Below are 56,830 nucleotides of genomic sequence, written 5' to 3' on the forward strand. Positions count from 1 at the left end.
TGAACTGCTTGCTGACCGAACAGATCGGCATGCGCGTTTCGGGCGTCATCGCCTTGCGAGTGGAAAGATCGGCAAAGCCCCATGCATGGCGCAGCACGACCTTGCCATCTTTCAGCACCGCGACCGCGCCACCTGGCCCTTTATAGTGCTGCGGAATGGTGCGAACGAAGGTTTCTAGCGCGGAAAGATCGAATTTTGACATGATGCTCAGGCGACTCAGATGAAAATCAACAGCCGCCACGAGGCATCATTTTGTCCGTTCGATCAAGGCCATGGCCGCATGCGGATTATGCGCCTTATAGCCGCTGATCACATAGAGATAGACATCGCGGGCGATATGGTCCGCAACAGGCGGCGTCACGGTCTTCAACCCTTCAGCGGGTTCTCCCGCCGCTATCGCCTTGGCGCGTGCAGCCCACTGATCGAGATGACTTTCACCATAGCCAAGCGGCTCGCTTTCCTTCGTTCCCATGATGCGAAGATAGGCGAAAGGTGCGGTCATATCGGCGAATTGCGGAAAGTCGCTGTCGCCTGCAATCACCACCGCTACGCCATATTCGCGCAGCAAGGCGATGAAGTCCGGTGAATTGAAACTGTCGTGACGCACCTCCACCGCATGGCGCACATCGCGCCCGTCGACACGCTTCGGCAGAAGCTTCAAAAACGCCTCGAAGTCCACGGGGTCGAACTTCTTCGTTCCCATGAATTGCCAGTTGACCACGCCGAGCTTGTCTTTCAGTTCCATCATGCCGCCGGTCATGAACCGTTCAATGCTCTCACCCGCCTCCGCCAGGACACGGCGATTGGTGGAAAAACGCGGTGCCTTCAGCGAAAACACAAAGCCTTCCGGCGTTTCATCGTGCCATTTGGCGAAGGTCGTGGGTTTCTGCGGGCCGTAATAAGTGCTGTTGATCTCGATGGATGTGAGCTTGCTCGATGCATATTCAAGCTGGCGCTTCTTCGACAGTTTTTCAGGATAGAAGCTCTTGTCCCACGGTTCATAGGCCCATCCGCCAATACCGACGCGGATCTTACCCGTGTTTTCCCTGGCCATCGCCATTCCTCCATACCGGTGCATCATGAGTTCATACAGTTTAGTCATGATGTTTAATCTGTATTCGCACCGCTGGCTATGTTCATATCAGCGTGCTTGACTGGGAGGAGAAGCAGGCGGCTGAACGTAAACTTTGCCGCGAGACTGAGGTTTATGCACCTGTCGGCCATTTGGGTGCGTCTGACCATGAGTTCCCGTTCCCCCAACACATGGATTGTCCCGGTTTTCGGGAGGATCTTTTTGAAAAGAGGCGGAGAAACCGTCCTTGCAAGGCGAGCCGGAATGGCGAGCGAGACATGGTGAGATTGAGGAAATGCATACAATGACGAGCAAACCCAATGCCCGTACCGGGGGCCAGATTTTGGTGGATGCGCTGCGCATCCACGGCACCGACCGGGTCTTCTGCGTCCCCGGCGAGAGCTATCTCGCTGCGCTTGACGCCTTTCATGATTCCAGCGACGCGATTGACCTGATCGTCTGCCGGCAGGAAGGCGGCGCGGCCTATATGGCGGAAGCCTATGGCAAGCTGACCGGCAAGCCGGGCATCTGCTTCGTCACACGCGGTCCCGGCGCAACAAACGCCTCTGTCGGTGTGCATACAGCTTTTCAGGATTCAACGCCGATGCTGCTCTTCATCGGTCAGGTCGCCAGCGATCAGGTCGAGCGCGAGGCATTTCAGGAAATCGACTATCGCCGCATGTTCGGCCAGATGGCCAAATGGGTCGTCCAGATCGACGATGCCGCCCGCATTCCAGAACTGGTCAGCCAAGCCTTCCACCGCGCCGTCAACGGTCGCCCCGGTCCTGTCGTGATCGCCCTGCCGGAAGACATGCTGACATCCTATGCCGCCATCAGCGACGCACCAGCCTTTAAACAGGTTCAGATGCATCCAGGTGCCGACCAGTTGCAGGACATGCAGGCGCTTCTTGCAAAGGCCGAACGGCCTCTGGTGATCGTCGGCGGTGGCGGCTGGAATGCGAGAGCCATCAGCGATCTGCAGAAATTTGCCGAGAACATGCACCTGCCCGTCGCGGCATCCTTCCGCTGCCAGGACATGTTCGACAACACTCACCCGCTCTATGCAGGCGAAATGGGAACCTCGATCAGCCCCAAGCTGGCGCAGCGCGTGCGTGATGCCGATCTGCTGATCGTGATTGGCGCCCGCCTCGGCGAAATGACGACACAGGGCTACGAACTCGTCTCCATTCCGGTGCCACAACAGAAGCTCGTCCATATCCATCCGGGTGCAGAGGAATTGGGCCGCGTCTATCATGCAGACGTTCCGGTCAATGCTTCCATGCCTGCCTTCTGTGCGGCGGCGGCAAAGCTTGCGCCGGTTGCTGATCCGCGCTGGAAATCATGGACCGACAGCGCCAATGCCGATTACCGCGACAACATCAAATCGCCGGTCATCCCCGGCGATGTGCAGATGGGCGAAGTGATGGAATGGCTGCGCGCACATCTGCCAGCCGACGCCATCATCACCAATGGCGCAGGCAACTATTCCGCCTGGCCGCATCGCTTCTACCAGTACCGCACCTATCGCAGCCAATTGGCACCCACCAACGGCTCGATGGGCTATGGCGTACCGGCTGCGGTCGCGGCCAAGCTCACCGCGCCGGAACGCACGGTTGTTGCCTTTGCAGGCGACGGCTGTTTCCTCATGAACGGTCAGGAACTGGCAACGGCGGCGCAATATGGTGCCAATGCCATCTTCATCGTCGTGAATAACGGCATGTATGGCACCATCCGTATGCATCAGGAGCGCACCTATCCGGGCCGCGTTTCAGGCACCGGCCTCGCCAATCCTGACTTCGCAGCGCTTGCCCGCGCCTATGGCCTGCATGGCGAAGTGGTGGAAAAGACGGCTGATTTTGCCCCTGCCTTCGAGGCTTGCGAAAAGTCCGGCAAGCCGGGCCTCATCGAAATCCGCATCGATCCGGAAGCGCTTTCACCGAAGATGAGCCTCAGCCAGATGCGCGAGCAGGGTCTGGCCAAGCAGCGATAGACGGACGCCAAATAAAAAAGCACGCTTTCTTCTCGGCCAAGAAGGAAGCGTGCACAAAGACATTTTCAATCACAACGCCCCCGGGTTATCTGTGATCCGGTGCAAGGGGGTGTACCGCACCGATAAAATGCCTTTCGGTCGCCGGAACGAATGTCCCGGCAATCCCACGATCAGGCCTGCGCTTCTCCACAGACCTGCTGCTTGTCGAGCGCTTCGATCATCAGCTCCACCGCTGACGAGATCGGCGCGACAATCGGAATATCGAAGCCGCCACGCAGTTGTTCCGCAGCTTCCCCGAGCGGCCCACCGCCGATGATGACCGCTTCGGCTCCATCCATGATGCAAAGCCGCACCGCCGCTTCCAGTTCTGTACGCAGACGCGCGCCATCGCGCGCCAGCTTCTCAGGGTCTCCGGGCGTGCAGCGAATACCCGTATAAAGATGCGACAGGCCTAGGCTTTCCGCCCGCGCCGCTATCGCATCGGCAAGATCCGGCGTTACCGTCGCAATGCCGAACCGTCGTCCATTCCGTGTTGCCTCGACCATCGAGGCCTCGCAAATGCCGAGAACCGGCACGGCCAGGCTCTCCTGCAGATGCACGACACCGGGATCGCCATAAGCGCTGACAATGACCCCGATGCAGTTTGAATTCTGCCCCCTGCCGATTTCTATGACCTGCGCCGCTGAAGCCATCAGCTGCTCGTCATTGACGATCATCGAAGGGCTGCGTGTCGCAGTGGCGGCTTCGATCCGAAGCCGCCCGTTCGCCTTCCGCCTGGCAATATCGAGCATCATCCCGCTCGTTGCCTCTGAGCTGTTTGGATTGATCAGCAGGACATAGGGGGATGATGCAGTCATGTTCAGGCCTGTTCTTTAGCAGTTTTTGTGAAATCGACCGTCGGCTCGTCGGCTTCCGCCGGCTGCGTCAAGTCTTCCATGGACCGACCATAGGTTTCCGGCCCAAGCTGGATGCAGAATGCGAAGATGGCATACATCGATGCGGCAAGGCCGAAGACACCAAGCATTCCGTATGTGTCGAACAAGACACCCGCAATCGTCGGCACGAAGGATCCGGCAGCCGAACCGCTCGCGAGGATGAGTGCCACACCGAAGCCGCGGATACGGGTCGGATAGAGTTCCGGCGCGTAAATCCAGATCGACGTGTTGAGCAACAGGACAAAGAACTGGAACAGCGCTCCGAAGAACAGCACCAGATAGATGTTCGTGCCCAGATAGATGATCGAAAGCGCTGCGGCACAGGCACAGACCGCACCCAGGCTGAGAACTTTCTTGCGCGGAAAGTAATAGCCGAATGCCGATGCTGCAATGGCACCGAGCACGCTGCCGCTCTGGATGATCATGCTGTAAAGAAGGCTGCCCGAAAGCGTGTAGCCCATCGAAACGAAAATCATTGGCATCAGCGTCAGGACGGAAAGCTGTGCGCCGTAGCTCATCAGGATCGCGATCGCCACAGGGACGGTGCGGCCAAGATAAGGCGCCTGGAACAGTTCCCTCCAATTGCCCTTGACAGGCTTGGTGTCACTGTCTTCCGACTTCGACAGATATTCAGTGACTTTCAGGTTCTTGGGTCGGAGTGATCCGGACGCCAGAATGGAAAGTACCTTGTTTGCTTCGTCGATCTTGCCTTGCGAGGCCAGAAAACGCGGTGTTTCCGGCACGTAACGGCGAAAGAAAACAACGAGGAAAGCGGGGATCGCCAGAACGGCGAAGAGCCAGCGCCAGTTGTCGTCGCCCGGAAAGAGCGTGAAAACCAGCAGGCCGAAAGCCGGGGCGAGGAAGTTGCCGAAACCGCCTGCGCCGACATTGACGAGACCGGCTGCAGTTCCACGGAACTTCGGCGAACAGAATTCGGCAAGCATCGTAACGGCAGTCGAAATTTCGCCGCCGACACCAAAGCCGACGATGGCGCGTGCGAGACAGAGCCAGCCGAAGCTCGGTGCGAGCGCACAAAGTGCGGAACCGACGGTGAAGAGAAGAAGATTGATCGTCAGCATGACACGGCGGCCGTACCGGTCGCCAAGAATGCCGGACAAGAGACGGCCAATGGCCGCGCTTGCGAAAGTGATGGTATTGAGGAAGCCGATATCGGCGCCCGACAGACCCCATTGTTCGCGAAGGATCGGCCCGACGAGGCCAATCGTGTTCTGCTCGAAACTGTCAAAGAGACAGCCGATCAGGATCAGCGCGAGAATCTGCTTGTGCGCAGTGGTCACGCCGATATTTCCCAATGCATTTTCCATCTGCTTGATGGCCGGTGACGTCGCACCGGATTGTATCATTTGTTCCCCTGCCATAACGGTCCAACTCCCATGATATTAGCCGTATGAAATTATTTTTTCATAATCAAACATCAGAAAATCAATTTTTACAAGCAATTTTTTATCGTTTATTTTCAGATAGATAATCTGCTCAAAGCTTAGGCGAAAAAGATGCAAAAATAGTCAAAAGCTGCTAATAGTTAGGCAATCTGAAAATATGATTTCATCAGGCGGCACATGAAACCCACCGAAAAGTCCTTTCTGACCCGCGTAAGAGACGTTATGGACGAACTGCCGCCAGCCGAAAAAAGGCTGGGTGAATTCGTATGTGATTTTCCAGGGGAACTGGCGAGCTATTCGGCGTCGGAACTGGCAGCTCTCGCCCATGTTTCCAACGCGACCGTGACGCGTTTCGTACAGCGCCTAGGTTATGACACCTATGAAGAATCCCGACGCCATGCCCGTGAGGAAAAACAGACGGGATCGCGTCTGTTTCTGTCGAGTGCCACCGATGCGGAGAGCGGCCAGTCCCTGTCTTCGCATGTCGGTCAGGGCATCGCCAATCTGGAAAAGACCTTTCTTTCCATACGCGAAACACAGATCGACGCCGTTGTGGAAGCAATGCTCGGCGCACGCAAGACATGGGTATTCGGCTTTCGCAGCAGCCAGCCTTTTGCGGCCTATCTGCAATGGCAGATGATACAGGTGGTGGACAATATCGTTGCGGTTCCCGGACCGGGCCAAACACTTGGCGAATATATTGCCAGCATCAGCCCTGACGATATGGTCATCGTCTTCGCGCTTCGCCGCCGTATTGCAAAAATGGACGACATCCTTGCCGCCATCGAAAAGCGTGGTGCGAAACTTCTCTACATCACCGATGAAGGCGCGCCGTTCCGGGCTTCCGCGCAATGGCATTTTCATTGCCAGACACTGGCACCCGGCCCGTTGTTCAATCACGTTGCGGTCATGGCGCTCTGCCATTTATTGACCACGCGGGCCATTGAAAAAGCAGGCGCTTCCGGACGAAAGCGCCTGCGTGATATCGAAGCCTCCGGCGACCTGCTCGAAGAGCTGTAAACCGGTTATTTTACAGGCGGCGCATACATGAGCCCGCCCTTGTTCCACAGCGCATTGATGCCGCGGTCGATCTTGAGCAGGCTGCCCTTGCCGATGGTGCGTTCAAACATTTCGCCATAATTGCCGATCTTGGAGACGACATTATAGGCCCATTTCGGCTCAAGGCCGAGCTGTTGGCCGCTATCGCCTTCCGATCCGAGGAAACGGCGCACGTCCGGCTTCTTGGAGTTCAGATCCGCATCAGCGGAGGCTTGCGTAATGCCCAGTTCCTCTGCCTCAAGCATTGCAAACAGCGTCCAGCGAACGATGTTGAACCATTTATCGTCGCCCTGGCGGACGGCAGGTCCAAGCGGCTCCTTGGAAATCACTTCCGGCAGAACGGTGAAAGCATCAGGTTCGGCAAGCTTCAGACGTTGCGCATAAAGTGCGGACGCGTCGGTCGTGTAAACATCACAGCGACCCGTTTCAAATGCCTTCAGGATGCCATCGGCAGAATCAATCACCACCGGTTCATACTTGATACTGTTGGCGCTGAAAAAATCAGCGGCGTTCTGTTCGGTGGTCGTGCCCTGCTCGGTGCAGACCGAAGCGCCGTCGAGCTTCAAGGCGCTATCGATACCCAGATCCTTACGGATCATGAAACCTTGACCGTCATAATAGGCGGTGCCGACGAAATGGATGCCCATGCCCGCATCACGCGAAAGCGTCCAGGTGGTCTGGCGCGAAAGCAGGTCGACCGTGCCGGATTGCAACGCCGTGAAGCGTTCCTTGGTCGAAAGCGGAATGAAGCTCACCTTGTCAGGATCGCCAAAGACTGCCGCCGATACCGCACGACAGAAATCAATATCGAAGCCGGTCCATTTGCCCTGATCGTCTGGCGACGAAAAGCCTGCAACGCCCTGACTGACGCCGCAATTGATCTTGCCGCGCTCCTTCACGGTCGAAAGCGTATCCGCCTGCGCCCCACTTTGAGCGGACATGGCAAAGCCCGCCGCCAATAACGAACCCAAAACTATTTTTTTCATTGTTCCTCCTCCCAGAGTTTCAGGCCAGAGTTTCGGCCCAGAATTTCGGCCCAGAATTTCGAAAAAGCCGATCCATTGCCCGGCAGCACGCCGCCGGGCTTGTTGTTTGTTCAGTTATCCGACTACGAACTACTTCAGTGCAGCCGCGAAGCTGTCCTCCAGAACGCTCAGCAGATGATCGGCATTGGCACGCGTGAAGATCATCGGCGGGCGCATTTTCAGGACATTGTCGAACGGACCTTCAGTCCCCATCAGAATGCCGCGTTCGCGCGCGCCATCATTGATCTTCTTGGCCAGAGCCGTTGCCGGTTCCTTGGTCTTGCGATCCGTGACCAGTTCGATACCGAGGAACAGCCCCTGCCCGCGCACATCACCGATGATATCGAAGCGCTTCTGCATCGAGCGGAACCCGTCGATGAGATAGTTGCCGATATCAAGCGCGTTGCGGCGCAGATCGTTGCGCTCAATGACATCCAGCACTGCCAGACCTGCCGCGCAGGAAACCGGATTGCCGCCAAACGTGTTGAAATATTCCATGCCATTGTTGAAACTGCTGGCTATTTCACGGGTCGTTACCACTGCCGACATCGGATGGCCGTTGCCGATAGGCTTGCCCATGGTGACGATATCCGGCACCACATCCTGCATTTCGAACGCCCACCAGTGGCTGCCGACACGACCGAAGCCAACCTGCACCTCATCCGCGATGCAGACACCACCAGCCGCCCGCACCATCGCGTAGACTTCCTGCAGATAGCCTTTCGGCAGGAAGACCTGACCGGCGACGCTCGGGATCGACTCGGCAATGAAATAAGCCGGGCCGCGTCCAAGGCTTTTGATGGCCTCGATCTGCTCGGCAATACTTTCAGCAAAGCGCTTGCCATGTTCTGCCAGCGGCCAATTTTCCGGCGCGCGGTAGCTGTCAGGGATGACGGCCTCAAACACGTGATCCGGACGTCCTTTGCCGCCCTTGCGCTTATATTTATAAGGGCTGAGATCGATCAGCTCCTGGGTCGTGCCGTGATAGGCCCAGTCGAGCACCAGCGCATCGCGCTGGCCCGAATGCGCGCGTGCCATACGCAGCGCCAGACTGTTCGCCTCACTGCCCGAGCAGGCAAACGAGGCCACCGTCAAACCTTCGGGCAAAGTCGCAGTCAGGCGCTCCGCATAGGAAACGATGTTGTCGTGCAGATAGCGCGTATTGGTGTTGAGGATTGCGGCCTGTCTGGCAATCGCCTCCACCACCTGCGGATGAGCGTGGCCGAGATGGCAGACATTGTTGAAGCAATCGAGATAGGCGCGGCCCCGATTGTCGATCAGCCATGCGCCTTCACCACGCACGAACTTGATCGGCTCGGAGTAGGAGATGGAGAGGTTCGGCAGCAGAATATCCTTGCGGGCGCTGACGATCTCGGCGCGCGTGCGACCGGTCTGGTGAAAGGCTTCCGCCGGAATATCGGCAAGAGCTGCGGCATCCGGGAAGATATCGGCCCAAACATCAAGATAGGCATGTTCGCCGACGCCCAGAATTTCCGCTGCCGTGAGGCCGGTATCCGTCGAAATCTGGAAATGGAGATGCGGTGTCCAACCTCCATTCTCGTGCATGTCGCCCATCTGGCCGACGAGATCACCGGCGGCCAGTTTCTGCCCCGGCTTCAGGCGGGACACAGCCTCATGCGCCATATGGCCCCAGAGCGTGATGAAAGGCGGGCAGCCTTCCGACTGATGTTCCAGCGCAATCAGGCCGCCGTAGCCAAGTGGCGCGGTCTCGATCTCGACGCTTTTCACAACAGCTGCAAGCGGCGTGTAGACGGGCGTGCCTGCAGGCATGAACAGGTCAAGGCCCAGATGGTGGACACGCCGCTCGCCTTCGACAAAGCGTGAACGAAACGCCTCATCGGTATAGACAGTACGCTTTTCGCCCCATGGACCGATGCCGAGCTGCACATGGTTGCGAGCGCAGAAATCGTCCCACCAGGCGGTGGCTTCTTTCGGGCGCTGCCCGGCAGAATCGACCGTCATCACATGGGCCGGGTCGCCATAGGGCACCAGCGCCTTGGTCATCGTCGCCGGATGCGGGCGAACGATGGGGGCGAGGTTCTTTCGGTTGGCACTGATCCAGTCACGCACTGCACCAGCACCGTCGACAGCATCGAAACCGCATGCCTTGCGCAGGATGGCGGTGGCGAAGCGCGCGTTCATGGCATCAAGCTTGTGCAGAAGCCGCCATGCAGGTGCTTCGCTGATCGCAAGATAAGGATTGTCGCCGGTCTTCTCGCGGCGCGAAGCCGACAGCGTGACGCTGGTGACGAGGCGCATCGCAATCAGATCGAATATGAGATCGATTTCCTGCGGCAAAAGCGGATATTTCGCATGGAACCCGGCAGCGAGGGCCGCAGCTGCACCAATCGGGTCGTCCATATCCAGAATGGAATAGGCAGCGGCAATTGCCACTTCGGCAACCAGAACGGTGTGAACCGCATCGCCGAAATCGATCAGCCCGGCAATACGTTCATTATCCTGCGGATCAACCAGCACATTCCAGTCATTGGCATCGCTGTGGATCACCTGTGCACGCTGGAGCGGCAGCTTCGGCGCGATATCGCGCTCGAAACGGACAAGGAAGCGCTCGACGACGGCGCGATCTTCCGGCTTGTCGATGAAATGCAGACGGTCACGCGCCCGTCCGGCGTGGCGCACATCCCAGTCAAAATCACGCAAGGCGCCCGGATGAATGAAGCCCTGCAAGGCGCGGTCCAGCTGCCCCAGCGCACCGCCCAGATTGTGCATCAGCGCCTTGGTGCGCCTGACCTCGGCCAGCGGCGTGCCCGGCAGCCAGCTTGCCACCCGCAGCGCATGGGGCTTGCCCTTTTCCTTTTCGATAGAGGCCAGCACCTCACCCGACAGGCTCGCCTTCAGGCGCGGTACGGCAAGCGCCGGATCAGCCTTGGCCAGATGCTGCAGCAGCGCGGTCTGGAATTCGCTTTCAACGCGCGGTTCGCTGGCATTCACGACCTTCAGAATCCAGTCCCCCGATCCATTGCCCGTCTTCAGCCGGAAATTGCGATCACGCTCGCTGTCGAGCGGCGAGGCACTCGCCGTCACGCCGAAATGAAGCTGGGCCAGCACTTCAGCCTCTTGCGGAGAAAAATCGGGGGCGGGATGCGAAATATCGGTCATGGGAGGCGCTTCACGGGTTGAATATGAATGGGAAGTAACAGGATGAGCTTGGCATGTCCGCGATTTTCAGGCATCAGACAAGGCGTCGGTCAGACCGGCACTTTGCCGGAATGGACCGGCACATTTACGATAATACGAAAGAACCGACCATGCGGGAACTGGATGCGAAGGATCGCGAGATACTGGCCATTCTCTCCAAGGAAGCGCGCATTCCGCTGAAAACCCTGGCGGGACGCATCGGTCTTTCGCGCAGTGCAACCGGAGAGCGTGTCGCCAATCTTGAGAAAAATGGCGTCATTCGCGGTTACAGGGCAGACATCGGCCAGATCGACAGGAACGTCATCCGCGCCATGATTCTGGTCAGCCTCAAGCGTACACCGGCACTCGGTCTCCTCGATGAGCTGGCGCGCCACGCCGAGGTGCGTCGGGTATCGTCGGTGAGTGGCCAGCTCGATTTGATCGTCGAGGTTGAAGTCCCCACCATAGACCGCCTCAACAGCCTGCGTGATCTCATCGCCACTCATGAAACTGTAGAGGATCTCACTACAGCAATCGTGCTTCGCCGGGATATCGAGCGCGAAACCGTCTGAAATTCAGTTATACAACTTTAGTTTGGACTACTACAATTTAAGGTAGACATTCTACCATAAGTCGAACATAACGCCTCCGGGTTGAAAAGGAGGGGACATGAAGACGCTTAATCTATTCATTATCGGGTTCGGCTTTACCGCACTCGTCATTACTTGCATTTTCGCCATTGGCGGCGGCACTATCTGATCAGTAACGAACGACAATCTCATTACAATATCATGCCCGTAGCAGGGGTTCCCCGAGGAAGATTGCTGAAGATTCGCGCACAGCGCGGATCATGAAATCGCTCAGCACCCGGATTCGCGGTGCAGCCACCACATCGATGTGACAGCTCATCCAATATTCACGCACCAGATGCATCTCGCGCGGCAGAACCGGAACCAATTCCGGATGCCGGCTGGCGATGAAGTAAGGCAGCACGCACAAGCCATAGCCAATCTGCGTGGCGATCAGTTGCGCATGAATACTGGAACTTTGATAGGTGCAGCGCTGCCCTGGCAGGATTTCGCGCATGTAATCAAGGCCCGGCGTGAAAACCATGTCGTCGATGTAACCAATGAACGGATGCCGGGCCATATCCTCGCGCGTCCTGATCGGCGGATGCCGCTCCAGATAATCGCGATGACCATAGATGAAGAGCCGATAAGGCGTCAGCTTCTCGCTGTGATAGGGCCCGGTACGCGGCATATGCAGCGTGATCGACAATTCCGCCTCGCGGCGCGACAGCGACATGATCTGCTGGATCGTCACCACTTCCACGAACAGGCTCGGATAGGATTGCGCCAGCACAGGCAGACGGTCGGCAAGAAAGAAATTGCCGAAACCTTCCAGCGTCGAGAGACGCACGACACCTGACAGCGCCGCCAGATTGCCGGTAGCCTCGGTCTGGAACTTCATCGCCTCGCGCTCCATGACCTCGGCAGAGTTCACCAGCCGTTCGCCGATGGGCGTCAGTAGGTAACCGCGCGGATTGCGCTCGAAAAGCTTGGTCGCAAGGGCCTGTTCCAGCCGGTCGATCCGGCGCAGAACAGTGACATGGCTGGTGCGCAATTGCCGCGCCGCCGTGGAGAGCTGGCCGGTGCGCGCAACCGCCAGAAAATATTGCAGATCGTCCCATGTGAACTGCCGCATGCACCCCTCCCAAACAGTTGCAGTGGCCCCCGCCTCTCTATCTGTACGTTTTCGAACAGACGGTGTTCAAAAATTGTTGTTCGTGTACGCATTTGTCAATGCTACCGTTTCAAAAAGTAGCTCCGTCGAAAATGCCAGACAGGTTTGCGTCAGGAGCTGCAATAAAGAAAGAAACGCCCGGGGCGGAGGAACAAATCGGGCGGAAGCAGAGGGCGAACGGCACAGAGGAAAAGCCGTTTCCTGATCTCGAAAGACTGCTTCACTACAGCATTGGCCGGAAAATCGGAATCGATTTTCAGAAAGCACAATGCGTAGATTCAATAGTTTAGAGCGTCGTTTGTACGTCCGTAAGGATGCATGGCGCTCTGAAGAATGCCGTGCGGGTTTTCCGTGGCGGTTTTGGTGTTATTGGGAGGAGCACTTCATGAAATGTCTCGCACTTGCAACGGCAGCGCTTTTCGCCGCCACGGCTATCTCGTCGGCAGCGGAAATTTCCGACGGCAAGGTCAAGATCGGCATTCTGAACGATCAATCCGGCGTTTATGCCGATTTCGGCGGCAAATGGTCGTTCGAGGCTGCCAAGATGGCGGCTGAAGATTTCGGCGGCAAAGTGCTCGATGTGCCGATTGAGATCATCACGGCGGACCACCAGAACAAGCCGGACGTCGCCTCGAACATCGCGCGCCAGTGGTACGACACCGAGCAGGTCGATTCCATCATGGAACTGACAACCTCGTCGGTCGGCCTCGCCGTACAGGCCCTTTCCAAGGACAAGAAGAAGATCACCATCAACACAGGTGCGGCCACATCGGAACTGACCGGCAAGCAGTGCACGCCTTATGGCTTCCATTGGGCCTATGACACCCATGCGCTTGCAGTCGGCACCGGCGGCTCGCTTGTGCAGCAGGGCGGCGATACCTGGTACTTCCTCACTGCCGACTATGCTTTCGGCTACTCGCTGGAAGAGCAGACAAGCAAATTCGTCGAATCCAAGGGCGGCAAAGTTCTGGGTTCCGTGCGCCACCCGCTGGCAACCACTGATTATTCCTCCTTCCTGCTGCAGGCACAGGCCTCCGGCGCCAAGGTGGTCGGCCTTGCCAATGCAGGTCTCGATACGTCCAACGCCATCAAGCAGGCGGCTGAATTCGGCATCGTCGCCGGTGGCCAGCGCCTCGCGGCCCTGCTCTTTACCCTGTCGGAAGTGCACGGTCTGGGCCTCGAAGCCGCTCAAGGCCTGACGCTGACCGAAGGTTTTTACTGGGATCGCGACGATGAATCGCGCGAATTCGGCAAGCGTTTCTTCGAGCGCACGGGCCGTATGCCGAACATGATCCAGGCAGGCACCTATTCCGCTGTCACTCAATATCTGAAGGCGATCAAGGAAGCCGGAACCGACGAAACCGAGGCCGTTGCCAAGAAGCTTCATGAAATGCCGGTCGAAGACGTCTTTGCCCGTCACGGCAAGGTCGGCGCCAACGGACGCATGATCTACGACATGTATCTGATGGAAGTGAAGAAGCCTGATGAAAGCAAGGCGCCTTGGGATTACTATAAGGTTCTTGCAACCATTCCCGGCGATCAGGCCTACATGAAGCCGGAAGAAAGCGGCTGCCCGCTGGTAACGCAGTAAAAAGAGGCTGGTTGAATGAACGCAGCAACTGGCAATATGACGGCCCTGCATGAAGCAGGGCCGAACGATGGTGGCTCATCCGGCAAGACCGTTCTTTCGGCACGCGGACTGGGCAAGTCTTTTGGCGGCTTTCATGCAGTCAAGAATGTCGATCTCGACGTGGAACATGCTCGTGTTCACGCGTTGATCGGCCCCAACGGTGCAGGCAAGACCACTGTTTTCAACCTCCTGACCAAGTTCTTGCAGCCATCGAGTGGCGAGATCACGCTTCTGGGCGAAACCATCACCAAGACCGATCCAGCCAAGGTGGCCCGCATGGGGTTGGTGCGCTCGTTCCAGATTTCGGCCACCTTTCCGCACCTGACCGTGCTGGAAAATGTAAAGGTCGCATTGCAGCGTCCCAATGGGCTTGCCACACAGTTCTGGCGCTCGCTGTCAGCACTCGACCGGCTCGACGCACAGGCCATCGAGCTTCTGGAGCGGGTCGGCCTTGCCGATGCCCGTCATGCGCTGGCCGCCGATCTGTCCTATGGCCGCAAGCGCGCGCTCGAAATCGCCACCACGCTGGCGCTCGATCCGAAGGTCCTGCTGCTCGATGAGCCGATGGCGGGCATGGGCCATGAAGATGTCCATACCATTGCCGCCCTCATTGCCGATGTGGCGAAGGATCGCGCGGTCTTGATGGTCGAACACAATCTCAAGGTGGTGGCCGACATTGCCCACCACGTCACGGTGCTGCAGCGCGGCGAAATTCTCGCCTCCGGCGATTATGCCACCGTCTCCAAGGACGAGCGCGTGCGCACCGCCTATATGGGAACCGAACATGAATAGAGGCCAACCGCTATTATCCGTGCGCGGGCTCAATGCCTGGTATGGCGAAAGCCATGCCCTGCACGGCGTCGACCTCGATATCTGGCCCGGCGAAACCATCACGCTTCTGGGCCGCAACGGCGTCGGCAAGACGACGACGCTGCGTGCCATCATGGGCATCATCCGCAAGCGCACCGGCACCATCACGCTCGACGGCAAGGACATCATGCGCGTGCCGCTGCATCGCATCGCCCATGCCGGTCTCGGTTTTGTGCCCGAAGAGCGCGGCATCTTTGCCACCTTGAGCGTGCATGAAAACCTGCTTTTGCCGCCTGTCGTCGCCAAAGGCAGTCAGGGCACGATGTCGCTTGACGAAATCTACGAACTCTTTCCCAATCTGCATGAGCGCCGTAACAGCCCCGGCACCAAGCTTTCAGGCGGCGAACAGCAGATGCTGGCGATCGCACGCATCCTGCGCACCGGGGTCAAGGTGCTGCTGCTCGACGAGCCTACCGAAGGTCTTGCGCCCGTTATCGTGCAGCGCATCGGTGATGTGCTGGTGGAGTTGAAAAAACGTGGCATGACGGTGTTGCTGGTTGAGCAGAATTTCCGCTTCGCCGCCAAGGTCGCTGACCGCTTTTATCTCATGGATCATGGCGTGGTGACGGAAAACTTCCCCACCGCCGAACTGCCCGCCCGCATGGCGGCGCTCAACGAAGCGCTGGGGGTATGACACGATGACAATGATTTTTGGAATACCTTTGCAGGCACTTCTCGGGCAGTTGCTGGTCGGCCTCATCAACGGCTCCTTCTATGCCATGCTGAGTCTCGGCCTTGCCATCATCTTCGGGCTTCTGCGCATCATCAATTTCGCTCATGGCGCGCAATATATGCTGGGTGCCTTTGTCGGCTATCTGCTGTTGAGCTGGCTCGGCATCGGCTACTGGCCAGCGCTGATCCTCGCTCCGCTTATCGTCGGCCTTGGTGGCGCGATCATCGAGCGCGTGGCCCTGTCGCGGCTCTACAATCTCGATCCGCTCTATGGCCTGCTCTTCACCTTCGGCCTTGCCCTCGTGATCGAAGGCACGTTCCGCTATTATTATGGCGCTGCCGGTCAGCCCTATGCCGTGCCGCCTTCGCTTGCGGGCGGGCACAATCTCGGCTTCATGTTCCTGCCGAACTATCGCGCCTGGGTCGTCGTCGCCTCGCTTTTCGTCTGCCTCGGCACCTGGCTCCTGATCGAAAAGACCAAGCTCGGCGCCTATCTGCGCGCCGCCACCGAAAACCCGACACTGGTCAAAGCCTTCGGCATCAATGTGCCGTTGCTCCTCACCTTCACCTATGCGTTGGGTGCGGCGCTTGCCGGTGTTGCGGGCATCATGGCCGCGCCGATCTATCAGGTCAGCCCGCTAATGGGGTCCAACATCATCATCGTGGTCTTTGCCGTGGTGGTCGTCGGCGGCATGGGCTCGATCCTTGGCGCCATCATCACCGGCTATGTGCTGGGGCTGGCGGAAGGCCTCACCAAGGTCTTCTATCCGGAAGCCTCCAGCATCGTCATCTTCGTCATCATGGCTATCGTCCTTCTGGTTCGACCCGCCGGACTGTTCGGGAAGGAGGCCTGATATGGCTGATACTGCTCTCAAGACCGCTCTCAGGGCCACCGCAGCCCCGCGCGACAGCAAGGCGCCTGCCGTCAACAGCCTCTCGGTCATCGTCCTCGGCATTGCCCTTGTGGGACTACTGGCAGCGCCCTTCATGGTCTACCCCATCTTCCTGATGAAGATGTTGTGTTTTGCGCTGTTCGCCTCTGCCTTCAACCTTCTGTTGGGCTATACTGGCATTCTGTCCTTCGGCCATGCAGCCTTCTTCGGCGGCGCGGCCTATATCACGGCCCATACGGTGAAAGTCTGGGGCGTCACGCCGGAACTCGGCCTCGTACTCGGCGTTCTCGCCGCAGCCGCCCTTGGCCTCGTCATCGGTTATCTCGCCATTCGCCGTCAGGGCATCTATTCGACGATGATTACGCTGGCATTGGCGCAGATGTTCTTCTTCTTCTGCCTGCAAGCCACCTTCACCCATGGCGAAGACGGATTGCAGGGCGTGCCGCGTGGATATCTCTTCGGCATCATCGACCTCAACCAGCCGATGAACATGTATTATTTCGTGCTGGCCGTGTTCGTCCTTGGTGTCTTCGTTATCTGGCGCATCATCAATTCGCCCTTCGGCATGATCCTGAAGTCGGTACGCGAAAACGAGAACCGCGCGGTTTCGCTCGGCTATTCCGTCAACCGCTACAAGCTTGCAGCCTTCGTCATGTCGGCAGCACTCGCGGGTCTTGCAGGCGGCCTGAAGGCGCTTGTCTTCCAGTTTGCAACGCTGACCGATGTCGGCTGGCAGATGTCGGGCGAAGTGATCCTCATGACGCTTCTGGGCGGTATCGGAACACTCATAGGCCCCATCGTCGGCGCTGCCTTCGTCGTCGCGCTGCAGAACTATCTCGCAACATCCGACTTCCCGGTAACGATCGTGACGGGCGTCATCTTCATGGCATGCGTCCTCCTCTTCCGTAAGGGAATCGTAGGCGAGTTCTATGCATCGCGAATTGGAAAGAAACTCTTCGGCTAACCAACATTTCGGGAGCCGCACGCTCGTTCGATAGCGGCTCCGCCTTTTACTGGATATGAGATCATGACCGACACCTACGATTACATCGTGGTTGGCGCGGGCACGGCAGGTTGCGCCCTCGCGAACCGGCTTTCCGCAGACCAGAACCGCTCCGTGCTGCTGCTGGAGGCAGGCGGAAAGGACAATTACGCCTGGATCCACATCCCGGTCGGCTATCTCTATTGCATCGGCAATCCACGCACCGACTGGTGCTTTACCACAGAGGCCGAGCCGGGGCTGAACGGTCGTTCGCTCGGCTATCCGCGCGGCAAGGTGTTGGGCGGCTGCTCGTCGATCAACGGCATGATCTATATGCGCGGTCAGGCCCGCGATTATGATCTGTGGCGTCAGGCCGGATGCGAAGGCTGGGGCTGGGATGATGTCCTGCCACTCTTCAAGAAATCGGAAGATTATTTTGCAGGTGCCAGCGATCTGCATGGCGCGGGCGGCGAATGGCGCGTCGAGAGCGCTCGCCTGCACTGGGATATTCTGGATGCCTTCCGCGATGCAGCCGTCTCGGCGGGCATCCCCGCCACCGACGATTTCAATCGCGGCGACAATGAAGGCGTGTCCTATTTCAAGGTCAACCAGAAGCGCGGCATTCGCTGGAACACGGCCAAAGCCTTTCTGCGCCCGGCATTGGATCGCAAGAACCTCACCGTCGAAACCGGTGCGCATGTGCGCCGCATCGAGATCGAGGAGTTGCGTGCCACCGGCGTCACCTTCGACCAGAACGGCACCACCCGCACGGTGAAGGCAAAGCGTGAGGTCATTCTTGCTGCCGGTGCGGTCGGCTCGCCGCAAATTCTCGAATTGTCGGGCATCGGGCGCGGCGACGTGCTGCAGCAAGCGGGCATTCCGATCAAGCTGGAGCGCAGGCAACTCGGCGAAAACCTGCAGGATCACCTGCAATTGCGCTGCGCATACAAGGTTACCGGTATTCCGACGCTCAACGAAAAGGCAAGCAAGCTTGTCGGCAAGGCAATGATCGGGCTGGAATATCTGCTGCGCCGTTCGGGGCCTATGTCCATGGCGCCAAGCCAGCTCGGCGTCTTCACCCGCTCCGACCCGTCCTACGAGACCGCCAATCTGCAATATCACGTGCAGCCGCTCAGTCTGGAAAAATTCGGCGAGGCTGTGCACCCCTTCCCTGCCTTCACGGCAAGCGTGTGCAATCTGCGCCCCGACAGTCGCGGCTCGATCCACATCAAGTCACCGGATCATCGTTCACAACCGGCAATCAGGCCGAATTATCTCACCACCGAAAGCGACCGCCGCGTTGCCGCCGACGCAATCCGCATCACGCGCCATATCGTGGCACAGGCTCCATTGCAGAAGTTCCGCCCGCAGGAATTCAAGCCCGGCCCGAGCTATGAAACACAGGAGCAGCTGGAAAGGGCGGCGGGCGATATCGGTACCACGATTTTCCATCCGGTCGGCACCTGCCGCATGGGGCAGGATGCGGAAGCAATCGTCGATCCGCGCCTGCGCTTCAATGGCATTGCGGGCCTGCGCGTTGCCGACGCCTCGGTCATGCCGACCATCACTTCCGGCAACACCAACTCGCCGACTCTCATGATCGCCGAGAAGGCCGCACAGATGATTATCGCCGATAACCGCTAGAACCAGATTTCCGAGTGCCCGGTCAGCGGAAATGGCAATCCGCTCACCGTCTCGTGAACGCAATTTCGGCATCATGGCTTCGGCAAATTCTGAAATAATTTTCCTTGTTTATTGCCTGACAAAAGGGAATTATCGGCAACAAGGTGGGCAGGGGGAGAAAGATCATCTCAAAAGATCGCTTTCCGGGACCGGCTCTCCAAAGTTTTTAAACAAGGAAAACAAAATGTCGTCAGTCCTTTCCCGCTACACGCTGACCCGTCGCGCCGGTCTGAAAGCCCTTCTCTTCACCGCAGCCGCACTGACTGTCGGCTTCGCGTCGGCACCGAGCCACGCAGAAGACAAGACCATCAAGGTCGGCATCATGGGCGGTGAAGACGAAGACGTCTGGAAAGTCGTTGCCGAAGAAGGCAAGAAGCACGGCCTCAACATCGAGCGCGTGACCTTCAACGATTACAACCAGCCGAATGAAGCTCTGGAACGCAAGGAAATCGACGCCAACGCCTTCCAACACAAGCCTTATCTCGATGAGCAGGTCAAGCAGCACGGCTACAAGATCAGCGTCGCCGGCTACACCGCCGTCTGGCCGATCGGCATTTATTCGCGCAAGCACAAGAGCCTTGACGAACTGAAGGAAGGCGCGGTCGTCGGCGTGCCGAACGATCCGTCAAACGAAGGCCGCGCCCTTCGCGTTCTGGAAGAAAAAGGCCTCATCAAGCTGAAGCCGGATGCAGGCATTCTGGCCACCCCGATCGACATCGTTGAAAACCCGAAGAAGCTTGAGATCAAGGAACTCGACGCCGGTGTTGTCGGCCGTTCCATCGATGACCTCGATGCAGCCATCGTGAACAACGATTGGGCAGCAAAGGCAGGCCTCAAGAAGGAAGAGGCAATCGGCTGGGAATCGAAGGAAAACAACCCGTACAACAACTTCATCGCGGTCCGCACCGAAGATGAAAACGCCGAATGGGTGAAAAACCTCGTGGCTTCGTTCCAGAACGACGCCGTGAAGGCCGAAATCGACCGTGCCTACAAGGGCACCGGCATCCCGGCCTGGAAATAATCGCTTTTGAAGCTTGAAAGACCGCGCCGGAACCGTTTCCGGCGCGGCTTTTATTGACGTACCGACAAAAATTGCCCTAAAGCATCGCCACAGCAAAAGCTGATGGCTTGAGCCAGGCATCATCCTTCCTTGAAGCCTTATCGAATGAATCAAGCCGCTGTTCGCAGCGGCGCATCAAACTATAGAAGAAACGACCGTGACCATTGAAAAGCCACCCGCCACATCAGCGCCCATCGTCGAGATGAAAGACGTGCGCCGAATGTTCGGCGATACGGCAGCTATCAACGGCGTTTCGCTTTCCGTCGCGCGCGGCGAAATTCTCGGCATCATCGGTCGCAGCGGCGCGGGCAAGTCCACGCTGATCCGTTGCGTCAACGGCCTTGAAAAGCCGGACGCCGGTTCGATCCTGATCGAAGGTCGCGAAATCACTGGTCTTGGCGAAGACGCACTGCGCCCCTTGCGCCGCCGCATCGGCATGGTGTTCCAGCATTTCAATCTGCTTTCGGCCAAGACGGTTGCGGAAAACATCGCTTTGCCGCTGAAGATCGCGGGCAAGCCGAAGGCCGAACGCGCCAGGCGTGTTGCGGAACTTCTGGAACTGGTCGGCCTTTCCGACAAGGCAAAGCATTATCCAGCCCAGCTTTCCGGTGGTCAGAAACAGCGCGTCGGCATTGCCCGCGCCCTTGCTGCCGAACCGGCTGTGCTGCTTTCGGACGAAGCAACGTCCGCGCTCGACCCGGAAACTACCCAGTCCATTCTGGCGCTGCTGAAAGACATCAACACCAAGCTCGGCCTTACCATCCTGCTCATCACGCATGAGATGGAAGTCATCCGCCGCATTGCCGACCGCGTCATCGTGCTCGACCACGGCGCTATCGCCGAGGAAGGTCCGGTCTGGAAAGTCTTCGCCAATCCGCAATCGCCCGTCACGCAAAGCATGTTGCAGGTGCTGACGCCGGAACTGCCTGCCGTCTGGCGTGATCGGCTGGAAAAATCCGGCGCCCTCGCCGTGCTGAAGGTAAAGCTGTCGGGCGCAGCCGCAAAAGGCGCATTCTTCAACGATGTGACAGTGACCACCGGCCTTGTGCCGCAACTGATCCATGGCGGCATGGATACGATCCAGGGAGAGCCAGTCGGCACGCTCTTCATCGGCCTGCCCGCTGAGGACAAGGCGAAACTCGACGCCGCAATCACCTATCTCAACACCCATGCAGACGCCACGGAGGTACTCGGCTATGTCTCAGGCGATGCTTGATCTTCTCTGGCGCTCCTTCTGGGAGACCATCATCATGACCGGCTTTTCGAGCCTGATCTCGCTTGTCGTCGGTCTGCCGCTCGCACTCATCATGATCCTGACTGAACGGGGTGGCCTCGCACAGAACCTGACGCTGAACACGATCCTCGGCGCCATCATCAATGGCTTCCGCTCGGTTCCGTTCATCATTCTGCTGGTGGCGCTCATTCCCGTCACGCGCTTCATCGTCGGCACGTCCATCGGCACATGGGCCTCCATCGTGCCGCTTTCCATTGCCGCTATTCCCTATTATGCGCGTATTGCGGAAGTGTCGTTGCGTGAAGTGGACCACGGCCTCATCGAAGCCGCGCGCTCCATGGGTGCAAACCGCTGGACCATCGTGCGCGAAGTGCTGGTTCCGGAAGCCCTGCCGGGCATCATTGCGGGCTTCACGGTCACGATCATCACTCTGGTCGGCGCATCGGCAATGGCGGGCGCCATCGGTGCTGGCGGTCTCGGCGATCTTGCCATTCGCTATGGCTATCAGCGCTTCGAGACGCAGATCATGATCGCAGTCGTGATCATCCTCATCATCATGGTTTGCGGCATCCAGTGGATCGGCGACCGGCTGGTAAGCCGTCTGGACAAGCGCAACCTGCGCGCCTGACCCTTTACTGGTCCGCTTATCTTTTCCTCTCGCGGAAACCCGCTTCCAGCGTGTTTCCGTCGGGATCGAAGACCAGTGCCGCGTAATAGCCCATCTCTTCCGGTCCCTGATAGCCGGGGCCGCCGCTATCCCTGCCGCCTGCCTTCAGCGCGGCCTCATGAAACGCCTCCACCGCCTCGCGGCTTCCGGCTGTAAACATCAGGTGCAGGCGGTCGCCGGGCTTGTCCTCGCCAGCGCCTGCACCATCGTGGCTGCCATGGATCCACAGAAACGGAACCGGCGCCCGCTCTCCCCCGCTGACGAAGAAACCGCTGCCTGATCGGGCAATGACCTCCAGGCCAAGTTCAGGCATGCAGCTTTCGTAAAAGGAAAGGCTGCGATTGACGTTGCGGGCTTTGAATCCGATGTGATCGAAGAGCGACATAAGATTCAATATATCGCGGCCAACTATAAAGAAAAGCGGCGCTCTCCAATTTGGAAAGCGCCGCCATCAATCTTCAATACTTGGCAATATGAGAGCGTGAATCAAAAAGGCGGTATGTGTGTGCGAAAATGGTGATTTTCGAGTACCGGAGCGCAGTGTACTTTTGGGTACATGAGCACCGGAACGCAGACAAATTGCCATTTGCAGCCACACAGGGCGACTTTTGGAACAGGCTCTAAAAGGTTATCCGCGTGTCCGTGCCAGACCGTCTTTTGCAGGCTGGTATTTCGGATCAAGCTGTACCGCGCGCGAATAGGAATTTGCAGCCTTGGCCTTGTCGCCATTGTGCTCGTAGACAAGCGCCTGATTGGCCCAGCTTTCCGCAATATTCTGGTCAAGCGTAATGGCTGTGTTGAAATCGTCGAAGGCATTGTCGTAGTCGCCGAGCGCCACATAGGAAATGCCGCGACCGTTATAAGGTTCCGGCGCCGTGGAATTGAGCGAAATTGCCTTGGAGAAATCCTCGATGGCCTGCTTGTGCTGGCCCTTGGCCTGATAAATCAGGCCGCGATTATGGTAAGCGCGACCGTCGGTGGTCTGCAGGGCAATAGCCTGATTGAAGTCGCTGAGCGCCTGATCGAGACGGCCCGCCTGACGGTAGACATTGCCGCGCCCGATATAGGCAGCGTCATATTGCGAATTAAGCTGGATGGCCTTGCTGTAATCCTGCACGGCCTTGGTGCTATCGCCCATATAGCGATAGACCAGCGCGCGGTTGGCATAGGCCTGATAGAAATTCGGATTGAGCGCTATTGCCTGATCAAAATCGCGCAGTGCTTCCTTGTAGCGGCCGGACTTGCCATAGGCGGAACCACGCACATTGTAGCCTTCCGGATCGCGCGGATTGCTCTGGATCACGCTTGTCAGCGAACTGATGTTCTCGCTCGACCCCTGCGCTTTATCGACAGTGCTGAGTGCGGTGGTTGTGGAGCTTTGGCAGCCAGCAACGGTCAAAACCAGAAGTGCGGTGGCAATGAGAAGGCCGTTTCGACCTGTTCCAGACGATTGCATCATCTTCAAGCGCGTGGGCAACGACTGCATTCCTTTCAGCTCGCATAGGGGCGCAAGGCCCTTCTGCCTCTTTTCCATCCCGTGCCAGCCCGGTTTCCGGAGCTAACTCATGCCGGGCTATTCTGTCTGTTACGGTACTATACTGGTCTCAACCAGCAGATAAAAACAGCAAAAAGGCGGCATGTTCTTAAGCTTGGTTTGCCTACGGTTAACCCGCCTGACAGTTGAATATCCTAATTATTTGTTTTTACACATAATGGTGTGCAAGAAGTCCAGAAACTTTTCGTAACGCTGCATTAAAAATAGAGGCTCGAAGTTATGAAAATACATCTAGTGGTCTGATTCCGACATTTGCATCCCTCGGATATAAGCGCTGAGCAAATGTCGGAATCAAAAAGACCACTAGTAACTTTATGTATCTAGTGGATTTTTCGAATTTGACGTTTGAAACGGGATTAATATCGGACGGGTATCAAACGTCAAATTCAATCCACTAGCCGACATAAAATTGCTTCACACTGCGCGGGAAACAATCTCAAATATCTGAAGTCAAAACGTGCAAAATCCGGCGCAAGCTGAAGCCAGCACCGGAAAGCAAAAAAGGCGCTGTCCAGCAGCGCCTGTTTTCAAGGTCGATCAGCGAGCGCCCGGACGGCCGCCGATGAGGCCTTCACGCTGAGCGCGCTTACGGGCCAGCTTGCGTGCACGACGAACGGCTTCTGCCTTTTCGCGAGCGCGCTTTTCGGACGGCTTTTCATAGTGGCCGCGCATCTTCATTTCGCGGAAGATACCTTCGCGCTGCATCTTTTTCTTGAGAGCGCGGAGAGCCTGATCAACATTATTATCGCGGACGAGTACCTGCACGTGTATTCCCGTATCAGTTAGAATTTCGGTTAAGCCTGAGGCCGTTAGGGGGTCTTTTAACGATTTCAGCCGGTCTGACCGGCCGAGCAACGCCCAAAGGCTCCCAAGCTTCGCAACGGATACGCTGCAAATTGGTCGTGGCTAATACCAGAAAGAGCCTAGCCTGTCCACCTCAAGATGCAACTTTGCCCACCGGCTTGCGTGAAATACCGGCTTGCACACGAATTACTATGGCCGCAACCGCGCGAATAGGCTAAGCGGCACGCGTTTCCCGCATAATTCGGCCTCAATAGCTATGCATAGCATTTTGCCAGCAAACCGATAATGCCTCCTCTCAATTTATCCGATTCTCCTGATGTCCCTCCGCAAACGACTCGTTATCCAGTTCACAGGCTATGAAGGCCTGCACCCGAAAGCCGTCCGCGTGCGCCACGCGCAGGCCCTGAAGGATTTCGACCGCCTGTGGAAGGCAAAGACCAAGCTTCCGCCCATGACCGAGGAGCCTGACGATTGCGGCACGACCACTGCCGTCACCGTGGGCAATGGCTGGCAGACGGAAACCGAATTCTGCCAGTTCGGCACTGCGGATATTTTTGACGATTACGCCGCGCGCTCCACACCGATGCGAATGCTGACCGGCTTTCACGCATTCCTGAACATCCTCTTCACCGGAACGCTGTGGCGCTATCTGACGACAAGCTGGCGATTTATCCTGTTTTTCCTGTGGCCGTTTCTGCTGTCGCTGGCGATTCTGGCTGTCGCCGCCCTGCTCGCTTTCGCACCGATGGCAGCAGGCCTTTCCGCGCTGCATCTTCTGTGGTCGGTTCCACTTGCCGCCGTCGTCGCAACCCTGCTCGTGCGCAAACCCGGCGACCGGTTTTTCATGTCCTATCTGCTCGACGACTGGTCTGCGGCCTATGATCGTATCCACAGGCGCAACAAGAAGCTCAACCAGCGGCGCAAGGCTTTTGCGGAAGCCCTGAAGCAGAAGATCGAAGCCAGCAATGCCGATGAGGTCATCATCGTTGCGCATAGTCTTGGCACGGTTCCGGCAGTGGAGGCGCTTGCCGATCTGCAGCGCGAGCGTCCCGATCTTCTGGCAAAACAGCCCGTGTCGCTGCTCGCCATCGGCTCATGCCTGATGATGATCGCCCTTCACCCAAAGGCAAAGTCGCTACGCGAGGACGCGCGCGTGGTGATCGAGGAAAGCCCGGTCCTGTGGTCGGAATTCCAGGTGCTGACCGACATTATCCACTTCTACGGCTCGAACCCGGCCAAGGTTCTGAAGCTAGAGACCACCAACCCGCCGCTTATCAACCGCATCCGCTTCAAGAACGTGCACAGCGAAAACCGCTACAAGCGGTCGAAGGGCAATTTCTTCCTGATGCATCTGCTTTACATGCGCGGGGCGGAGAAGAAGAACTTCTACGATTTCGGCATGTTCCTGCACGGCCCGTTCTTCTTCCGCGAGCTGATGACCGAACACAAAGGAAAAGCCGCCCCTCTCGATGAAGAAGGACGGCTTCCAGTTCGACATAGCGAAGCGGCTTGAACTGCTTAAGCCTCCGGCGGCTCCACGACGGCAATCGTCAGCCAGGTGGCCGTCAGCGCAGGCTTCAGCGAGTTTTCGATTTCCAGCGTCACATCATAATGATTGACCACGCGACCTGACGGGCGGATATCCGCATCCGCCAGCTTGAAGCGGGCGCGCACGCGGGCGCCGGTCTTGACTGGCGACATGAAGCGCAGCTTGTCGAAGCCGTAATTGATGCCCATCGTAGCACCTTCCAGCATCGGAAGCGCTTCGTAAGCCAGCGTAGAGAGTAGCGACAGCGTCAGGAAGCCATGCGCGATGGTGCCACCAAACGGCGTTTCCTTGGCGGCGCGTTCCGGGTCGACATGGATGAACTGATGATCGTCGGTCGCATCTGCGAACTGGTTGATCATTTCCTGCGTGACTTCGCGCCACTCGGAACATCCGACTTCCGTGCCGATTGCCTCGCGCAACTGGTCGAGCGTGATTGCGTCTTTCATTCGCTGGCTATTCCTGCTGATGTGATTTGCCTTGTGTTTAACCAATAAAGCCTGGTGTCTGAATCAAAAAGTGGCAGGCCATGGCGAAAATGGTGATTTCGAGAACCGGAGCGCAATGTACTTAAATGTACATGAGCACCGGAAGCGCAGAAATTGCCATTTGCAGTCCGGCATGGCGACTTTTGGATCAGACACTCACGCGGCAACCAGAATTTCCCGTGCTATATCATCCCAGTGCGAGAAAACCCTATGTGCACCCCTGCCCGTCAATTTTTCGGCGTGCCCGGTATAAGTATGTCCGCCGCCCGTATAGCCGAATGCCGTCATGCCTGCCGCGATAGCGCCTTCGACACCGAAGGGAGAATCCTCGATCACCACGCAACGCGCCGGATCGATGCCCATCTTGTCGGCTGCAAACAGGAACAGGTCTGGCGCCGGCTTGCCGCGCTTGACCATGCTGGACGAGTAAACGGCATCGCCGAAATAATGGCTGATGCCGGTCTTTTCCAGGCTGAACGCGATACGCTCCGGCTGCGACGACGATGCAACGCAACGCTTTTGCGGCAGATCGCGCAGGAAATTGGCAATGCCGATGGTTGGCTGCAGAGCCTCCGCGAACAGGATTTTCGTCTCGGGCCAGAATTGGCTGGTGGCCTCCTCCGGCAGACGGTGCCCGGTCATGTCCTCAATCATCTTCATGATATCGGCCTGCTTCATGCCGATGCCCTTGGCGACCGTTCCTTCCGGCAGCTTCATGCCGTGATTGGCATAGACCTGCTCGAAAGCCAGACAGGAAAGCGGCTCGCTATCGACAAGAACGCCGTCACAGTCGAAGATCACGAGATCGAAAGGGGATACGCTGCTCATTTTGGCTCCAGTGGCCCACTAAAGGGATGCATATTTTGTCGCGCAGTTTGGGGATGCGCGTCTGTCAGTGTTGATATAGAGACTGTTCATCCAATACGCATCTATAACAACATAAGCGTGACAAAATTACCGCGAAGAAGCGGCCTTGAAGTTTTGCGGAGAGTTTCATGACGACAAATGTGGCACTGGTAGGACTGGCGCGCGATCTCGCAGCGCGAGCGGAAACCGGCAAGCCGATCCGCATCGGTCTGATTGGCGCTGGCGAAATGGGCACCGACATCGTCACGCAGGTGGCGCGGATGCAGGGCATCGAAGTCGGCGCTCTTTCTGCCCGCAGACTGCCCAACACTTTCAAAGCTGTCCGCACCGCCTATGGCGACGAGGAAAACGCGCGAGAAGCCCGCACAGAATCCGCAATGACCAGCGCCATCGAAAGCGGCAAGATCGCCGTCACCGATGACAATGACCTGATCCTTTCCAACCCGCTGCTCGATGTCATCATCGATGCGACTGGTATTCCGGAAGTGGGGGCTCAGACCGGCATCAAGGCCATCCGTAACGGCAAGCACCTCGTCATGATGAATGTCGAGGCGGATGTCACCATCGGGCCCTACCTCAAGGCCGAGGCCGACAAGCACGGCGTGATCTATTCCCTTGGCGCGGGCGACGAGCCGTTATCCTGCATGGAACTGATCGAGTTCGTTTCCGCCATGGGGCACAAGGTCGTGGCCGCTGGCAAAGGCAAGAACAATCCGCTCAATTTCGACGCGATCCCAGACGATTATCAGGAAGAAGCCGACCGCCGGAATATGAATGTCCGCCTGCTGGTGGAGTTCGTCGATGGTTCCAAAACGATGGTTGAAATGGCGGCCATCGCCAATGCAACCGGCCTTGTGCCGGATATTGCGGGCATGCATGGCCCCAAGGCAGCCATTGACGAGCTGAACCGCACTTTGATTCCGAAGGAAGACGGCGGTGTTCTGAACAAGACCGGCGTGGTCGATTATTCCATCGGGCGCGGCGTGTCGCCCGGTGTCTTCGTCATCGCCAAGATGGAACATCCGCGCCTTGTCGAACGTCTGGAAGACCTGAAGATGGGCAAAGGCCCCTACTTCACCTTCCATCGGCCTTTCCACCTCACCTCGCTGGAAGTACCGCTCACCGTCGCTCGTGTCGTGCTGCACGGCAAGACCGATATGGTGCCGCTGCCAAAGCCTGTGGCGGAAGTCTGCGCCGTCGCCAAGAAGGACTTGCAGCCCGGCGATCATCTGGATGCCATCGGGCAATATTGCTACCGCTCGTGGATCATGACGACGCCTGAAGCGCATGCGGCCAAGGCCATCCCCTGCGGCCTGCTCCAGAACGGCACGGTCATCGCGCCGATCAGGAAGGGCGAACTCATCACCTATGCCAATGCGGCACCGCAGCCGGGCTCCAAGATCGCCGAACTGCGCGCGTTGCAGGACAAGATGATCTACGGCTGAAGCCCGATCGAAAACTCAAACAAAAAGGCGGCTCGAAGCCGCCTTTTTGTTTTCCAACCGGGCACCCCGGCCTTATGAGATTCGGGGAAATGGCGTGCCGAAAATGGTGAGGTTCGAGAACCAGAGCGGAGTGTACTTAACGTACATGAGCACCGGAAGCGCAGAACCGCGCCATTTGCAGGCCGCCAGAACCCGAATATCGAAGGCCTAGTGATCGAGGGCTTTCACAATACTCTCCACCATCTTCTTCGCATCGGCGAAGAGCATCATGGTGTTGTCGCGGAAGAACAGTTCGTTTTCCACGCCCGCATAGCCGGAGCCCATGCCGCGCTTGATGAACAGAACCGTGCCAGCCTTGTCGACATCGAGGATCGGCATGCCGAAGATCGGTGACTTCGGATCGGTCTTCGCCGCCGGATTGGTGACGTCGTTCGCGCCGATCACGAAAGCCACATCGGCCTGCGCGAATTCCGAATTGATGTCTTCCAGCTCGAACACTTCATCGTAAGGCACGTTGGCCTCGGCCAGAAGCACGTTCATATGGCCCGGCATACGACCGGCCACCGGATGGATGGCGTATTTGACTTCCACGCCTTCGGCCTTGAGCTTGTCGGCCATTTCACGCAGCGCGTGCTGGGCCTGCGCCACCGCCATGCCATAGCCCGGCACGATGATGACCTTGGAAGCGTTCTTCATGATGAAGGCCGCGTCGTCGGCAGAACCCTGCTTGACCGGGCGCTGTTCGACCTCGCCAGCCGGACCGCCGGACGTATCGCCGCCAAAGCCGCCGAGAATGACCGAGATGAACGAACGGTTCATGCCCTTACACATGATGTAGGACAGGATCGCGCCCGAAGAGCCGACCAGCGCGCCGGTGATGATCAGCGCCAGATTGCCGAGCGTGAAGCCGATGCCTGCCGCTGCCCAGCCCGAATAGGAATTGAGCATGGAGACCACGACCGGCATGTCTGCGCCGCCGATTGGCACGATGATCAGCACGCCGAACACCAGCGACAGAAGCACGATCAGCCAGAACACGAAATGGCTTTCGGTGTTTACCAGCACAACGACCAGCAACACGATGGCTGCGGCCAAAGCGGCGTTGATGACATGACGTCCCGGCAGCATGATCGGCTTGCCCGACATGCGACCATCAAGCTTGAGGAAGGCGATGATCGAGCCAGTGAAGGTGATTGCGCCGATGGCCACGCCCAGCGACATTTCGATCAGCGCCTGACCGTGGATCTGGCCCACTTCGCCGATACCGAAGGAATGCGGCGAGTAAATTGCGGCAGCGGCCACGAGAACGGCGGCAAGACCGATCAACGAGTGGAACGCGGCAACAAGCTGCGGCATGGCCGTCATGGCGATGCGGCGTGCGATGACGGCACCGATACCGCCGCCAATGGCGATGCCGACCACGATGAGAGCCAGACCGCCGAAGCTTGGACGCGCCAGCAGAAGCGTGGTGACGATGGAAATCGCCATACCGATCATGCCGTACATATTGCCCTGACGGCTGGTCGTCGGATGCGACAGGCCGCGCAGCGCCAGAATGAACAACACGCCGGAGACGAGATAAAGGAAGGCTGCGAGATTAACGCTCATAATGGTTCAGCCTCACTTTTCTTTTTTCTTGTACATGGCGAGCATGCGCTGGGTGACCAGGAAGCCGCCGAAAATGTTGACGCTCGCCAGAATGAGCGCAATGAAACCGAAGCCGGTTGCCCAGCCCGAAAGCGAAAGGCCGACGGCCAGAAGCGCGCCCACCACGATCACCGATGAAATGGCGTTTGTGACGGCCATCAGCGGCGTGTGCAGTGCAGGCGTGACCGACCACACAACATAGTAGCCGACGAAAATCGACAGGATGAAAATCGCAAAGCGGAACACGAACGGATCGATCGCACCGCCCGATGCGGCATGTGCGGCAGCCGCTGCTGCATCACCCAGACCGCCTGCATTTTCCGCTGCCTGCCTTACGGCATCTGCCGCCTGATTAAGGCCCTCAAGGGCTTTGTCGAGATTTGTATCGGCCATTATGCCTCTCCTCCATCAACTGGAGACTTGGGGGAAGACGTCGTCTTCGGCGCCTTTGCAGGTGCTTTTTTGGCAGGCTTGGCAGCCGCCTTCGGCGCCGCTGCCTTTGCTGCCGGTTTTTCCGCTTTCGGTTTCGGCGCGGCCTTTGGCTTTGCAGCCTTTTCAGCGACAGCCGGAGCCGCTGCTGTCTCAGCCGTGGCGAACGCCGGATGCAAGATCTTGCCCTGATGGGTCAGAAGCGTAGCCTTGACCAGCTCTTCTTCCGGGTCGATTTTCAGGACCTTGGCTTCCTTGTCGACCAGCGTTTCGACGAAGGCGATCAGGTTGCGTGCATAAAGCTGCGATGCGCTCGCGGCGATGCGGCCCGACACATTGAGGTGACCGACGATCCTGACGCCGTTCACGTCAGCGATCTCGCCTGCAACTGCGCCTTCGACATTGCCGCCGCGCTCGACCGCGAGATCGACCAGCACGGAACCCGGACGCATGGAAGCAACCATTTCCTTGGAAACCAGACGCGGCGCCGGACGCCCCGGAATGAGCGCCGTTGTGATGACGATATCCTGCTTGGCGATATGGTCGGCAACAAGTGCGGCCTGCTTCGCCTGATATTCCTTCGACATTTCCTTGGCGTAGCCGCCGGAAGTTTCCGCAGCCTTGAACTCTTCGTCCTCAACGGCGATGAACTTCGCGCCGAGCGAAGCAACCTGCTCCTTGGCGGCGGGGCGAACGTCGGTTGCCGTCACGACAGCACCGAGACGGCGCGCCGTTGCAATGGCCTGAAGACCGGCAACGCCTGCCCCCATAACGAACACTTTGGCGGCAGGCACGGTGCCCGCTGCCGTCATCATCATCGGCATGGCGCGGTCATAGACTTCCGCCGCATCGATCACCGCCTGATAACCGGCGAGGTTTGCTTGGCTCGACAAGACGTCCATCACTTGCGCACGGGTGATGCGCGGCATGAACTCCATCGTGAAAGCGGAAATGCCAGCCTTGGCAAGGGCCGCTACAGCGTCTTCATGGCCGTAGGGATCAAGCATGGCGAAAAGCGCTGCGCCCGATTTATACCCTTTGAGTTCCGCATCCGTCGGACGCCGCACCTTGAGTACCACATCCGCCGTTTTGGCATCCGCCACTGTGCCGATGCGGGCACCGGCTGCCGTAAACTCGGCATCGGGAATGCGCGATTTCTCGCCAGCGCCTTTTTCCACCACAACGTCGAAACCGAGCGCGATGAACTTCTTCACCGTCTCCGCCGACGCAGCAACGCGGGTCTCGCTGGGGTCACTCTCTTTCGGGATAAATAACGTCTGGGCCAAGCTGGTTTCCCTTTCGTGGCGTTCTTCCGGGGTTCCCCCGGTCAGGCGGCATTACGGGCTTCCGGGAAGAAGCCCTTTTAGAGCGCGTTTCGAACTGATTGAATCAGATCGAAACGCGCTCTAACTATTGTTTTGTAACGCGCATCTGGTCCGAAAACCGTTTCACACTTTTCGGGATGCGCTCTAAAAATGAACTACAGACATGCATAAACCCTCGGCACGGTACCCCATGCCAAGGCATTCGATCAAATCGTGCGGGTTAATCCCGGTTCAGCACCAAAGCTGCATCGTGCGCCACCGGTTGGTCTCCATCCGGCGGCGAAAGGATGCGCTAGAGGATGAACCAGGCAGCGACACAAACTAGAATGAAAAGAACGGTCGCGGAGAAGAAACCACCAGCAAAAAAGCCGAACGCCATGGCAATCATAAGGGCGACGAGCGCCACCGTGCCCCATTTAACCAGGCCCGTGAAACCGGCATAAGTTTTCTCATGCTCGGAATAATCCATCGGTGCGCCAAGTTCAGCCGGAGCCGTCGTATGATGTTCTGCCATTTTAGTTCCACCCATTCAGAATTTCCGCCCATACACCGTCATGTTAAGCGAAAATAACTGCAATCTTCAATGTGCGACCGAACAAACCGATGCTTTGACAGCAAGGCTTTTCGTCGCACTACCCTCTCTCCGCAGAAGCGGTTCCGCAATCTTCGTAAAGCGAAACCACCCCTCTGGCTACATTTAATTGTTTAATATCCGGCGATGTTTTTAGATTCTTATACGCCGAGGCCAGTATATTTCGCCGTCGGCAAAATCGTCAGCGGCACGGAACTGCTGCGCATGTCACCAAACATCGCATGGCGTTCATGCGGCTGCGACTTGAAAAACGGAAAGCGCACCGCCACCGCATCGCGAATATTGCGGATAGGTGCGGAACCAAGCCCGACCCTGATTCCATAGCCTTCATGTTCGCGCGCATCGGCCATGACAGAGGTGCCGAATATGCGTTTGTAGAACGCCATATGTTCCGGCTTCACCGAGGCAAGACATTGATCTGCCGCGAAAAATTCGGATGCCATCGCCGCGATGCGCAGCGTGATGTAGGGAATGGCCGGGTATTCGCTCAATAGCTCGGGATCGGCGGCAAAACGGGTCGGATCAACAAAATGCATACCGCTATTGAGCAGCGGATCAAGAATATCCGGGAACAGTGCATAGCTCGTGCCGCGACGATGATCGGGCGTAATATGATGGATGCGCAGCGTGCTGACCAATTGCCCGTCCACATACACACCATAGACGAAGGCATGGCTGTCGCGGTCGATATCATCAACGATAGACGGCACTTCCGCCTCATGCATGACATTGCGGGTTCGGTAGGAACGGTAACGCAGACGACCGATTTCCTCGAGGTCCTCCGCATGGACAATGCGGCGATATTCCACCCGGTCGAGAAACTGCAACAGCTGTCGCGCGAAATTGGACAATGGCGGTTTATCGCCTGTAACAGCTGTATTCGTCATGCAATCGATTTTCCGCACCCCACAAATCAGTGCGCAGAATATGCGCCTTTATCAGCGTGTAAAGATATAACTTTTTGCACTGCCTTTTTATTGCCCCACAAAAAACACTCCTTCGCCATAATTGGATTGTGCTTTTGCGCGCGCCAAACGAGATAAAAATGCAAAATGGCCCATCTGGGGCCATTTCACGAATTTGCCTTGATTTGAAAACGAGCCTTCAAAGCGCGTTGGCGATAGCCTGAAACGCATACATCGTTTCGTCCTTCATATCCTGCCCGTCGACATTGTAATTGGAATATGCCGAGGTCTTGGCAATGACGACACCTTTGGCAGGATTGACATAGATGAACTGCCCATAGATGCCAACGGCACTATAGTCGCCCTGCCAGTCAACCGGCGTCCACCACTGATAGCCATAGCCGAACGGGATTTTGCCGAGTGCATCCTTGCGACCGGGCATCAGATAAGGCGCATCCGGCGTTACCGAATCGTGCACCCATTGCGCCGGCACAAGCTGCTCACCCTTGAAGTTGCGACCCTCATTGAGATAGAGCAGGCCGAAACGTGCATAATCGCGAAGCACGGCATTCATGCCGGCCCCGGCAGCAGCTTCACCCGTGGGATCCACCGCCCAATAGACATCGGCTTCCGCTCCAAGCTTTGACCAGAGTTTGTCCTTCAAATAATCCTGAAAACGAACACCAGTCGCGCCTTCCAAAACCAGCCCGAGCACTTGCGTATCCGCCGACACATAGTGGCTGAGCGTTCCCTGCGGGCGTTCATTTTTCAGATGTGCGGTGAAATTTGTGATCGAGCCAGTCAGAAGCTCGACAGCATACCGAACGATATCGGAATTGAGATCACCATAGTTCTCGTTAAATCCGATGCCAGACGCCATCTGCAGCACGTTCTTGACCGTCACGCCCTTGTATCCGCCCTCGGCCAGCACCGGCGCATAGCGGTCGACTGGCTGGTTGATATCGATCAGACCGTCCCGAACGGCATTGCCGACAAGGAAGGAAACGACAGATTTCGACATGGAAAATGCGATGCTCTGGGTGGCCTCGGTATTGCCGTGATCATATTCCTCGTGGACGATCACGCCGTCTTTCAGAACAATGAAACCGGTCGTGCCGCCGCGCTTCAGCCAGTCGGAAATCTTGCGGGTCTCACCCTTGTAGACAAAAGTCTCCGGCAAGGGCCGCTCTTCTTTCACCTGCTGGCTGACTTCACCCTCATGCGGGATGCGCACCGATGGATAGCGCCTGTAAACGTTGCGGAAGTTTTCAAAAATTTCCGGCCCCTTGAACATCTGGGCATATTGATAGACCGCCCAGCTTTCGTGGATTTTCTTCCAGAAGACCGCAGTACCAACACCGGCAAGAACAACAAGCCCGATCAGTCCATATAAAGCATAGCGAAAAAATCGTTTCATCGCCTCCCCTTTAAATATTCAAATTGAATTTTATAGACATTTTATAAGAAAATAACGAAATACTTATATACATCCTCCTAAGACATTAAGAGCATGATACGTGCATCTCAAAAATCCCAATTATTATATTTATATTCAAATTCCTGTTATTTACACGAGAAGTGGCAACGACATTGAGCGTCGTAGATGAGACATGCCGAACACTTCGCAGTACTTTGAAAAACCGCGAGAAGCTCGTCCAATACAAACAGTTAAATCTGAAATAATCAGGCGACGGTTCGCCCGCCGTCGCGGCGCGCTGCGGCTTTCGTGGTCATAGCGCTGATCGCTTCCACAGGCACAGGCATACCGAGAAGATAGCCCTGTACGAGATCGGCACCCGCCGCCACACGGATCAGCGCAAGCTGTTCCTCTGTTTCGACACCTTCGACTGTCACGCCCAGCCCAAGCTCGTGCGAAAGCTGTGTAACGCCGCGAAGCAGCATGAGCGAGCGCCGGTCGGTGGTAATGTCGCGCACGAAGGAACGGTCGACCTTCACCTTGGTCAATGGCAAGGTATTGAGATAGCTGAGACTGGAATAGCCGGTGCCGAAATCATCCAGTGCGATATTGATCCCGGCGTTCTTGAGCCGCTGCAACACCATCGAAGTTTTGTTGCGGTCCGAGATGATGGCGCTTTCCGTCACTTCCACCTCAAGGCGGTGAGCCGGAAGGCCCGATTTCTGCAAGGCATTGGCGATGTCGCGGGCGATGTCATTGCTTTTCAGATCGATGGCCGAAAGATTGACCGAAACACCGATGCGGTCGCCCCATGACAGACAGTCGGCACAGGCCTGCGCCAGCATGAAGCGGGTAATGTCGGTGATGATGCCCATTTCTTCCGCAAGCGGAATGAATTCCGCAGGCGGCACAAAGCCAAGCTGCGGATGCTCCCAGCGCGCCAGCGCTTCACACGCAACAACGCGCAGGGACTGCGCGCTGACGATGGGCTGATAGACGACCTTGATCTCGCCATGCTCGATGGCAAGCCGCAAATCGGCTTTGAGTTTCTGGCGCCCGCGATATTTGGTGTCCATCGCATCGATGAAGATCGACCAGGGCTTGTCTTCCATGCTTTTGGCTTCGTAGAGCGCCAGATCGGCGCTGATATGCATGCTGCCGACATCGCATCTTCCGATATCCTCGATCGCGATGCCAGCGCTGATATCGATATGCACCTGATCGCCGTCGAGATCGTAGACGCCGGTCACGACGGTCATGATATGATCCATCACGCCTGCAACGTCGGCCTCGCTGCGCAGATTGAAGACGAACACCACGAATTCGTCGCCGCCGAAGCGTGACGCGACGAAACGCTGCGGATCGAGCGAGTTCAGCCGCTCTGCAAACAGGCGCAGCAATACGTCACCGGTATGATGCCCCAACGTATCGTTGACATGCTTGAAATGATTGATGTCGATGACGATGAGCGCAGCCTGCGTGCCCGCTTGCTGGTGGGAACGCATGGATCGCACCAGGGTTTCGAAATAATTGCGGTTCGGCAGGCCTGTCAGGCCGTCATAACGCGCCATATGCTGAATGCGCGCTTCCGCTTCCACGCGCTGCGTCACATCCTCGAACATCAGGACGGCCCCCTCATTGAGGGTCTGATTGCCGATACATTCGATATAACGCTGGTTCGAAAGCTGGAAAATATCGCGCGTGCGCTTGCCCAGCAGAAGATCCTGCATGCGCACATGCACACTTTTCAGGTCGTTTTGCGGAAACAGTCCCTTCTTCGCGCAATAGCGCAGCAGAACATCGAGCTTGCGGCCATGCAGCTTGGTGTGTTCAGCGATCTGCAACATCGCCTTGGCCTTATTGTTGATGACCGCAATGCGCTGCTGGCTGTCGAACATCAGCAAGCCCTGCGGCATGTTGTTGAGGGCAGCATCGAAACGCCCGGCCACAATGGACAGGCGTCGCTTGCCCATGACTGCAGCGAAGAGAAACTCGCGCAGACCGTTTGCCATCTGGATGTTGGACAGGAAATACGGGATCAGCAGCAGGCCAATGATGACGTGAAACGGCGTTCCCGCCAGAATAAGCCCGGCCAGAACCGGGATCAGCGTGCAGGCCGACATCAGAACAACGGCTTTCGCCGATGCATAATTGCGGCCCACAATGGAAACGACCGAAGCAAGCAGCACGGTCAGGCTGGCAAGTTCGGCAAAGGAATCCCTGAGCACATAGCTTGAGAAGAAACACAACATGCCGAGCGTCAGGCAGACGGCGGACGCACCGATCAGATAGCGTGTTTCCCAGCGGTCGAGATCGGCATGGGACAGCGACTGCTGTTTTGCCTGGTCGAACTTGTGCATATCGAAGATGCGACCAACAGCAATGATGGCAAATACACCGCCAAAAACCAGATAGCGCCAGTCATCGGTTTTCACATAGATGACGACACAGGCTACAACGTGCGCGAGCAAGCCAAACCAGAGCGTGGTACGATTACCATACAGCGCTCTGAGAAAAGATAGCCGCACATCTGCAGGTATCTCAGGTTTACGGCTTTGCCACATATCGATGCATTTATCCCTTATACGGGGAGGCAATATCGCACTAATGACTTAAAAATATCTTTCGGGATATTAAACCACAAGCTGTCACGACAACCACCATAAGATGTATTCAGATATTTTTTAAGGAAAACCACAGACGCACAACCCTCAACGGGCAATCACAACCATTGGCATACATGTTTTAGTCGTCCTAATATTACTGAAATGGCTAAAATGGGAGAACAGGGACAGGTTAGTTTCCGCATTCCCGAGAATTAATCCAGATTAGTCGATGTGGATATTCTACCGCCAGACCCCCGTCCGTTAGAGAAAAAACCTGCCATACAAGTCACGACGCGGGAAATAACCGCTAAAGAAACTTCCAACCTTGTCAGAGCTGATGACCGCCATCCACGGTGATGACGGAACCCGTCATATAGCGGCTGGCATCGGAAGCCAGCATCAGCACAACCCCGTCCAGATCCTCAGGCTCGCCGAGGCGCCGCATCGGGTTCCGCCCTTTGAAGTAGCCCCCGGCAGGGCCTTGCAGCTGATCTTCATTGATTCGCGTTGGAAACCATCCGGGGGAAATCGCGTTGACGCGAATATCGTGCGCGGCCCATTCCAGCGCCAGTGCCCGCGTCATCTGCGTCACGCAGGCCTTGGACATGGAATAGGCGGCGGCACCCTTCTGCGGACGCTCGCCCAGAATGCTGGTCGTATTGACGATGGAGCCGCCCTCGCCGCGCTCGATCATGCGGCGCGCGGCTTCCTGCGCCACGAAAAAGGCGCCAGCGACATTGACCTCGAATATATGCTCCAGCATATCGCGCGTCGTGTCGAGCGCGCGTGCCATATGCGCGACACCGGCATTGTTGAAGAGCGTCGTTATCGGTCCGAAGCGTTCTTCCGCTTCATCAAAAGCACGCACGATTTCATCCGGATGGGTTACATCCGCCATGATTTCGAGCACTTCGCCGCCCGATGGGCAAATGCTTTCGCCTGCATGGGTGCGCGAGATCGAAATCACGCGCGCACCGTGCCCCGCCAGCACATGAACCATGCGCAGGCCCAACCCCGAAGACCCTCCCGTCACGGCAATAACCTTGCCCCTGACGGAGAAAAGCTGATCGTCAGTCATTCATCCCCTCAACTGCCAATCCCTCTTTATACCTTCCTAGAATATAGAGATCGGCATTTGAACCATCTTCGACCGTAAAAATCGGTTCAAATCAACACAATACACAGAAGGCACGACGAAAGACCTATGGCGCAGCCGAAAGACGACACCTGTTCGTGATTGCGCGACCCATTGCGGAGAAGTAAGGAACAGAGCAGATAAGAGCATAATCCGACTGGTGGATACGAACATTATGCCCAAGACTTCTCGCCCTCTCGTTGCCGTACCGACAGATGTGAAGCCATTTGAAAACTACACCTGGCACGCAGCACCCCAGCAATATCTGGCAGCCGCCATCGACGTCGCAGGTGTAACGCCGCTTCTGGTTCCAAGTTTTGGCGACAGAATAGACCTCGATGCCATTCTGGATGCGGTGGACGGCGTTCTCGTCACAGGTTCCAAATCCAACGTCAATCCGGCGCTTTATGGCGTCGAACCGAGCGCCGCGTTCGAGCCCTATGACAATGCCCGCGATGCGACATCGCTGCCACTCATCCGCGCAGCCATCGAAAAAGGTGTTCCGGTGCTGGCCATCTGCCGCGGCATACAGGAGCTGAACGTCGCACTGGGCGGCACGCTCGCCACCGAAATTCAGGAAATGGAAGGCCGGATGGACCACCGCGCCCCGGAATCCGAAAGCCAGGCCGAGCGCTTCGCCATCCAGCACCCGATCAAGCTCAACCCGAACTCATGCCTTGCGGAAATCCTCAAAGAAGAAAGCGTGCGCGTGAACTCCGTTCACCGTCAGGCCATCGACAAGCTTGCACCGCAGCTTGAAGTCGAGGCTGTGGCCGAAGACGGTACGGTTGAAGCCGTCTCCGTGAAGAATGCGAAGGGATTTGTCGTCGGCGTGCAGTGGCACCCGGAATATTGGGCGCATTCCGATGCTCCGTCGCGCAAGATATTCGAGGCGTTCGGAGAGGCTGTGCGTCAACATCAGGCAGTAGGACAGTAGGGGTAAAAGTTCGTTGCGGTCATCCGCAATCAAAACATATTCCCCTACTCGCCTGACAGACTGCTTTAGCCTTGCACATGCACCGTTTCCGGCACCGGCGTGATCGCCTTGCCGGTGTCGAACCATGCAATGAGATTGTCGATCACCAGATCCGCCATGGCCTGACGGGTCTTTTGCGATGCGGATGCGATATGCGGCAGCAAAACCGTGTTGGGCGCATCAAGCAGGCCTTGTGGCACTGACGGTTCGTTCGCGAAAACATCCAGACCTGCAGCAGCGATGGTGCCATCGTTCAGCGCTGCGGCCAGCGCATCTTCATCAACCAGCGAACCGCGCCCGACATTGATCAGCACACCGTCCGGACCGAGCGCCTTCAGCACTTCGGCATTGACTGCCTTTGCGGTTTCCGCACCGCCCGGTGCGACCAGAATAAGTGTGTCCACCGCCTTGGCCAGCTCGAGCAGGGTCGGATAATAATCGTAGGCGACGCCTTCAGCCTTGCGACGATTGTGATAGGAAACCGGCAGTCCGAAAGCTTCGACACGATGGGCGACCGCCTTGCCGATGCGGCCAAGGCCGAAAATGCCGACCTTGCGCCCACGCAAGGATAGCTTCGACAGCGGATAGCGGCCTTCCTTCACCCAATTGCCTACACGCAGGAATTCCTGCGACTTCGACAATTCCCGCACCGTATCAATCAGAAGGCCAAGCGCCGTATCGGCTACTTCATCAGTCAGGACGTCAGGCGTATTGGTGACCATGACATTTTTCGTACCGGCATGTTTTGCATCGACCGCATCATAACCGACGCCAAAATTGCCGATTATTTTTAGATTGGGCAATGCATCGATCAGCGCCGCATCGACGGTGGACATGCTGGCAATACCATATATGTCGCCTGCCCAGTCGGCATCGACCAGCGCCGCGTCACCGCGTGGTATGCGGCGCACCGAAAACTCACCGGACAGACGCTCGACGGCATAATCATTGAAGTTTCCGAGCACCAGAACAGTTGCGTCGCGCTTGGTCATGACAATATTCCTCTGGATTCCTCTGGACAGCATGTCGCAGTTCGTGAGGGACCGGCGACCGGTCAACCCAAAGGCTGCAACCGGAGCCGGAGCGGGGGAAATCAGCCGTGTTTCGGCTTGGATGTCGATTGCCGGATATGCAGTTCCGGCTTGATGAGTTCCTGCATCGAAGAAACTTCGACGCCGTTGAGCTGGTCAAGCAGTGCGCGAGCAGCACGGCGTCCCACTTCACGCTGTCCGTTCCAGACGGTCGTCAGCGCTGGTGTTGCAATGGCCGCTTCCTCGAGATCGTCATAGCCGGTCACGGATATGTCCTCGCCCGGCACCAGCCCGGCGCGGGCAATGCCGTTCATCAGGCCGATGGCGGTCAGATCGTTCCAGCAGACCGCAGCCGTCGGCTTGTCTTTCAGCGCCAGAAATTGCGGCGCGACTTCAAAGCCGCCCTGTTTCGTGCGCGGCCCGGCAATGCGCCAGTCGGGGCGAACCTCGAGCCCGGCCTTTTCCATGGCCTGCACATAGCCGCGATAACGGTCACGACCCGTCGAGGTCTGATCCGTACCGCCGATCATCGCGATACGCGTATGACCGAGTGAAATCAGGTGATTGGTGGCGAGACCGATACCATAGGCGTCGTCACCCCGGAAAACCGGTGCATGAACACCCTCGACGCTACGCGCGATCAGCACGACCGGCAGGCCATTATCTTCCGCAAGCTGGATATCTTCCGGCGGCGTGCCGATAGCGGGCGACATGATGACCCCATCCGCGCCGAGCTGCAAAAGCGTATCCATGAAGGTGCGCTGCTTTTCCAGCTGATCATAATGGTTGGACAGGATGAAGGTCTGCCGCGACCGGTCCAGTTCCGTTTCGATGGATTTGAGAATTTCCGCGAAGAACGGATTCATGATGTCGTGCACCACGACGCCGACAATCCCGGAACGCGAGGTACGCAGGCTCGCAGCGCGACGGTTATAGATATAACCGATGGCGCGGGCATGTTCCTTGATCTTCTCGCGGGTCTGGTCGGCAACGAGGGGACTGTCGCGCAAAGCGAGCGAAACTGTGGCTGTCGAAACACCAAGCGCATCCGCGATGGTCGATAGCTTTATTTTCTGGGCCAAGTCGCCTCCCCAAAATGGTCCGTGCCGCAGTCGGAGACGCGGCCGCAACCTGACAAGGTGAGACGCGACCGTTCGTCTTGCGAACGGTTATGCCATTGCAAACCTTGAATTGGAAGCATTTTCGATAGCACGCATCTTGAAAAGTGTTTCACGGTTTCCCGCCAAGATGCGCGTCAAAACAAATAGTTAGAGCTTGATAAGCGACAGGCCTATTCCACGTCGTCCTCTTCAAGCACTTCCGTTTCAGGCTCATCGGGAATGCGCGTGACACCGCGAAGCGCAAGATTGCTCTCCATCCGGCTCAGCATCTTGAGGAAGGTCTTGCGATCTTTCTTGTCGAGCCCCTTCAGCATGTCCTTCTCGGTCTTGCGAATGGATTTCTCGATCGCCTTGATGGTCTCGAGACCGGTCTGCGTCAGATAGACATGCGACTGGCGCTGATCGGTTTCCGAGGCGCGCTTCGCCACGAACCCCTGCCCCTGCAGACGCGCAATGGTTTTGGTGATGGTCGGCGGACGCACACCCAGCCGCTGTGCAAGAACGCCGGGTGTCAGCCCGTCTTCCGCAGCCAGTTGCAACATGACTGCATCTTGCCCTGCATAGAGCCCCTGTTCCAGAAGCCGCGTGGCCAGCACCGTCCGCGACAGTCTTGCCACGGATTGCAGCCGGTAAAGTACAACCGCCTTATTGTCCTTGCTCATCGCCACCTCGCCCTTGTTGGCACTTTGATGCGCATCCCGAAAAGCATCCAACGGTTTTCGGACAAGATACGCTGTTCAAAATAAACCAGTTACTGTCGCCTGATCGATAGTCCCATCCATCCATATATCGTAAAATATTGTCCGACTTATGAAACAACAAGGCCCGGTTGCTGTCATGGCTAACGGACGTTAGGGTCAGGACCCAATAAAACAAATAAAGCGAGGAAAACATGACCGACCTGCGCGATCAAAACAGCGACATGATTGTCGTTCTGCCCCTTGGCGCTCACGAACAGCATGGGCCTCATTTGCCGTTTGAAACGGATACGATCATCGCCGAAGGCATTGTCGCGCGTGTCAGCGATGCGCTGCCTGCCGAACTGAACGTCAATTTTCTGCCCGCACAGCCGGTCGGCTATTCCATCGAACACATGGATACCGAAGGAACCCAGAGCCTCGCCTTTGCCGAGGCCGTGAACCAGTGGATCGGCATTGGTGAAAACCTTCACGCTGGCGGCATTCGCAAACTGGTCATGCTGAACGCGCATGGCGGAAATTCGCCATTGATGACAATTGTCGCAACGGAACTGCGCACGCGGCTCGACATGCTGGCGGTTGCCACGAGCTGGACCCGTTTCGGTCTGCCGGAAGGCCTGATTACGCCGGAGGAAAAAGCGCTCGATATTCATGGCGGCTTCATCGAGACATCGGTGATGCTGGCGCTGCGCCCCGATCTGGTGGACATGTCGAAGGCACGCAATTTCTCCAACGCCCAGTCACGTTACGCCGAGGAATTCAAGTTCCTGCGCGCCTATGGCCCTCATGCCTTCGGCTGGAAGATGCACGATCTCAACCCGGAAGGGGTTGCTGGCAACGCTGCTGCCGCAACGGCAGAAGCCGGGGAAAGGCTGATCACCAACGCGGTGACGGGCTTTATCGAACTGCTGCGCGATGTCGACAGGTTCGATCTCGCCCGGTTCGAATTGCAACGTCTCGCCAATCAGGCAGGTTAGACACTGCAAGGCCCGTGTTCCAACTGGCGTGAATGTGATTAGGCGAATGTAATATTATAGCATTGCATATGGCATTCACGCTGCCCTTCCCTTATATGAATTGTCCTATCCGAGGTTTCGGTGCTGTGCCGCTCGCGCTGGCTGCGCACTGGCCATCCCGGACCACGATTTCAAAAGGCCACAACTTCAAGAGGCATAATCATGAGCCAGGCTGAAGCCCAAACCGAAGCTCCGTCTGAAACCAAGACGACCACTGAAGCTGGCCGCATTCCCGTGACCGTTCTGACCGGTTATCTGGGTTCGGGAAAGACCACTCTTCTCAACCGTATCCTGACCGAAAATCACGGCAAGCGTTACGCCGTGATCGTCAATGAATTCGGCGAGATCGGCATCGACAACGACCTGATCGTCGAGTCGGACGAAGAAATCTACGAAATGAACAATGGCTGCATCTGCTGCACCGTGCGTGGCGACCTGATCCGCGTGGTGGAAGGCCTGATGCGCCGTCCGGGTCGTTTCGACGCCATCGTTGTGGAAACGACCGGCCTTGCCGATCCGGTTCCGGTGGCGCAAACCTTCTTCATGGATGATGACGTGCGCGCCAAGACCGGTCTCGACGCCGTTGTCGCCCTTGTCGATGCCAAGCACCTGCCGCTGCGCCTGAAGGACAGCCGCGAGGCGGAAGACCAGATCGCCTTTGCCGATGTCGTGCTCATCAACAAGACCGATCTCGTGACGCCGCAGGAGCTGGCGGCCATCGAGGCGACCGTTCGCGCCATCAACCCGCATGCCATCATCCACCGCACCGAGCGCGCCTCCATTCCGCTCGACCGCGTGCTGGATCGCGGCGCCTTCGACCTGAAGCGCGTTCTGGACAACGATCCGCACTTTCTCGACCATGATCATCCCGATCACGTATGCGGACCGGATTGCGACCATGATCATGACCATCATGGTCACGACCATGGACATCATCATCATGCGCATGATCACAATCATCATGACCACCATCACGACCATGACCATGTGTGCGGTCCCGACTGCGATCATGACCATCACCACGATCACGCCTCACCGATCCATGATGTGACGGTGAAGTCGGTGTCGCTCAGGGCTGGTGAAATCGACCCGGCGAAATTCTTCCCGTGGATTCAGAACATCACCCAGACGCAAGGACCGAACATTCTGCGCCTCAAGGGCATCATCGCTTTCAAGGACGATCCGGATCGCTATGTGGTCCAGGGCGTGCACATGATCATCGAAGGTGACCACCAGCGTGCCTGGAAGGAAGACGAAAAGCGTGAAAGCCGCCTCGTCTTCATCGGACGTGAACTCGACCCCGCCGCCCTGAAGGCCGGCTTCGAAAACAGTCAGGCCCGATAAAGCGCTTCCGGTTCTGTTCGAACCGGGAAACCGCTTAACCGCCTATTTCTATGCATTTCCGGCAAAACCGCTTCTGCTGGAAATGCTCTCATCAATAAACAATACCGGAAGCCGATGCCTACAGTAGCTCCGCTCGACCTTGAAGGTCATTGTCTTTATGCGCGCTTTATCAGCGGCATTCCCTTCTTCGCAATGGCCGATGGCTCGATCCATCAGCTCAATAACGGCAGCAAGACCTCTGCAGTCCATGACGGCCTGTTGAGCGCAACCGTTTCCGTTGACGGAAAGTCGCTCATCACTGGCGGCGAAGACGGTCGCGTGTGCCGTACCGACGCCGATGGGACGGTAGCTGAACTTGCGAAGATCCCGCGCAAATGGATGACCGCCGTGGCAGCAGGCCCCGGCGGAACTGTCGGTTTTGCATCGGGTCGCACCGCCTGGGTGCGCACGTCCGACGGCAAGGTGCAGGAATTTGCGCAGGAGCGCAGCGTCGAAGGCATAGCCTTTGCGCCAAAGGGCCAGCGGCTGGCAATTGCCCGCTATAATGGTGCGACCCTGATCTGGACCGGAACAGCGGCGAAGCCTGTCGAACTGGAATGGAAGGGCGCGCATATCGGCGTGATCTTCTCGCCCGACGGCCGCTTCCTCGTCACCTCGATGCAGGAAAATGCCCTGCATGGCTGGCGTCTCGAAGATACGAAGCACATGCGCATGACCGGCTATCCGGCCAAGGTGAAAGACTGGTCGTGGAGCGCCAAGGCCAAGTGGCTGGCCACCTCCGGCGCCCCGGCAGCAATCGTCTGGCCTTTTGCGGGCAAGGACGGCCCGATGGGCAAGGCTCCTCTGGAACTCGGTCTTCGTGGCGATAGCATGGTGACATCCGTTGCCTGCCATCCGGTCGAGGACATTGCAGCCATCGGCTATAATGACGGCATGATCCTGGTTGCTCGTTTCGCCGACAGCAAGGAAGTTCTGCTGCGCCGCCCCGGCAAGGGCGCAATCACCAGCATGGGCTGGGATGAACAGGGCCAACGCCTCGTCTTCGGCTCCGAGGCCGGGGATTGCGGTGTGGTTTCGATAGCGGATTAGAGCGCATCCCGAAAAGTGTGAAACGGTTTTCGGAAAAGATGCGCGTAAAAACAAATGATTAGAGCGCCGATCTGATCCAATCAGATCGGCGCTCTAAACCCTGAACAGAAGCCGCAGGTCGCGGGGGAAACAGTCCAATGGACTGATTCCCCGTTTCATCTACACAAGCAGACTGCTTGCAGATCCTCAGACCTCACCGTTTCGTTTGGCGCGAGCCATACCGAAAAGACCCGAAATCACCAGCGCAACACCGACGCCCATCACCCCATAACCCAATGCATTCGACGTTATGTCGGTCTGATTGGCAGAGGCAATGGCTGCGGCAGCTTCCGACGCGCCAGAGCCGCCAGCCCTGGCATCCATCATCGCGACCATGCCGGGCTCGTTGCATTTCGGCAGCAACGACGATTTGGCATCGGCATTATCACCATAAATATTCTGGATGATTTGTTCGCAGCGCTGTTGATCCGCGCTGGAAACAGACGAACCACTGGCTTGGTAATAAAATCCGCCTGCCACAAGAGCCGCACCAATTACGGCCATCAGGACAGAAGAACCTTTAGCACTTCTTAGAATCATACGATTTCCTTATTTAAATCTAGAGTTGCTAATAGATCATACCAACACCGGACCAACAATCGTAATCGATCTTCAGCGGTTTTATCCTGTTCATGCAGGAGGAAGAGAATTTCAGTATGCTTTCACGTCGTTCTATTGTCCTCGGCGGAGTATCGGCAGTCTTTTCGACGTCCCTGCTCGTCGAAAAGACTTCTGCGGCGCTCCCTTCGGTGGAGGCTGAGCCGTGGGCGCAAAAGCTGATTGCGGCAGCGGAAAGCCAGGTGGGAACGACGGTTCACTATGACCCCGCTTATACGCAGCTGAAATATCCCGGCGGAGACGTTCCTCTCGATCGAGGCGTCTGCACCGATGTCATCATCCGCGCCTATCGGCAGGGGTTGAATGCGGACCTGCAGGCCTTGGTCCACAACGATATGCGGAAAGCTTTCACGCAATATCCGAGAAACTGGGGCCTGAAGCGCCCCGACCCGAATATCGACCACCGTCGCGTGCCGAACCTTGCCGTATTTTTCAACAGGAGCAAAGCGGCCTTACCGGTTACAAAAGTTGCTGAGGATTATCGTCCCGGCGATCTCGTCGCGCAGATGCTTCCGGGAAACCTGCCGCATATAGCCATCGTTACACAGCGCTATAATGCCGAGGGCACACGTCTGTTGGTTGTTCACAATATTGGTGCGGGAACCCGGATTGAAGACCGGCTGTTTGAGTTTCCCATTACCGGTCACTTTCGCTACCGCCCGAATGCATGATCGCGAAGCCCGATCAGGGAAACTGACCGGGCTTCAATCAAGTCGATATTATTGTCCGCGTCTTGCAACCGCAGGCGCACCATCTGGTCCGAGCGATGCCACCCATTGAGTGATGGCGGCGATATCCTTTTCACCCAGCATATGATCCGCATCGATGGTGCGGGCATCGACGCGAGCGCCACCGGAGCGCAGAAGTGCAGAAAGCGCTGGCGCAAACGGTGAATAGAGCTTGTCCTCTTCGCCTGTGATGGTCAGAACGCGCGCCTTGCTCAGATTGGCCACAGGGGCGTTATCCAGAACCGGCATCGAGCGCATCAGAATGGCGCGCTTCACCAGATCGGGGTGCAGCATCATGGTTGCAGCCAGAAGATTGGCGCCGTTAGAATAGCCCACGAAGGTTGCGTGGGTGAGGTCGAGATCCTTGTCATCGGCCAGACGCGTCAAAAAGGTCACGAACGCATTGGCTTCGAGCTTCACGTCCTTCTGGTCGAACTTGACCGGCGAGATGCGCTTGTACCAGCGTGTACCGCCATCTTGCATCACGCGACCGCGAATGCCGAGCAGTGTGGCGCGCGGCCAGATCTTGGAAGCCAGCGGCACAAGGCTGGTTTCATTACCGCCCGAACCGTGCAGCAGGATCACCAGTTCGTTCGAAGCATTTTCCGGCTTGTAGAAGCGATGAATGAACTGCTTGCTGCGCGAAAAATTCTGTTCCGGGGTCGTTTCCGTATCCATTTTCTTCTCGCGCATTGTCACGCCTTCACCCAGCTTGGGAGCGCCCTGCTCTTCTTTCATCGATGCAGCAATAGCGCTCAGAACCTTGCCCTGACCGTTCGTCGAAACGGGCTGTCCTTCGGCCAGAGCCGAGCCGGCCGCCACCGTGAATGCAGCTGCCGCCAAAGCGGCAATAAACATCTTCTTTACCATGATCTCAATATAGCCAATGAGACGTTAACGAAGGTTTGAAGGCAGCTCTTCCCGGGTGCGTCCCCACCCCTGCCGGCGATAATCACATGACCCGACACATCTCTCCGAAATCGCCCATGCTTTTGCGGGAAGTGCTTTCGGGATGCGCTAATGTAATGCCGTTAACAGCAGAGTTTTAGCGAGAATATGGCAGAATGCACGAAAAGTTACATTGTGTTACAATTCTGTTACGCCTTCACGCGATCTCAACAATGCGTGAACAACATCGTGTTCGCAAATTATCCATGCTTTTGACGCCTTTACGTGGGATCGTATCTGCAACAGCAGGCTAATCGTTTTGGAAGTGGGAGAGACCATGAGCAGCTTCAAACCCGGGCGTTTTTCATCCGCCCGTCTCACTTATGACGCGGTGACGCCCAAGAGCCTCTATCTGAACCGTCGCAACTTCATGGTTGGCGCGGGTGCGCTGGCCGCGGCTGGTGTTGCACCAACCGCCTTTGCCGAACCGCTCAAGGCGAAGGCTTCCGCCTATAAGGTCGATGAAAAGCTGACACCGCAGGATGCTGTCACGACCTACAATAATTTCTATGAATTCGGCACCGACAAGAGCGACCCTTCCGCCAATTCCGGCAGCTACAAGCCGCTGCCCTGGAAGCTCACCGTCGATGGCCTCGTGAAACAGCCGAAGGAATTCGACATTCAGGAACTGATTGCCAGGATGCCGCTTGAAGAACGCATCTATCGGATGCGCTGCGTCGAGGCATGGTCGATGGTCATTCCGTGGATCGGGTTTCCGCTCGCAAGCCTTCTGTCGCAGGTGGAGCCGCTTGGTTCCGCCAAATACATCGCCTTTACCGGCGTCGTGCGACCGGAAGAAATGCCGGGCCAGACCGGCCTCTTCCAAGTTCTCGACTGGCCCTATATCGAAGGCCTGCGTCTCGATGAAGCCAATCATCCGCTGACGATCCTTTCGGCCGGCCTTTACGGCGAGACATTGCCCAATGCGAACGGCGCGCCGATCCGGCTCGTGGTGCCCTGGAAATACGGTTTCAAGGGGATCAAGGCGATCACGAAGATCAGCTTTGTCGAAAAGCAGCCGCCAACCTCATGGCAGCAGCAGGCCGCTAACGAATATGGCTTCTATGCCAATGTGAATCCGGAGGTCGATCATCCGCGCTGGAGCCAGGCGACCGAACGGCGTATCGGCGAAGGCGGCTTTTTGGGTTCGGGCCGCCGCCCCACCTTGCCGTTCAACGGTTATGGCGAGGAAGTCGCCTCACTTTATGCGGGCATGGACCTGAAGGTGAATTACTGACATGGCAGCAGCGGCCCAGACAGGCAAAAAGAAGACAGTTCGTCCCGGTGAATGGAAGATCTGGCTGCTCTATGCGGTCGGTTTCGTTCCGGCAGTCTGGACGTTCTATCTGGGCGCAAGCGGCAACCTTGGTGCCGATCCGGTCAAGACTTTCGAACACACGCTTGGCCTGTGGGCTCTACGCTTTCTCATTCTGACCCTCATGGTAACGCCGATCCGCGACCTGACAGGCATGGCCTTTCTGCGCTACCGTCGGGCGCTCGGCCTGCTCGCCTTCTATTATGCGCTGATGCACTTCGCCACCTATATGGTGCTGGATCAGGGCCTGAACATTTCCGCCATCGTCACCGATATCGTGCGACGGCCTTTCATCACCATCGGCATGATCAGCCTGGTCCTGCTGGTGCCGCTGGCGCTTACCTCCAACAACTGGTCGATCCGCAAGCTCGGCCGTCGTTGGAACAGCCTGCACAAGCTGGTCTATGTCGCAATCGCTGGCGGCGCGATCCATTTCATCATGTCGGTGAAAAGCTGGCCTGCCGAACCGGTCATCTATGCCGGGATCGTCAGCGCACTGCTTCTATGGCGTCTGGTGCGTCCGCACGCCCGCAACCGCAAGCCTGTTTCCCGCCCGCGCGGCGAAGCAATGGCAGTAAAGAAATAAGCCCTGACACACCAATAACTTTCTACGGTTTCTAATGTAGAAACTTAAATTTACTATTCTAACCGTTACCCCATGACATAGGGATGCAAATCATGTCAGTATCCCGCCGATTTCCGCACACAGAATAATTCCTGGCAGCGGCAACCGACGAATACGGAATGCATATGTCATCTCTCCTGAAATCGGCTCCCGTCCGCATCGCAGGCAAGTTCGTCTTCATTTTATTCGTCCTTATCTTTGCGATATGGGCCAGCTTTGCCATGTGGTTCCAGTTGCCCTTCGGCGATGCCATGCGCGGATCGATCATCGCCGTCTGGCTTCTGATCGCTCTGGGCGTGATTGCAGGCGAAAGACATTACCGCTGCTGGCGCAGGCGACTGGTCTTCTGCCTTCTGGCGCTGGTGATGCTCGGGGCATGGTCCACAGTCCGCCCCTCCCTCAACCGCATCTGGGCGCCCGACGTCGCCCGCACGGTGACGGGAAAGATCAATGGCGACATCGTCACCCTTTCCAATGTCCGCGATTTCACCTGGCGAACGACAGAAGATTTTACGCCCAACTGGAAAGAGGAAACCTACGACCTCAGCAAGATTGCGACGGTGGACGTTTATCTGTCCTATTGGTCGGGCCCGGCAATCGCCCATACGCTTCTGTCATTCGGTTTCGAGGATGGCCGTCATGTGGTCTTTTCCGGCGAAATCCGCCGCGAACACCATGAAGTCTATTCGCCCATCGCGGGCTTCTTCCGCAAATACGAGCTGGCGATGATTGCCGCCGAAGAGCAGGACATCATTTATCTGCGCACCAATGTCCGCAAGGAAAACGTCTATCGCTACCGCGTGAAGCTGCCGCCGGTGGGCGCGCGCGAACTTTTCCTGTCCTATGTCGAGCTTGGCAATGAGCTGGCAGAGCAGCCGAAATTCTATAATACGCTGACCGCGAACTGCACCACGATCATCTTCCACATGGCGCGGGTGCTGGATCCGACCTTCCCGTTCGACTACCGCATCCTCCTGTCAGGCTACCTGCCCGGTTATCTGTACGATCACGGCTGGATCGAGAATGGCGGCACACTGGAGGAAGCGCGCAAACGCGCGTCAATCGACGCAAGAGCGCTCGCGGGCGGACGCGACGGCTTTTCGCAACGTATCCGCGAATAAAAAAACCCGCCGAAACCGAAGCTTCGACGGGGTTCGCATCGATTTGAAGAAATTACACCGCAGCGGTGATGATGACTTCAACCTTGTAGTCTGGCGTTGCCAGCGCTGCTTCGCCGGTGGCGCGGGCAGGCGTGTGAGCCGGATCGACCCATGCATCCCAGACAGCGTTCATTTCGCCAAAATCCTTCATGTCGGCGAGCCAGATGATGGCCTGAAGGATCTTGGTCTTGTCGGAGCCCACTTCCTTGAGAAGGCGGTCCACCTCGGCCAGAACGGCCTTGGTCTGTTCGGTAACGCTGGCGCCCGGATTTCCCACCTGACCGGCGAGATAAACGGTGTTGCCGTGAATTACGGCCTGGCTCATGCGCGGGCCGACTCCAATGCGACGGATGCTCATGGTGAACTCCTCTCAATAATGCTCTTCTGCGGGACCAGTCCCGCATGTGAAAATGTTGCGCATCCTTATTAAAGCCCTAGTCTGCTTTGGCAATGCCAATGCCGGTCCGAATGATGCAATTTCAGTAAAAAGAGCAGTTCCAGCGACACCGCTCCAACTGGAACCGCTCCGAAGAGGAGGACAGCCATGTCGGAACCACTCGCCGAGATTTATCGCGACTATATTGCATGCCTGAACCGGCAGGACTGGGACGACCTCGGACTTTATGTGCACGAGGAGGCCATTCATAATGGCAGACCTTTGGGACTTGGCGGCTATCGCACGATGCTGGAACAGGATTTCGAGGCGATTCCCGACCTGCGCTTCAACATAGAATTGCTTGTCAGCGAGCCGCCCTATATTGCCAGCCGGCTTCAGTTCGACTGCACGCCGAAGGGGCTACTGTTCGGTCTTCCGGTCAACGGTAAACGGGTCCGGTTCGCAGAGAATGTCTTCTATGAATTCGAGAATACGCTCATAAGGAAAGTCTGGTCAGTCATCGATAAGGCTGCGATTGAAGCACAGCTGTGATCATATCAAGCATGTCTTTTTCCCATCGTAGCGGGATCAGAAATCAGTCCAGTGGACTGATTTCCCCGCGAAGGCGGCTCCCACTTTTGGGAGACAAGCTTTAGCGCCCGTCACCATTGACTCTTTGCCCCCCTCCCCCTATAAGCCGCGTCACGTTCGCCCGCGCGGTTTTACGGATGGTTTTGTGCTGTCCGTCGCAAGGGACAAGAACCAGCTCCTGTTCAATAGAGCGTGATCCCGAAAAGTGGAAAACAGTTTTCGGACAAGATTGTGTTCAACGGAAAAACAGAATCAAGAAGGGCCGCACACCGCGGTATTAAATAAATGAAGCGCACTTACCAGCCATCCAAGATCGTCCGCAAGCGTCGTCACGGTTTCCGTGCACGCATGGCAACCACCGGCGGCCGCAAGGTTCTCACCGCTCGCCGTTCGCGCGGCCGTAAGCGGCTTTCCGCTTAATCTTTTCCCGCGCTGCAGCGCGGTGAATAAAGAAATGAACAAGCCGAAACAAATACTCCGCCTTCGCAAGAGAGCGGAGTTTTTGGCTTTGAGGAATGGTGAAAAGCGACGTGGTCCACTGTTTCTTCTCGAAGTCCGCGAGCGGACCGAAGAAGAATCGCAAACCGCCAAAATCGGCGAAAAACCCCGTGCAGGTTTCACCGTAACGAAGAAAAACGGCAACGCCGTGATACGAAACCGCATCCGCCGCAGGCTGAGAGAAGCGGTTCGTTGTCACGCAGGGCGTGACATGGCGCCTTCGACCGACTATGTGATCGTAGCGCGCGAGCAAGCCCTCACTGCGCCCTTTTCGCGACTGACCGAAGAACTCTCCCGCCGCATCAAGGCGAAGGGTGAACGGCGGGGCGATGGGAAACGCCGAACGGAAAGACCGGAATCAGGACCCGTCAATGGAAAATAATCGTAATTTCTTCATCACCATTGCCCTGTCCATCCTCGTGCTAACGCTGTGGCAAGTGTTTTATCTGGGTCCGAAAACGGAAGCCCAGCGGGAGCAGGCACGCATTGAGGAGCAGCAGCAGAAACAACAGGCGACGCAACAACAGGCGCAAAGTGGCGACACGCCGCAGATGCCCGCCACGTCCGGAAATATTCCCGGCCATAGCGATGTTGCAGCCGCTGGCGGCACGCTGACCCGCGAGGCAGCCGTTGCCCAGACGCAGCGCGTCGAAATCGATACGCCTTCGCTGCGCGGTTCGATCAACCTGACCGGCGCGCGCCTCGATGATCTCTTCCTGAAGAGATATCACGAGACCGTCGATGATAATTCGCCTCAGATCGAACTGCTTGCGCCCTCGGCGCTGAAGCAGGGCTATTTCGTCGAACTCGGCTTCACCGGCAACGACACGACCGGCCCGGTTCCGGGTCCGAACACGGTCTGGACCGTGGAAGGCAACAACAAGCTGACGCCATCCACGCCGGTCACGCTGACCTATACCAACGAGAAGAACATCACCTTCAAGCGCGTCATTTCGGTCGACGACGCCTATATGTTCGCCGTTGAAGACACGATCACCAACAATACCGGCGCGCCGATCTCGCTGGCCTCCTATGGCCGCGTGACCCGCTTCAACCAGCCGGAACATGCCAGCGCCACCTATGTGCTTCATGAAGGCCTGATCGGCGTCATGGGTCAGGACGGCCTGCAGGAAATCAAGTATTCCAAGGTCGAAGACGACAAGGACATTTCGTTCAAGGACGTGAGCGGTGGCTGGCTCGGCATCACCGACAAGTACTGGGCGGCAACGCTCGTTCCGCCGCAGGACGAAAAATTCACCGGTCGCTTCTCGCATTTCACCAATGATCGCCCGCGCTACCAGACCGACTTCCTCGGCGCGCCGATGACCATTGCACCCGGCCAGGCACAGACGTTGAAGAACCACGTCTTCGCCGGTGCTAAAGTCGTTTCCAACATCAAGGCCTATGAAGAAAAGCTCGGTATCAAGCAGTTCGAACTGCTGATCGACTGGGGCTGGTTCTACTTCATCACCAAGCCGATGTTCTACCTCATCGACTGGATCTACAAGTTCTCGGGCAATTTCGGCGTCGCCATTCTGGTCGTCACTGTTCTCCTTAAGGGCCTGTTCTTCCCGCTTGCCAACAAGTCGTACAAGTCGATGGCACGCATGAAGCTGGTGCAGCCGAAGCTGACTGAAATCCGCGAGAAATATGCGGATGACAAGATGAAGCAGCAGCAGGAAATGATGCGGCTCTACAAGGAAGAGAAGATCAATCCTCTCGCCGGTTGCTGGCCGGTGCTGGTGCAGATTCCGGTGTTCTTCGCACTCTACAAGGTGCTCTATGTCACCATCGAAATGCGCCATGCGCCGTTCTTCGGCTGGATTCAGGATCTTGCAGCGCCCGATCCGACCTCGCTCTTCAACCTGTTCGGCCTCTTGCCTTTTGGCGTGCCGCACTTCCTGATGATCGGCGTCTGGCCGCTCCTGATGGGCATCACCATGTTCCTGCAGATGCGCATGAACCCGACGCCTCCGGATCCGACACAGGCTGCCATCTTCACCTGGATGCCAGTGATCTTCACCTTCATGCTGGCTTCGTTCCCGGCAGGTCTCGTGATCTACTGGGCATGGAACAACCTGCTCTCCATTACCCAGCAGGGCATCATCATGAAGCGCCAGGGCGTGAAGATCGAGCTCTTCGACAATCTCAAGGGCCTCTTCAAGCGAAAGCCGAAAGAGGCGAAGAAATAGACTTGAAAGAACCCCGCTTCGGCGGGGTTTTTTGTGCCGTCATGTTGACAATGCGGCTCATAACATTGATGCGTGTACTCAATAGAATACACCATCGGGACAAAACCATTGAACCAGCAGGATAAGAAGCAGGCGGCGATCAGGGCCGCTCAGGCAGCGGCGGATGCGGTCCGGGAAGTCCAGGCGGCACTCGTCGAGGAAGGACGCCTGCTTTTCAAGAAATCGTGGATCTTCATCCGTGGCGTGCCGTCGATGAATTTCCTGCCGCCGGAAGGTCCGGTGGAAATCGCCTTCGCTGGACGCTCCAATGTCGGCAAGTCGTCGCTCATCAATGCGCTCGTCAACAAGAAGGGCCTTGCGCGCACGTCCAACACACCGGGCCGCACGCAGGAACTGAACTATTTCGTGCCGGACGGCTATTCCGGCGAGAACGGCGATCTGCCGCCGCTGGCACTGGTCGACATGCCGGGCTATGGTTTCGCCGAAGCACCGAAAGCACAGGTCGATGCCTGGACGCGCCTTGTGTTCGATTATCTGCGCGGACGCACCACGCTGAAACGTGTCTATGTGCTGATCGATGCCCGCCATGGCATCAAGAAGAACGACGCGGAAGTGCTCGATCTTCTTGACAAGGCGGCCGTCTCCTATCAGATCGTGCTCACCAAGATCGACAAGATCAAGCCCGCAGGCGTACCGCGCCTTCTGGAAGAAACGCACAAGCTTACCTACAAGCGTGCGGCCTGCTTTCCCGGCATCATCGCGACCTCGTCGGAAAAAGGCGAAGGCCTCGACGAGCTGCGTGCAGCAATCGCATTGCTTATCAAGGAAGCCTGATACTACCTATTCTCACGCATGTCCTAATCCCAAAACCGATTCCCACTTTTGGGGACATGCTCTAGCTCGGGCAGCTTTCAGGCTGCCCGTCCAGCCCTTCATTGAGGCGCTCGAAACGGGCAGTCGTGTGCCCGTCGCCGCGCTGGATATGCAGCACATAGATGCTGTCGAAGTCATCGCCGCGCCATTTGGGCACCGCAGCTTTATCTCCGCCATTGTCCTTGAGCAGATTTCTCGCCAGCTTGTAGAGTTGCTTGTGTTCCCAGCCGACCAGTATCGTCGCATTGCTGTATTGCGGCTGCTGGAGTGCGGCCTGCAGCTTCCCGATCTCGTCATAGCCGAAGCGCGTATCGACCGGCATCTGAAAGCGGATGGCGGTCGGCTCCACAGTCGCCAACGGGCGGTTATAGGCATAGGAAATGCCGCTATCCTTCTTTTCCTTGGCAGGATCGGGCGCGAAAATGGCATCGGGCTTGCCGAAATCTTTTGCAATGACGGCAGGCAGTTTCAAGGAACGATTGAGCCCACGACAGCTGAGCTGTCCCATGCCACCTTTGGGCTTTTCTCCATGCCGGATGAGGATGATCGTTTCAGTCGTTGCTGCAGGCGCAGCACAGGATGCTGATGTGCCAAGCAGGCAGGTAAGAACAGTGAGGAATATTTTGCACATGATGCGGTCTCTGAAAATCATTCCGGGTAAAAAACCTGCATAGAGCGCAGACCGGCTTTTTGTTGGGCAGGTTTCGAGCTGCAAATTCAAATAATCGCGACCGGGAAAGCGAAAAATAAGCAT

At 57.2% G+C, this 56,830-nt stretch carries 54 protein-coding genes (1 of these 54 running past the window's edge); 27 read left to right on the forward strand and 27 right to left on the reverse strand.

Annotation, left to right across the window (positions count from 1 at the left end):
• Positions 1–202 carry the beginning of a D-aminopeptidase gene (locus CES86_RS07375; protein WP_094514045.1) on the reverse strand. Its footprint begins 1,361 nt before the window's first position, so 202 of the gene's 1,563 nt are visible here — the first part of the coding sequence; it begins with the start codon at positions 200–202; its stop codon lies off the left edge, out of view.
• 45 nt (positions 203–247) lie between these two features.
• Complete coding sequence (locus tag CES86_RS07380; protein WP_010659479.1) at positions 248–1,054, reverse strand: DUF72 domain-containing protein; 807 nt, start codon at positions 1,052–1,054, stop codon at positions 248–250.
• A gap of 322 nt (positions 1,055–1,376) precedes the next feature.
• Between CES86_RS07380 and CES86_RS07385 the strand changes: the two genes are divergently transcribed.
• The gene (locus tag CES86_RS07385; RefSeq protein ID WP_094514046.1) at positions 1,377–3,062 is read left to right on the forward strand and encodes a thiamine pyrophosphate-binding protein; all 1,686 of its coding nucleotides are present in this window, start codon (positions 1,377–1,379) and stop codon (positions 3,060–3,062) included.
• A gap of 170 nt (positions 3,063–3,232) precedes the next feature.
• Here CES86_RS07385 and CES86_RS07390 read toward each other — a convergent pair whose 3' ends face one another.
• Together CES86_RS07390 and CES86_RS07395 are read right to left on the reverse strand one after the other, a co-directional pair.
• Positions 3,233–3,919 (reverse strand): aspartate/glutamate racemase family protein, encoded by a 687-nt coding sequence (locus CES86_RS07390; RefSeq protein ID WP_012091477.1) that lies wholly within the window; start codon positions 3,917–3,919, stop codon positions 3,233–3,235.
• A 2-nt stretch (positions 3,920–3,921) separates the two neighbouring features.
• Positions 3,922–5,376, reverse strand: coding sequence for an MFS transporter (locus CES86_RS07395; RefSeq protein ID WP_167387101.1), 1,455 nt, complete (start codon positions 5,374–5,376; stop codon positions 3,922–3,924).
• 201 nt (positions 5,377–5,577) lie between these two features.
• Here CES86_RS07395 and CES86_RS07400 point away from each other — a divergent pair, with 201 nt between their 5' ends.
• Positions 5,578–6,420 carry a MurR/RpiR family transcriptional regulator gene (locus CES86_RS07400; RefSeq protein ID WP_010659475.1) on the forward strand — a complete coding sequence of 281 codons (843 nt, stop codon included), beginning with the start codon at positions 5,578–5,580 and terminating at the stop codon, positions 6,418–6,420.
• A gap of 5 nt (positions 6,421–6,425) precedes the next feature.
• On the opposite strand, the gene CES86_RS07405 is transcribed toward CES86_RS07400, so the two are convergent.
• A complete protein-coding gene (locus CES86_RS07405; RefSeq protein WP_012091476.1) occupies positions 6,426–7,445 on the reverse strand; it encodes an amino acid ABC transporter substrate-binding protein in 1,020 nt (339 codons plus the stop codon).
• A gap of 129 nt (positions 7,446–7,574) precedes the next feature.
• A complete protein-coding gene (locus CES86_RS07410; RefSeq protein ID WP_094514049.1) occupies positions 7,575–10,625 on the reverse strand; it encodes an aminotransferase class III-fold pyridoxal phosphate-dependent enzyme in 3,051 nt (1,016 codons plus the stop codon).
• Between the two features lie 149 nt (positions 10,626–10,774).
• On the opposite strand from CES86_RS07410, the gene CES86_RS07415 reads away from it, so the two are divergent.
• Positions 10,775–11,215 carry an Lrp/AsnC family transcriptional regulator gene (locus tag CES86_RS07415; RefSeq protein ID WP_010659472.1) on the forward strand — a complete coding sequence of 147 codons (441 nt, stop codon included), beginning with the start codon at positions 10,775–10,777 and terminating at the stop codon, positions 11,213–11,215.
• Positions 11,216–11,432: 217 nt separating this feature from the next.
• Here CES86_RS07415 and CES86_RS07420 read toward each other — a convergent pair whose 3' ends face one another.
• Positions 11,433–12,347 (reverse strand): LysR family transcriptional regulator, encoded by a 915-nt coding sequence (locus CES86_RS07420; RefSeq protein WP_012091474.1) that lies wholly within the window; start codon positions 12,345–12,347, stop codon positions 11,433–11,435.
• Positions 12,348–12,771: 424 nt separating this feature from the next.
• Here CES86_RS07420 and CES86_RS07430 point away from each other — a divergent pair, with 424 nt between their 5' ends.
• The 9 genes from CES86_RS07430 (at position 12,772) to CES86_RS07470 (ending at position 22,038) form a co-directional block, all read left to right on the forward strand.
• Entirely contained in the window at positions 12,772–13,977 is a 1,206-nt protein-coding gene (locus CES86_RS07430) for an ABC transporter substrate-binding protein (protein ID WP_094514051.1), read from the forward strand.
• A gap of 15 nt (positions 13,978–13,992) precedes the next feature.
• A complete protein-coding gene (locus tag CES86_RS07435) occupies positions 13,993–14,808 on the forward strand; it encodes an ABC transporter ATP-binding protein (RefSeq protein WP_010659468.1) in 816 nt (271 codons plus the stop codon).
• Positions 14,801–15,520, forward strand: coding sequence for an ABC transporter ATP-binding protein (locus CES86_RS07440; RefSeq protein WP_010659467.1), 720 nt, complete (start codon positions 14,801–14,803; stop codon positions 15,518–15,520). The genes CES86_RS07435 and CES86_RS07440 overlap by 8 nt, the downstream gene beginning before the upstream one ends.
• A gap of 4 nt (positions 15,521–15,524) precedes the next feature.
• Entirely contained in the window at positions 15,525–16,412 is an 888-nt protein-coding gene (locus CES86_RS07445) for a branched-chain amino acid ABC transporter permease (RefSeq protein WP_010659466.1), read from the forward strand.
• A 1-nt stretch (position 16,413) separates the two neighbouring features.
• Positions 16,414–17,415, forward strand: a complete 1,002-nt coding sequence (locus CES86_RS07450; RefSeq protein WP_094514052.1) for a branched-chain amino acid ABC transporter permease — start codon at positions 16,414–16,416, stop codon at positions 17,413–17,415.
• Between the two features lie 63 nt (positions 17,416–17,478).
• Positions 17,479–19,077: a GMC family oxidoreductase gene (locus CES86_RS07455; protein WP_094514054.1), complete on the forward strand. Its 1,599-nt coding sequence runs from the start codon at positions 17,479–17,481 to the stop codon at positions 19,075–19,077.
• A 223-nt stretch (positions 19,078–19,300) separates the two neighbouring features.
• Positions 19,301–20,137, forward strand: a complete 837-nt coding sequence (locus tag CES86_RS07460) for a MetQ/NlpA family ABC transporter substrate-binding protein (protein WP_010659463.1) — start codon at positions 19,301–19,303, stop codon at positions 20,135–20,137.
• Positions 20,138–20,333: 196 nt separating this feature from the next.
• Positions 20,334–21,392, forward strand: a complete 1,059-nt coding sequence (locus tag CES86_RS07465; protein ID WP_094514056.1) for a methionine ABC transporter ATP-binding protein — start codon at positions 20,334–20,336, stop codon at positions 21,390–21,392.
• Entirely contained in the window at positions 21,373–22,038 is a 666-nt protein-coding gene (locus tag CES86_RS07470; protein ID WP_010659461.1) for a methionine ABC transporter permease, read from the forward strand. The genes CES86_RS07465 and CES86_RS07470 overlap by 20 nt, the downstream gene beginning before the upstream one ends.
• 16 nt (positions 22,039–22,054) lie before the next feature.
• On the opposite strand, the gene CES86_RS07475 is transcribed toward CES86_RS07470, so the two are convergent.
• The 3 genes from CES86_RS07475 to rpsU all read right to left on the reverse strand — a co-directional run bounded on the left by CES86_RS07475 (position 22,055) and on the right by rpsU (position 24,397).
• The gene (locus tag CES86_RS07475; protein ID WP_010659460.1) at positions 22,055–22,462 is read right to left on the reverse strand and encodes a VOC family protein; all 408 of its coding nucleotides are present in this window, start codon (positions 22,460–22,462) and stop codon (positions 22,055–22,057) included.
• A gap of 243 nt (positions 22,463–22,705) precedes the next feature.
• Positions 22,706–23,563, reverse strand: coding sequence for a tetratricopeptide repeat protein (locus tag CES86_RS07485; RefSeq protein ID WP_094514106.1), 858 nt, complete (start codon positions 23,561–23,563; stop codon positions 22,706–22,708).
• A 606-nt stretch (positions 23,564–24,169) separates the two neighbouring features.
• Entirely contained in the window at positions 24,170–24,397 is a 228-nt protein-coding gene (rpsU, locus tag CES86_RS07490) for a 30S ribosomal protein S21 (RefSeq protein ID WP_010659458.1), read from the reverse strand.
• A gap of 355 nt (positions 24,398–24,752) precedes the next feature.
• On the opposite strand from rpsU, the gene CES86_RS07495 reads away from it, so the two are divergent.
• Entirely contained in the window at positions 24,753–25,949 is a 1,197-nt protein-coding gene (locus CES86_RS07495; RefSeq protein ID WP_094514058.1) for an alpha/beta hydrolase, read from the forward strand.
• A gap of 5 nt (positions 25,950–25,954) precedes the next feature.
• On the opposite strand, the gene CES86_RS07500 is transcribed toward CES86_RS07495, so the two are convergent.
• Together CES86_RS07500 and CES86_RS07510 are read right to left on the reverse strand one after the other, a co-directional pair.
• Positions 25,955–26,431 carry a MaoC family dehydratase gene (locus CES86_RS07500; protein ID WP_010659456.1) on the reverse strand — a complete coding sequence of 159 codons (477 nt, stop codon included), beginning with the start codon at positions 26,429–26,431 and terminating at the stop codon, positions 25,955–25,957.
• Between the two features lie 195 nt (positions 26,432–26,626).
• A complete protein-coding gene (locus CES86_RS07510; protein WP_012091465.1) occupies positions 26,627–27,298 on the reverse strand; it encodes an HAD family hydrolase in 672 nt (223 codons plus the stop codon).
• Between the two features lie 167 nt (positions 27,299–27,465).
• Here CES86_RS07510 and CES86_RS07515 point away from each other — a divergent pair, with 167 nt between their 5' ends.
• On the forward strand, positions 27,466–28,782 hold the full coding sequence (locus CES86_RS07515) for a 1-deoxy-D-ribulose 5-phosphate reductoisomerase (RefSeq protein ID WP_094514063.1): 1,317 nt from the start codon (positions 27,466–27,468) through the stop codon (positions 28,780–28,782).
• A 207-nt stretch (positions 28,783–28,989) separates the two neighbouring features.
• Here the strand turns inward: CES86_RS07515 and CES86_RS07520 are convergent, their stop codons facing one another.
• The 8 genes from CES86_RS07520 to CES86_RS07555 form a co-directional block, all read right to left on the reverse strand.
• Positions 28,990–30,390, reverse strand: coding sequence for an NAD(P)(+) transhydrogenase (Re/Si-specific) subunit beta (locus tag CES86_RS07520; RefSeq protein WP_012091463.1), 1,401 nt, complete (start codon positions 30,388–30,390; stop codon positions 28,990–28,992).
• A 12-nt stretch (positions 30,391–30,402) separates the two neighbouring features.
• A complete protein-coding gene (locus CES86_RS07525; RefSeq protein WP_012091462.1) occupies positions 30,403–30,822 on the reverse strand; it encodes a proton-translocating transhydrogenase family protein in 420 nt (139 codons plus the stop codon).
• On the reverse strand, positions 30,822–32,144 hold the full coding sequence (locus tag CES86_RS07530; RefSeq protein ID WP_012091461.1) for a Re/Si-specific NAD(P)(+) transhydrogenase subunit alpha: 1,323 nt from the start codon (positions 32,142–32,144) through the stop codon (positions 30,822–30,824). The genes CES86_RS07525 and CES86_RS07530 overlap by 1 nt, the downstream gene beginning before the upstream one ends.
• Positions 32,145–32,475: 331 nt before the next feature.
• Positions 32,476–32,697 carry an aa3-type cytochrome c oxidase subunit IV gene (locus tag CES86_RS07535; protein WP_010659450.1) on the reverse strand — a complete coding sequence of 74 codons (222 nt, stop codon included), beginning with the start codon at positions 32,695–32,697 and terminating at the stop codon, positions 32,476–32,478.
• A gap of 218 nt (positions 32,698–32,915) precedes the next feature.
• A complete protein-coding gene (locus tag CES86_RS07540) occupies positions 32,916–33,662 on the reverse strand; it encodes an N-acyl amino acid synthase FeeM domain-containing protein (RefSeq protein ID WP_010659449.1) in 747 nt (248 codons plus the stop codon).
• 217 nt (positions 33,663–33,879) lie between these two features.
• Positions 33,880–35,097 (reverse strand): serine hydrolase domain-containing protein, encoded by a 1,218-nt coding sequence (locus CES86_RS07545; protein WP_094514065.1) that lies wholly within the window; start codon positions 35,095–35,097, stop codon positions 33,880–33,882.
• Between the two features lie 266 nt (positions 35,098–35,363).
• Complete coding sequence (locus tag CES86_RS07550; RefSeq protein WP_010659447.1) at positions 35,364–37,661, reverse strand: putative bifunctional diguanylate cyclase/phosphodiesterase; 2,298 nt, start codon at positions 37,659–37,661, stop codon at positions 35,364–35,366.
• A gap of 370 nt (positions 37,662–38,031) precedes the next feature.
• Entirely contained in the window at positions 38,032–38,781 is a 750-nt protein-coding gene (locus CES86_RS07555; RefSeq protein WP_012091458.1) for an SDR family NAD(P)-dependent oxidoreductase, read from the reverse strand.
• Between the two features lie 232 nt (positions 38,782–39,013).
• Between CES86_RS07555 and CES86_RS07560 the strand changes: the two genes are divergently transcribed.
• Positions 39,014–39,775 carry a gamma-glutamyl-gamma-aminobutyrate hydrolase family protein gene (locus CES86_RS07560; RefSeq protein WP_094514108.1) on the forward strand — a complete coding sequence of 254 codons (762 nt, stop codon included), beginning with the start codon at positions 39,014–39,016 and terminating at the stop codon, positions 39,773–39,775.
• 65 nt (positions 39,776–39,840) lie between these two features.
• On the opposite strand, the gene CES86_RS07565 is transcribed toward CES86_RS07560, so the two are convergent.
• The 3 genes from CES86_RS07565 to CES86_RS07575 form a co-directional block, all read right to left on the reverse strand.
• Positions 39,841–40,806 (reverse strand): 2-hydroxyacid dehydrogenase, encoded by a 966-nt coding sequence (locus CES86_RS07565; protein WP_094514066.1) that lies wholly within the window; start codon positions 40,804–40,806, stop codon positions 39,841–39,843.
• Between the two features lie 101 nt (positions 40,807–40,907).
• Positions 40,908–41,927 carry a LacI family DNA-binding transcriptional regulator gene (locus CES86_RS07570; protein WP_006471199.1) on the reverse strand — a complete coding sequence of 340 codons (1,020 nt, stop codon included), beginning with the start codon at positions 41,925–41,927 and terminating at the stop codon, positions 40,908–40,910.
• A gap of 209 nt (positions 41,928–42,136) precedes the next feature.
• Positions 42,137–42,628: a MarR family winged helix-turn-helix transcriptional regulator gene (locus CES86_RS07575; RefSeq protein ID WP_012091455.1), complete on the reverse strand. Its 492-nt coding sequence runs from the start codon at positions 42,626–42,628 to the stop codon at positions 42,137–42,139.
• Between the two features lie 230 nt (positions 42,629–42,858).
• On the opposite strand from CES86_RS07575, the gene CES86_RS07580 reads away from it, so the two are divergent.
• The 3 genes from CES86_RS07580 (at position 42,859) to CES86_RS07590 (ending at position 46,113) form a co-directional block, all read left to right on the forward strand.
• Complete coding sequence (locus CES86_RS07580; protein WP_012091454.1) at positions 42,859–43,641, forward strand: creatininase family protein; 783 nt, start codon at positions 42,859–42,861, stop codon at positions 43,639–43,641.
• Between the two features lie 201 nt (positions 43,642–43,842).
• Positions 43,843–45,024 (forward strand): CobW family GTP-binding protein, encoded by a 1,182-nt coding sequence (locus CES86_RS07585; RefSeq protein ID WP_094514068.1) that lies wholly within the window; start codon positions 43,843–43,845, stop codon positions 45,022–45,024.
• Positions 45,025–45,138: 114 nt separating this feature from the next.
• Positions 45,139–46,113: a WD40 repeat domain-containing protein gene (locus CES86_RS07590; protein ID WP_094514070.1), complete on the forward strand. Its 975-nt coding sequence runs from the start codon at positions 45,139–45,141 to the stop codon at positions 46,111–46,113.
• 186 nt (positions 46,114–46,299) lie between these two features.
• On the opposite strand, the gene CES86_RS07595 is transcribed toward CES86_RS07590, so the two are convergent.
• Positions 46,300–46,692 (reverse strand): hypothetical protein, encoded by a 393-nt coding sequence (locus tag CES86_RS07595; RefSeq protein ID WP_012091452.1) that lies wholly within the window; start codon positions 46,690–46,692, stop codon positions 46,300–46,302.
• Between the two features lie 116 nt (positions 46,693–46,808).
• On the opposite strand from CES86_RS07595, the gene CES86_RS07600 reads away from it, so the two are divergent.
• A complete protein-coding gene (locus CES86_RS07600) occupies positions 46,809–47,441 on the forward strand; it encodes a DUF1287 domain-containing protein (protein WP_049768395.1) in 633 nt (210 codons plus the stop codon).
• 48 nt (positions 47,442–47,489) lie between these two features.
• Here CES86_RS07600 and CES86_RS07605 read toward each other — a convergent pair whose 3' ends face one another.
• Positions 47,490–48,368 (reverse strand): alpha/beta hydrolase, encoded by an 879-nt coding sequence (locus CES86_RS07605; RefSeq protein WP_010659437.1) that lies wholly within the window; start codon positions 48,366–48,368, stop codon positions 47,490–47,492.
• Between the two features lie 355 nt (positions 48,369–48,723).
• On the opposite strand from CES86_RS07605, the gene msrP reads away from it, so the two are divergent.
• From msrP to CES86_RS07620, 3 genes are all read left to right on the forward strand, one after another.
• Positions 48,724–49,683: a protein-methionine-sulfoxide reductase catalytic subunit MsrP gene (gene msrP / locus CES86_RS07610; RefSeq protein WP_094514072.1), complete on the forward strand. Its 960-nt coding sequence runs from the start codon at positions 48,724–48,726 to the stop codon at positions 49,681–49,683.
• A 1-nt stretch (position 49,684) separates the two neighbouring features.
• Positions 49,685–50,347 (forward strand): protein-methionine-sulfoxide reductase heme-binding subunit MsrQ, encoded by a 663-nt coding sequence (gene msrQ, locus CES86_RS07615; protein ID WP_010659435.1) that lies wholly within the window; start codon positions 49,685–49,687, stop codon positions 50,345–50,347.
• Positions 50,348–50,511: 164 nt separating this feature from the next.
• Positions 50,512–51,507, forward strand: a complete 996-nt coding sequence (locus tag CES86_RS07620; RefSeq protein ID WP_181834047.1) for an Lnb N-terminal periplasmic domain-containing protein — start codon at positions 50,512–50,514, stop codon at positions 51,505–51,507.
• A gap of 52 nt (positions 51,508–51,559) precedes the next feature.
• On the opposite strand, the gene CES86_RS07625 is transcribed toward CES86_RS07620, so the two are convergent.
• On the reverse strand, positions 51,560–51,904 hold the full coding sequence (locus CES86_RS07625; RefSeq protein ID WP_071632572.1) for a RidA family protein: 345 nt from the start codon (positions 51,902–51,904) through the stop codon (positions 51,560–51,562).
• 186 nt (positions 51,905–52,090) lie between these two features.
• On the opposite strand from CES86_RS07625, the gene CES86_RS07630 reads away from it, so the two are divergent.
• From CES86_RS07630 to yihA, 5 genes are all read left to right on the forward strand, one after another.
• Positions 52,091–52,474: an ester cyclase gene (locus CES86_RS07630; protein ID WP_012091447.1), complete on the forward strand. Its 384-nt coding sequence runs from the start codon at positions 52,091–52,093 to the stop codon at positions 52,472–52,474.
• 324 nt (positions 52,475–52,798) lie between these two features.
• The gene (gene rpmH, locus CES86_RS07640; protein WP_010659431.1) at positions 52,799–52,933 is read left to right on the forward strand and encodes a 50S ribosomal protein L34; all 135 of its coding nucleotides are present in this window, start codon (positions 52,799–52,801) and stop codon (positions 52,931–52,933) included.
• Between the two features lie 34 nt (positions 52,934–52,967).
• Entirely contained in the window at positions 52,968–53,393 is a 426-nt protein-coding gene (gene rnpA, locus CES86_RS07645; RefSeq protein WP_010659430.1) for a ribonuclease P protein component, read from the forward strand.
• Positions 53,383–55,203, forward strand: a complete 1,821-nt coding sequence (gene yidC, locus CES86_RS07650; protein ID WP_094514075.1) for a membrane protein insertase YidC — start codon at positions 53,383–53,385, stop codon at positions 55,201–55,203. Before rnpA ends, yidC begins: the two co-directional genes overlap by 11 nt.
• A 207-nt stretch (positions 55,204–55,410) precedes the next feature.
• Complete coding sequence (yihA, locus tag CES86_RS07655; RefSeq protein WP_373418741.1) at positions 55,411–56,037, forward strand: ribosome biogenesis GTP-binding protein YihA/YsxC; 627 nt, start codon at positions 55,411–55,413, stop codon at positions 56,035–56,037.
• Positions 56,038–56,098: 61 nt separating this feature from the next.
• On the opposite strand, the gene CES86_RS07660 is transcribed toward yihA, so the two are convergent.
• Entirely contained in the window at positions 56,099–56,707 is a 609-nt protein-coding gene (locus tag CES86_RS07660) for a hypothetical protein (protein WP_235819891.1), read from the reverse strand.
• Positions 56,708–56,830: the final 123 nt, after the last annotated feature.

This window comes from Brucella lupini (assembly GCF_002252535.1).
GTDB lineage: Bacteria > Pseudomonadota > Alphaproteobacteria > Rhizobiales > Rhizobiaceae > Brucella > Brucella anthropi.

Excerpts from the sequence above, each read along its gene's own strand:
- CES86_RS07380 (WP_010659479.1), bottom strand. The coding sequence starts at position 1,054 with ATGGCCAGGGAAAACACGGGTAAGATCCGCGTCGGTATTGGCGGATGG.
- CES86_RS07385 (WP_094514046.1), top strand. The coding sequence starts at position 1,377 with ATGACGAGCAAACCCAATGCCCGTACCGGGGGCCAGATTTTGGTGGAT.
- CES86_RS07390 (WP_012091477.1), bottom strand. The coding sequence starts at position 3,919 with ATGACTGCATCATCCCCCTATGTCCTGCTGATCAATCCAAACAGCTCA.
- CES86_RS07395 (WP_167387101.1), bottom strand. The coding sequence starts at position 5,376 with ATGGCAGGGGAACAAATGATACAATCCGGTGCGACGTCACCGGCCATC.
- CES86_RS07400 (WP_010659475.1), top strand. The coding sequence starts at position 5,578 with ATGAAACCCACCGAAAAGTCCTTTCTGACCCGCGTAAGAGACGTTATG.
- CES86_RS07405 (WP_012091476.1), bottom strand. The coding sequence starts at position 7,445 with ATGAAAAAAATAGTTTTGGGTTCGTTATTGGCGGCGGGCTTTGCCATG.
- CES86_RS07410 (WP_094514049.1), bottom strand. The coding sequence starts at position 10,625 with ATGACCGATATTTCGCATCCCGCCCCCGATTTTTCTCCGCAAGAGGCT.
- CES86_RS07415 (WP_010659472.1), top strand. The coding sequence starts at position 10,775 with ATGCGGGAACTGGATGCGAAGGATCGCGAGATACTGGCCATTCTCTCC.
- CES86_RS07420 (WP_012091474.1), bottom strand. The coding sequence starts at position 12,347 with ATGCGGCAGTTCACATGGGACGATCTGCAATATTTTCTGGCGGTTGCG.
- CES86_RS07430 (WP_094514051.1), top strand. The coding sequence starts at position 12,772 with ATGAAATGTCTCGCACTTGCAACGGCAGCGCTTTTCGCCGCCACGGCT.
- CES86_RS07435 (WP_010659468.1), top strand. The coding sequence starts at position 13,993 with ATGAACGCAGCAACTGGCAATATGACGGCCCTGCATGAAGCAGGGCCG.
- CES86_RS07440 (WP_010659467.1), top strand. The coding sequence starts at position 14,801 with ATGAATAGAGGCCAACCGCTATTATCCGTGCGCGGGCTCAATGCCTGG.
- CES86_RS07445 (WP_010659466.1), top strand. The coding sequence starts at position 15,525 with ATGACAATGATTTTTGGAATACCTTTGCAGGCACTTCTCGGGCAGTTG.
- CES86_RS07450 (WP_094514052.1), top strand. The coding sequence starts at position 16,414 with ATGGCTGATACTGCTCTCAAGACCGCTCTCAGGGCCACCGCAGCCCCG.
- CES86_RS07455 (WP_094514054.1), top strand. The coding sequence starts at position 17,479 with ATGACCGACACCTACGATTACATCGTGGTTGGCGCGGGCACGGCAGGT.
- CES86_RS07460 (WP_010659463.1), top strand. The coding sequence starts at position 19,301 with ATGTCGTCAGTCCTTTCCCGCTACACGCTGACCCGTCGCGCCGGTCTG.
- CES86_RS07470 (WP_010659461.1), top strand. The coding sequence starts at position 21,373 with ATGTCTCAGGCGATGCTTGATCTTCTCTGGCGCTCCTTCTGGGAGACC.
- CES86_RS07475 (WP_010659460.1), bottom strand. The coding sequence starts at position 22,462 with ATGTCGCTCTTCGATCACATCGGATTCAAAGCCCGCAACGTCAATCGC.
- CES86_RS07485 (WP_094514106.1), bottom strand. The coding sequence starts at position 23,563 with ATGCAGTCGTTGCCCACGCGCTTGAAGATGATGCAATCGTCTGGAACA.
- CES86_RS07495 (WP_094514058.1), top strand. The coding sequence starts at position 24,753 with ATGTCCCTCCGCAAACGACTCGTTATCCAGTTCACAGGCTATGAAGGC.
- CES86_RS07500 (WP_010659456.1), bottom strand. The coding sequence starts at position 26,431 with ATGAAAGACGCAATCACGCTCGACCAGTTGCGCGAGGCAATCGGCACG.
- CES86_RS07510 (WP_012091465.1), bottom strand. The coding sequence starts at position 27,298 with ATGAGCAGCGTATCCCCTTTCGATCTCGTGATCTTCGACTGTGACGGC.
- CES86_RS07515 (WP_094514063.1), top strand. The coding sequence starts at position 27,466 with ATGACGACAAATGTGGCACTGGTAGGACTGGCGCGCGATCTCGCAGCG.
- CES86_RS07520 (WP_012091463.1), bottom strand. The coding sequence starts at position 30,390 with ATGAGCGTTAATCTCGCAGCCTTCCTTTATCTCGTCTCCGGCGTGTTG.
- CES86_RS07525 (WP_012091462.1), bottom strand. The coding sequence starts at position 30,822 with ATGGCCGATACAAATCTCGACAAAGCCCTTGAGGGCCTTAATCAGGCG.
- CES86_RS07535 (WP_010659450.1), bottom strand. The coding sequence starts at position 32,697 with ATGGCAGAACATCATACGACGGCTCCGGCTGAACTTGGCGCACCGATG.
- CES86_RS07540 (WP_010659449.1), bottom strand. The coding sequence starts at position 33,662 with ATGACGAATACAGCTGTTACAGGCGATAAACCGCCATTGTCCAATTTC.
- CES86_RS07545 (WP_094514065.1), bottom strand. The coding sequence starts at position 35,097 with ATGAAACGATTTTTTCGCTATGCTTTATATGGACTGATCGGGCTTGTT.
- CES86_RS07550 (WP_010659447.1), bottom strand. The coding sequence starts at position 37,661 with ATGTGGCAAAGCCGTAAACCTGAGATACCTGCAGATGTGCGGCTATCT.
- CES86_RS07555 (WP_012091458.1), bottom strand. The coding sequence starts at position 38,781 with ATGACTGACGATCAGCTTTTCTCCGTCAGGGGCAAGGTTATTGCCGTG.
- CES86_RS07560 (WP_094514108.1), top strand. The coding sequence starts at position 39,014 with ATGCCCAAGACTTCTCGCCCTCTCGTTGCCGTACCGACAGATGTGAAG.
- CES86_RS07565 (WP_094514066.1), bottom strand. The coding sequence starts at position 40,806 with ATGACCAAGCGCGACGCAACTGTTCTGGTGCTCGGAAACTTCAATGAT.
- CES86_RS07575 (WP_012091455.1), bottom strand. The coding sequence starts at position 42,628 with ATGAGCAAGGACAATAAGGCGGTTGTACTTTACCGGCTGCAATCCGTG.
- CES86_RS07580 (WP_012091454.1), top strand. The coding sequence starts at position 42,859 with ATGACCGACCTGCGCGATCAAAACAGCGACATGATTGTCGTTCTGCCC.
- CES86_RS07585 (WP_094514068.1), top strand. The coding sequence starts at position 43,843 with ATGAGCCAGGCTGAAGCCCAAACCGAAGCTCCGTCTGAAACCAAGACG.
- CES86_RS07590 (WP_094514070.1), top strand. The coding sequence starts at position 45,139 with ATGCCTACAGTAGCTCCGCTCGACCTTGAAGGTCATTGTCTTTATGCG.
- CES86_RS07595 (WP_012091452.1), bottom strand. The coding sequence starts at position 46,692 with ATGATTCTAAGAAGTGCTAAAGGTTCTTCTGTCCTGATGGCCGTAATT.
- CES86_RS07600 (WP_049768395.1), top strand. The coding sequence starts at position 46,809 with ATGCTTTCACGTCGTTCTATTGTCCTCGGCGGAGTATCGGCAGTCTTT.
- CES86_RS07605 (WP_010659437.1), bottom strand. The coding sequence starts at position 48,368 with ATGGTAAAGAAGATGTTTATTGCCGCTTTGGCGGCAGCTGCATTCACG.
- msrP (WP_094514072.1), top strand. The coding sequence starts at position 48,724 with ATGAGCAGCTTCAAACCCGGGCGTTTTTCATCCGCCCGTCTCACTTAT.
- msrQ (WP_010659435.1), top strand. The coding sequence starts at position 49,685 with ATGGCAGCAGCGGCCCAGACAGGCAAAAAGAAGACAGTTCGTCCCGGT.
- CES86_RS07620 (WP_181834047.1), top strand. The coding sequence starts at position 50,512 with ATGTCATCTCTCCTGAAATCGGCTCCCGTCCGCATCGCAGGCAAGTTC.
- CES86_RS07625 (WP_071632572.1), bottom strand. The coding sequence starts at position 51,904 with ATGAGCATCCGTCGCATTGGAGTCGGCCCGCGCATGAGCCAGGCCGTA.
- CES86_RS07630 (WP_012091447.1), top strand. The coding sequence starts at position 52,091 with ATGTCGGAACCACTCGCCGAGATTTATCGCGACTATATTGCATGCCTG.
- rpmH (WP_010659431.1), top strand. The coding sequence starts at position 52,799 with ATGAAGCGCACTTACCAGCCATCCAAGATCGTCCGCAAGCGTCGTCAC.
- rnpA (WP_010659430.1), top strand. The coding sequence starts at position 52,968 with ATGAACAAGCCGAAACAAATACTCCGCCTTCGCAAGAGAGCGGAGTTT.
- yidC (WP_094514075.1), top strand. The coding sequence starts at position 53,383 with ATGGAAAATAATCGTAATTTCTTCATCACCATTGCCCTGTCCATCCTC.
- CES86_RS07660 (WP_235819891.1), bottom strand. The coding sequence starts at position 56,707 with ATGTGCAAAATATTCCTCACTGTTCTTACCTGCCTGCTTGGCACATCA.